Source organism: Rossellomorea oryzaecorticis, from assembly GCF_038405515.1.
Lineage (GTDB): Bacteria > Bacillota > Bacilli > Bacillales > Bacillaceae_B > Rossellomorea > Rossellomorea oryzaecorticis_A.
In genome coordinates, this window is record NZ_JBBYAF010000013.1 from 1 (window position 1) to 57,671 (window position 57,671).

Here is a 57,671-nt window from a genome sequence, read left to right on the forward strand (position 1 = left end):
CAGAGGCGGGTGGCATAAGACGAACCGGACTGGAAGGCGCTCTTTGCCTTCTTGGCCGGTTTGGCTTATGACATGTGCCTCTAAGCCCTGCAGCTAGACAAGTGAGACCCCGCAGGAACGAAGTGACTAGGAGGCTCACGGGCTACCCGCGGAAAGAGAAGTCTTGCACGGAAATCAATAGCGGTATTTAGAGCCGCCCTAAAATGTTCGTCTTTAGACAGTGGTTTTAACGATTTGTCCCAGCCTTCTTCTGAAGATTGATACCTTAAACAACAAATTATGAAAAAGAGCCTATGTAAAAAGGGATTTTTCCCTTTCTGTCGAATAATCACTCAGAGAGGAGGAGGTCAAAAAATGCAGCATGAAATTACCAAGTTAAAACTGACTCATTATGAAGAGTCTTTACAGTTATCTGAATACGCTTTTCAATATAAAGTACCAGAAGAAAAAAGGGAAGATAGACTACAGCAGTTGAAAAATCAGGATGTGTATTGTATTTTTGATGGTGATACACTGGCATCGAAGCTGCATCTTTTATCCCTGGAAATTTGGATGGAAAAAAAGAAGTTTCCCATGGGTGGGATAGCCGGGGTCGCGACGTATCCTGAATATAGAAGGAAAGGGCATGTCAGATCATTACTTACTCGTTCATTGGAAGAAATGAAGAACAAGGGTGAGTACCTTTCCATGCTTCATCCTTTTGATATTCATTTCTACAGGAAGTTCGGATGGGAAGTATTCGCTTATTTCGAAAAGCTATCCTTGAAGAAGAAAGATTTAAACCCTTTCCAAGAAGTAAATGGTTTTATTAAGAGGTTTACGAAAGATAATTACCCGGTCGATCTCCATGAACTTTATGACCAATACGCACACAAGCATAACGGGATGATGGTCCGCACAAAGGAATGGTGGAAGGAAAGAAGTATTACCGACTTATGGGTTGCCATTTATTACGATAAGAATAAGCTTCCAATGGGATATCTGAGTTATGAAGTCAAGAACGAGAAACTGAAGGTGGAAGAATTTGTTCCGTTAACACCCGAGGCAAGAAATGGTTTGTGGAATTTCATTTGTCAGCATGACTCGATGATCAAAGAAGCAGAATTGATTTTGAATCCCGGGGAACCGCTCTCCTATCTGCTCAAAGACCCAAGGGTTAAAGTTGAAAAACATCCATACTTTATGAGTAGAGTGGTGGATGTGGAAGGTTTTTTGAACAATCTTTTACCCAATATGGATTTTAGTGACAGCCTTTTTCTAACGATTAAGGATGAACACGCAAGCTGGAACAACCATACGTTTCATGTGATGGATCAAATAGTGAAGAAAGATACATCGGGGGATAGCGGTGCTGTTAAAATGAGCATCAATACATTTACAGCACTTATGTTTGGAGTGTATTCCCCTCAGGAATTTTTTACAATGGGACAAATCGAAGGTGACAGCAAGGATGTTGTGAAACTTGAAAAACTTACACCGCCGTCCAGGCCATTTTTCTATGACTTCTTTTGACAGTATTTAAATAGGACTAACCGGCTTGTGAACCGGTTAGTCCTTTATTCTTACAGCTTGAAATTTGTTTTGATTATACCGGCTTCCTTGGCTGAATTGAAGACGATTAAGATAAGTGGACCAATAATAAAACCAAGGACTCCGAATAGCTTCAGACCCAGATACATGGCAATCAGTGTAGCAAGTGGGGAGAGCCCTATATGAGTCCCCATCACTTTGGGTTCCACCGTTCTTCTGATGATCAGAAGAATGCCTGCCAAAACAGCAAGCTGGGTCCCTAAAGCGATGTTTCCTGTAATGAGATGGAATAATGCCCAAGGTCCAAGGACCACAATGGATCCTATCAGCGGAATAAAATCAATGACCCAGATGACAATGGACATCACAATCGCAACATCAGGGGAGATGAAGAGCAATCCTATAAGTGAGACTAGAAAAATGATGACACTCACTAGAAACTGAGCTTTAAAGAAGCCGAAAATCACATAAGAAAGCCGCGAAGTCATAAAATTCACTTTTTCTGCTGTTCTTTCAGTGAGATGACTGAAAATACTCATTTTTATACCGGGTAAATCCAGCATGAATAAAAACAAGGCAATCAAATAGACAAGAAAACTTACCAAGTAGCTTGGAATATAAGATAGAAATGCACTGATTTTTTCAATATTTAGCGAATTGAGTATCTTTGTTTTTACTGAGTTCAAGAAATTTTGAACTTCTTCACTGAATCCGGTAACAACTTCATTCGGAAGATCTTCAGCCGCATCCAGCAGCCTTTCCTCGTAATCCAGCCAGATATCACTAAGTTGATTAATATATTTTGGTGTGTCTTCTATTAATTTCACTCCTTCTCCGACCACTTTAGTCGTGACAAAGAATGCGCATAAACCAATTAACAATAAGAATATGATGAAAACAGATAAAACTGCTATTTTTCTGTTGGTAGAAAAACGTTTTTGAGTAAACTTAACTGCTGGCTCCAAAAATAATGCGGTGATGAGAGCAGTAATTAAGGGGACTGATATGGGCAATATAAAAATTGATAATAATGCCAGTATAATTATACTTATAAAAATGATAAAAACTTTTCTGGTGAAGAATTTGGACAATTGCGAACCCCTTTCTAATGTTTCCTCTACTATTTATTATATTAAAGTAGAGTAAGAATGAACAGTAGGGAAGAACTGAATTTCAATATTTTTGTGGAATGGGGTCCCCTGGTGTAATTAAAAAAATCCCCAAAGGCAAAGTGCCCCTTCAGGGATTTTTCAGTTATGCTTGTCGGGGCTGGGCGAGCCGCCTCCGCTTTTGGTATCATCCAGCTCCGGCGGCTAGAGGCTCGAGACATAAGCTAAGCCACCCAATAAGGCAAAAAGCGCCTTTTTGGGTGGCTCATCTTATGCTTGTCGCCTCTGGGCAAGCCGCCTCCGCTTTAGGTATTACCAAGCGAATTCTGTTGCTTCTTTTTTTACGTCAGTGATGAGTTTTTCGCATGATGTCAGCAGGTGTTTAGGGAATTCTTCGCCTTCCCCGTATTCTACACCGTGCGGATAGTAGTGTTTTCCTAATAGAGGTGTCATGAGTTGAATGATAGCATCGTGTTTGCCGATGTCCCCTTCAACCGCGTGTCCTTGGATTCGAAGATAGAAAATACCTTCTCTGATTTCAAACTTACGGTCGTATGTTACTCTCTCGTAATCCCATTGACCGGCACGTACAAGGCCGTGGGATTCCATGATTTCATCTAGGCGGTTCAGGTCTACTTTTAAATTTTCAATTTCTGTTGCTTCAAAACGCATATAAATTCCCTCCTATATTGTCTGGCGCAAGGCTCAAGTGAACAATTGTAATTAATAATATTGTTCCCAATCGCCTATCTGCATTCTTCAGGTTAGAAGCATTTATATCGGTAATATGTACAATGATACAAAATGCGGTATTTCTCATTCTTAATAATAGTGTAAAATCCTTTTTCTTGCAATGTCTTGATGAAAGGGAATATGTCAATTTTATTAACGGAGTATAAGTAATGGAAGAAAGAGAAAAATAATCATGATTAATAAGTACGTTAAATAGATCGGAGGGGACTACTATGCCAAAATTGAAGGATATAATGACAAAAGATGTAGAATCCTGCACACTCCTTGATAATGTTTTTGAAGTGGCAGTGAAAATGAAAGAATATAATGTGGGGTCCATTCCCATTGTTGATGGCGAAAAAATCGTAGGAGTCATAACAGACAGGGATATCGTTACCCGCTGCATCGCGGAAAAACACCCTGCTTCATCTAAGGTTGAGGATATCATGAGCAGGGAGCTCATTACCATCGGTGGCGATGCCGATGCAGTCCAGGCAGCACAGCTGATGGCAGATAAACAGATCAGAAGGCTGCCGGTAGTAGAAGGGGACCGCCTTGTAGGTATCGTATCTCTTGGAGATTTTGCCATCAGAGAATCTTTGGGTGCGCAGGCTTCAATAGCGCTCGAAGAGATATCGGAATCTCACTTTAGCAACAAACCATGTTAATTCTTAAGGAGCGATTTTAAAATCGCTTCTTTTAGTTTGGCTGTATTCTAAGAATATGATAACAGAGTGTTTCATTTATGATATTTTACAACCCTTCAGTTTTAGTGAAAAATAATATATGCTATGCTTTATACAATACATAATATTTTGAAACCTTTTAAATGGTATAATAATACTAGTGTTCCTAGCATATCTTGCTAGAAAAGGCAGAGAGGAGGGAAATCTCTGAAGACCATTTTTCGTATTGCTATTATTCTTGTATTTATTCTTTTAATAAGTATATATCAAAGTCTTAATGATGAAAATGAACCTCTAAAGGGGCCCGAAACCCAAACACTTAAGAAAGATCACGATAATCAGTTGAAACAACCCATTAATAATACCGGAGAACGGCCGGTGACCGGTTTGTCGACATGGATAGGGAAAAGTGCAGATAAAGTAATTGAAAAATTTGGGGAACCAGAAAGAATTGAACCAAGCTCTTACGGGTATGATTGGTGGGTATATCCTATTTCCCCTAAGCAATATATACAACTTGGAATGGAAGATAACAAAGTTGTGACACTTTATACAATCGGGAATGAAGTCGATGTGACCCCGTATAAGCTTGGTCAAAAGCTGGAGGATATCTATCGCTTCACCATAATAGAGTCAGAAATAGTGGTGAAAGATGAATCTGGTTCTTATCAATTTGAATTAAACGAGGAAGACCTTAACACACGTCTTTTGGTTTCATTAGGGGATATTTATGCTCAGCTCTATCTCGATAAATTTACTGGTGAATTGATGAGTATCCGATACTTGGATAGTTCCACGCTCATAGAAATGCATCCATATGAAATGATGTATCGCGGCGAATTGGTAGAAGAAACGGAGCCTACTGATGATGAGTGGAAGAAGATCGACACCGCAAGCGAACAACAGATATTTGATATTACAAATGTAATGCGTACTCATTTTGGAGCGGGAAAAGTAGAGTGGAATGAGGAAACAGCGAGCGTTGCAAGAGGACATAGTGAAGAAATGTACGAGGAAGAATATTTTTCACATGATTCACCAGCGTTTGGCAGTCTTTCCAATCGTTTAGAAAAACAAGAAATCACTTTCAAGACAGCTGGGGAAAACATCGCTTCCCAATATACAGATGCACCAGAAGCAGTTCACGGATGGCTTAACTCTGAAGGACACAGGAAAATTCTCTTGGAAAAAGATTTTACCGATCTTGGAGTCGGGGTGTATAAAAAATACTATACCCAGAATTTTATAGAAAAGTTTACTATTGAGCAGTAAAAAAAGGTTGGCTACTCGAGGACACCTCTCTTTCGCAGGGAATTCGTCCTCAAGACAGTCAACCTTTTCATTTCAGTTCTTTTTAAAGATAAAAAAAGATCCTGTTGAGTGGGCTACCACTTTCCCTCTGTCACTCACGACCTTCCCTTCTACCACCATTGTTTTTGAACCTTGGTGAACGATTGTCGCGCTAGCGGTCATCCCTTCACCGGTGCCAGGTGCCAGGTAATGGACATTTAAATTGGTCGTGACGGCACCATACCCTTCTGGAAGCATCATGTTAGCCAGTGTCCCCATGGCTGTATCCACTAATGTTGCCGTGACCCCGCCATGGACAATGTTTAACGAATTGTGCGTAACAGTTGTGATAGGAATGCTAACTGTAAAGTTTCCGTCTTCTAAACTTTTATCCATGGCGAAAATGCCGCCGATTAAAGATTCATTCTCTCTATTCTGCTTGCGTTTCACACCATCGAGCAGCTGTCTGATACTGATGACTTCTTCTTCATCTGCTCCCTGTAAAACTTCATCCAATAATTTGTGCAATTCTTCTTGCATGTCAAACATCCTTTTCTTTTACACAGCCCTATTTTTATTTATGTATCGTCATGACTGCTTAGTAACTGGGGTGATTCTACATGTAGATTTTACTACAAAGAGGCAGGTATCACCATTTTTTCATTTCCTCATAATATGTAATAGGTTAATGTCCTGAGCAGGAGGTGCTGGAAATGGGGAAATCATTACATCCAAAGGTAAAAGAGTTTAAAGACTTTGTGAGGAAACATCCTAAGATTGTAAAGGATGTCCGCAGCGGGAATGCAAATTGGCAGGAACTTTTTGAAGATTGGTATTTGCTTGGGGAAGAAGATACCCGTTGGGACGCATATAGGGACAGTGACAATAAAAACGATTCGAAGAAAGAAGAAACAGGTAAAAGCGGCTGGTTTGATCATGTAGGTGAGTTAGTTAAGAATATGGACGCCAATCAACTGCAAAATCATATCAATAATATTAATGAAGTCCTGGGAACTGTCCAAGGTGTCATCAGCCAATTTCAGTCCAATCCAAAAAGTTCTCCAGTGAAAAATGAAACACGATCAAAACCTCCTCATCCGTTTTCGTTCAGGAAGGACTAGGAGGTTAAAATCATGAGAGCAGATATAATTGACATTATTCATTCCAATGAAGAGTTGAAGATGTTCTTGAGAGAAAAGCCTGAATGGTATAAAAGACTTTCCAGAAATCCGAATGAGTTGGAAAAGTTTGAGATTGCATCAATCAACCACTTTCAAAAAACGATCCCACATCGAGTACAAAAATTCTCAAATGGCGTCCAAATGGCATCTATGATGATCAGCATGTTTCAAAGTATGAATGAATCAGAATAAGCAACCAGTGCAGTCAAAAGGAAAAACAATCGTCGGATTGCTCTTCCTTTTTAACTGCGCTATTTACTGAACACAGACAAGCTGTTGTATTGTGAAGAGAAGTTTTATCATGGACGATCAATGAGTAAATTGTGTGCAATCTGGGGAAGGCTATGGGAAAAGGAGTGGTCACGACTATGAAAAAGCTTATTCTCATGTCCCTTTCGCTGTTGGTGATTTTAAGCGGATGTAAAGATGATATTCCCGAACCTGAAAATTTCTCTTTAGCGAAAAAGGTACACGCCAAGGAAGAAAAATCGCTTTCAGTTAAGCATATTGTACAAGGAAATCAGGTCTTCATTGAATGTGTCGTGCCTGACGTAACGTTCTCATCTGCAAAAAAAGGAGCAAAGAAAGGGAAAATCATCGTTACTTCAAATACAAGCAGACTTCATAAGGAATATTACACTGCGGCATTCGTGGTAAAGGATCTGCCAAAGGGTAACCATATATTAACGTTAGAAGTTGTAAGTCCAAAAAATAAATCATTTGGAATCAAGAAACAATTGTATGTGACAATACCGTAGAAACCTTAATCTGAGAGGTGGGAATTTTTTTACAGAGCATATTCGCTTCCGAACACAAAACGTGTTAAAATAACGTTACGGAGGTGAGCATTATGCTTGCTACTATAGAAAGAATGGAAATATTAGATAGTGCTGATGAACTATCTCAGTGGATACTAAATTCCGATGTGGCAGAAAACTATCGGAAGTCTTTATATAAACTTCGTAATAACAATGATACGCAGACAAAAATACAGAAGTTCACGCGTATGAAAGAACATTACGAAGAAGTGCAGAGGTTTGGCCGCTACCATCCTGACTATAAAACGGTCATGAAGGAAATTCGTGAGCTTAAAAGAGACATGGATATGGATGAAAATGTAGCCGAATTCCGACGTGCTGAAAATGAACTTCAGGATTTACTGGACAGAGTGAGTCTGATCATTGGACACTCGGTTTCTGAAAACGTGAAAGTTCCTACAGGCAATCCTTTCTTCAGTGGAAGTTCATGCGGCGGAGGCTGCGGAACTGGCGGAGGCTGCGGCTGTTCAGCCTAAATTGCACAAAAAGGCGCCGGCGATGATGTCGGCGCTTTTTGTTTTGAATGTTAATTTTTTAGTCGGACACAATCGACACATAAATTTCCACAGCAGAACATTTTTTCCTGGGGCACATAGAAACGATGGCGGTATACGAATAAGGAAGGTTGTGTCCTGAAGAATATCGTATCTGAATGCAGTCTTTTACCCCTCATAGCGCGGGCTGACCATTTTCTTATCAAATGTTCAACTTCACTTTTATCGAGATCGGAATCAATATATAGAAAAGGGATGCCCGTTATCCATTTGACGTATGCATGATGAATATCCGTCTCCGCACGAAGATATTCAATAAAATCATTCCATATGACTTTCAGATCCATTTTAACCCTCCGTCCAGCCGAGCGATAGCATTTACTTATGTACTATACCCTAAAATTGACTATTATGTTCAGATATAGTGAATTTTGATGAGAATGCTTGTCGGGGCTGAGCAAGCCGCCTCCGCATTTTGAGTTGTCCAGCTCCGGCGGCTAGCCCCTCGAGGTCATAAGCTAAAGGGACCAAGAAGGCAAAGGGCGCCTTCCCGGCCCCTTTAGCTTATGCTTGTCGGGGCTGAGCAAGCCGCCTCCGCATTTCGTGTTGTCCAGCTGCGGGGCTTAGAGGCACATGTCATAAGCCAAATCGATCAAGAAGGCGAAGAACGCCTTCCTGTCCGATTCGTCTTATGCCACCCGCCTCTGAACAAAGCTGCCTCCGCATTTCGTGTTGATTATTATTCTGATTCTGTGCTAGACTGATAAAAAAGTGATTCCTAGAGGGGAAACGTTATGTTGACGCAAAGACAAGGTTTGGTTGTTTGGTTACATAGTTTGAAGCATGCAAAGTCTTTGAGACGATTTGGGAATGTACACTATGTATCAAAGAAAATGAAATATGTTGTGTTGTATTGTAATCAGGATGAAATTGATTCTGTCATGGAACGAATCAATTCTTATTCTTATGTGAAGAGAGTGGATCCTTCCTATAAACCTTTCATAAAATCAGTGTTTGAGAATTCGAGACCTGATAAGGCAAAGGAATATGATTACAAAATGGGATTTTAATTGATTGCTGCCAAACTGATGTTGTTGGCAGCTTTTTATTTTGGTTTTATAAGGTCACTGTAAGGGTAAAATATAGTGATTTAATCTTAAAATGGCAATCAAGTGTTGATAATAGAGTTCCTTTTCGGGAAAAAGTGTGGATGGCTTGACGTCCATTTGAATAATCGTTTTTTCAAGTTCCTCAGCAGTTTGTTCAAACAGCGAATACCTCTTGTTCGTCATCATGTTAGGGTTCGGAATGCCTTCCCTGCAGAAATATATTGCCTGGAATTTCCCTTCGGCAGTCGGCTTCATAACGACGCCGAGCGAAGTAACCGGCCGGTCTTTGATGATGGTATGAAAAGCCATCAGATGCTGTACTCTGTCTTTATTGTATATTGCCGTTTCCATCAATTCATAAATATCAGATAATCCTTCTCCTAATTCGATAAATCGCTGAATCATGTTTTAACTCCTTTTCTTTCGTATTTAATCAATTCCTTATTATTTCAAACATACTATGAGAAGTAAAGAAGATATGAGGGGTGATTGTATGTTATGGGTATTTATAGGGCTGGTGCTTTTCTTAATTGTTTCTTATATCGTTACCGTGAAAAGGGAAGAGAAAGAGGTTTCCCTGAAGGATGTAGATGCTTTTATTGTAACCGCCATCCTTTCTACTTTGGCTGCTCATGGAGTGATTTCTCTTCTGGATGCAAAGAAACTCGAAGGGGAGAATCTGATCAGCTTAAAGGAAAACCTTCTGAAGTATAACGGAATTGATGAACTTAAATGGAATGAATTGGTGAATGACCATATTGACAGTACCTCTCCATTTTTAGAAGGTAAGGATTTAGATTTAGGTTAATCATTTACAAAAATGTTGAAATTTTGGGTTTCTTACTATATAACCCTTTTGTGAAATCTGATATGTTAATATTAGATTAAACGAAGGGGTAACAAGATGAAACGTATACTACTTTCCTTTACTTTCGTCATGGTTATTGCAAGTGCAGGAATTCTTTTTTTTCAATGGAATGGATTTTTATCGGGCAGTGCCGAAGAGTCTGATATCTCTGAAGTAAATCAGTCTTTTACGATCGAGCATATTGGTAACGAGTTTTTCATCACTCAAGAGGTCGACTTTATTTCCGGCAGTTCGAAGGAAATGAAGATTGAATGGCCAGAACACGCTAAGAATTTTCGCTGCGTGTATGACAGCGGGGATGATTGCTTGTCCAAAGAAGATGGAGAATTCTTCATCGATAATAAAAAGGCAGAAAAACAAAAGCTGACACTAACTTACACACTTGAAAGGCAAATGGCAGAGGGCAATCTGCTGTTAAGTGGATGGTATCCTGCGTTATCGTCGGCAATTCCCCTTGAAACCACGATTAATATTATTGAAAAAACATCAAGGGATGCCGTCTGGATTTCAGGATATAAAAACTCGAAACATGAAGAAATGGATTTTATTGATTATTATTCGTTTAATGGGCATGGACCGCCATCGGATTTACTTCTCTATTCAGGTGAAATGAATCTGGATGAATTTGAAAGAGCAGACATTTACTCAAGAGAGAAAATAAAATTCAATTTCGGGGAAAATGTATTCAACGAGAAAGGTTTTGTAACAGTAGTCATCGATGACGACCTTCCTGTACATGAAACGGAAAACTTCCTGATCATCGGCAAGGAACCCGCTGAATCAACATTACTGCAAAAAATAAACTGGGGATTAGAGCACCAGAAATATAGTGCTTCTTATCAGGAAAGATGGTTAAAGGAATTGAAGGCAAGTATGGTTCTGCAAACAGCTCTTGGATCCCCTAAGACTAAAAAGGTTTATCATGAATTAGAAAGCGGGCTGACTGGAGATCAATTTGCTGCATTTAGAAAGCTTTTGATGAATGAAAGGAGCCATTTGCTTAAGGCAGTTCAAATGGATTCCTTATTGAAACACGCAACCGATTTCACCTCTTCCTATTTTAATGATGTCAGTAAAAACCCAGAGAAAGAAATACCACTTATTTTGAGGGCATCCCGAACGGTAGAATTAAATGAGAGACCTTTAACGGATGTTGCCTTCATTCAATATCATCAAGAGGAACTGATTTCTTTGACTGAGCTGATGCAGGAAGCGGGTATTGAATATAAATACCTGCAGGAAGATGTGATTTATGCGACGGAGCATGGAAATTCTTATCGCTTCTACGTCGACAAGGATTTTTTTATCCTTAACGAAGAGAATTACGGTCTCTTGACGAAGCCTGTACAGAAAGTTGGCAGTACGCTCTTTATGGATGTGGAGTGGCTCGAGAAACTGTTTAAAATGGAAGTTGATCGGACAAGCTCCACTATTGAAATACAAACAAAAGAAACATAAAAAGCCCTGCAGAAATTCTGCAGGGTCCTTCTATATCCATTTCTGGAAAGAAGGCAAAGGGAGAGGAGAAACCGGAGGAAGAACTTATGGGGAAACGTAAGTCTTCTCCGCGGTTGGCAACAACATCAATTAGGATGTTGTTACTTCCATTATCACCTAACAAGATGATTTTATACATTTTATGGCCTAATTTCCTGAAGTGGCGAATGCTGTAGATTTGTGTTAGGATAATGAAGAAAAATACATATATGGTGGATGATTATGAGAGTAATTGCAGGAACGTTAAAAGGAAGGCCTTTAAAAGCTGTTCCGGGAAGCGGTACACGGCCGACCACAGATAAAGTGAAAGAGTCTATATTTAATATGCTTGGTCCCTTTTTTGAAGGCGGGATTGGCCTGGATTTATTTGCAGGGAGCGGCGGTCTAGGAATAGAAGCTTTGAGCCGGGGGCTGAATAAAGTAGTCTTCGTCGACAAGGACTCTAAGGCGCTTCACACCATTAAGACGAATCTGAAAGATTGTGACTTAATGGATCATAGTGAAGTGTACCGCAATGATGCCAACAGAGCACTTAAAGCGATAGTCAAAAGAGAGATTGCATTTGACTATATCTTTTTAGACCCTCCGTATAAACAGAAAAAATTAGAAGAACTGGTCTCATTCATTGATGAACATAACCTTTTAAATGAAAACGGTTTCGTCTTATGTGAGTACAGTTCGGACAGTAAACCAACAAATGAGGTTGGTCGATTGCATAAAGTTAAAGAAGAAACCTATGGGATGATCGGAATTTCGATTTATACATATCAAAAATAGTAAAAAAGCAGACACTTGGGGGTAAATGATCATGACGAGTATTGCAGTTTGTCCGGGAAGTTTTGATCCCATTACATACGGGCATTTAGATATCATTACAAGAGGGGCAAAGGTTTTTGATCAAATCTATGTAGTTGTTTTAAATAATTCCTCGAAAAAACCTTTATTTTCAGTTGAAGAAAGAATTGAATTGATTCGAGAATCAACCAAAGACATTCCAAATGTTATTGTCGATTCATTTCAAGGTCTTCTTGTGGATTATGCCAAGAACGTGAATGCGAGTGCAATCATCAGGGGATTGAGAGCTGTATCAGATTTTGAGTACGAAATGCAAATCACATCCATGAATAGAGTGCTGGAAGAAGATATTGAAACGTTTTTCATTATGACGAATAATCAATATTCATTCTTAAGCTCCAGTATTGTAAAAGAGGTAGCCAAGCATGGAGGGAACATTTCTGAATTGGTCCCTCCACCGGTAAAGAGTGCACTGAAAGATAAATACATGATTACTGAATAAGGGAAATAGGGCTGTTCATGTTGCATTCGTTAACATGAGCAGCCCTTTTGGTTATCGAATTTTATTAAATGTTCTTCTACTGTAGATCAGAATGTAGACACATAAACTCACGATTGTCACGAGAGGACCGGCTGCTTTCAGCCAAAGGATGATTTCATTCCAAATATAGGCGTTCTGTTGTGCGAATACCGGGATGGCATTGGAAAGCTGTTCATCTGAAAACCTTTCATATACTGGTTTCCAAATGATGATTGTCACAATCGAAGAAGCAGCGCCGTGGAGAAACCGGGCGTAAAAAAAAGGCTGAAAACGAATATCCGTCTGGGCCAGAATACTGGCAACCTGCGCTTGAACACTAAAACCGCTGAATCCCAAGATGAAACTGGTGATGATTGCCTGATGAAGCAATGGTGCATCTGTCACGCCGCTTGTCAGTTTTGATCCCAATGTAATTTCAAACAAACCTGAAATGAAAGGGATGCTTAATTGATCAGTCAATTTAAAGAGGTAGAACACGCTTGAGAATCCTTGAGCAATAAATGTGGTGATGTGCAAATGGTATAACATTTTGTTGATGACAGAGAAGAGGATAATAAAGCCGCCGATCATTAATAATGTTTGAATGGATGAAGTAACGGCATCTCCAAGAAGTTTACCGATTGGACGGTTATCTTTTAATCTTGTTCTGTGAAGGGCGGAAAATGCTTCACTGATAAAGAATCTTTTCTTTTCGTTTGAACGGAGGTTCTCAATGGATTCTTCGTCCTTTGTGCCATAGAACCTCATCACGAGACCCACACATATGTTACCTATATAATGAGCGGAAGCAAGGACGATCCCCAAAGCCGCGTTTTGAAAGAACCCTACTGAAACGGCGCCGAAAATAAATAAAGGATTGGAAGAGTTGGTGAAGGAAACAAGCCTCTCCGCTTCAATCTTGGTCAGCTGCTTTTCCTGTCGTAATCGAGCGGTTAATTTCGCTCCTGCAGGAAACCCCGACGCCATTCCCATAGCCCAGACAAACCCCCCTGAACCAGGTACCCGAAAAAGCGGTCGCATCAATGGTTCAAGCAATACTCCTATGAACCGTACAACTCCAAATCCAATCAGCATTTCAGACACGATAAAGAACGGTAACAGCGATGGAAAAACAATCTCCCACCACATATCCAATCCCCTGATTGAAGCCTCCAATGATTCATCAGGCATAAGGATCAACGCTGCTGCAAATACAGTCACACTTGCAGATAAGACCAAAGTTTTCAATTTCGACTTCAACAACCGCACGTCCTCCTCACAGACCATACTATGTCAATTTCTTGTGAAACACAGAAAGAATGATAAAATGAGAGTAACTTCAACTTGTCCTCATATTAATCAATATACTCATACATATTAGAAATAGACCATATGATGAATTGAACCGCAAACTAAGGGTAAAGGGGGAAGACTGTTGAATAGACCAAAAATAGGATTAGCCCTTGGTTCAGGTGGAGCTAGAGGATTTGCGCATTTAGGTGTCTTAAAGGCCTTGGATGATGAAGGGATCCCTGTGGACATGATTGCCGGCAGCAGCATGGGGGCATTGGTTGGCTGCATGTATGGGGTAGGGCATAGAATGGAAGACCTCTATAAACTATCCACCACTTTCAGAAGGAAATACTATTTGGATTTCACTGTTCCCAAAATGGGATTCATCGCTGGTAAAAGAATAAAAGAATTCATACAATTATTTTCTCATAATAAGAACATCGAGGATTTAAATATACCTGTGAGTGTAGTGGCCACCGATATTACCAAAGGTGAGAAAGTGGTCTTTACATCCGGCCCTGTTTCCAGCGCGGTTAGGGCAAGTATCGCAATTCCAGGTATATTCGTACCCGAAAAAATCAACGGACGCCTGTTGGTTGACGGCGGTGTGATTGATCGGGTCCCTGTTTCTGTTGTGAAAGAAATGGGTGCCGATATCGTTATCGGTGTAGACGTTTCCCATGTCAAAAGAAATGCAGAAATAACGACTATTTATGATGTGATCATGCAAAGCATTGATATCCTTCAGCTTGAAATTGTGGCTCACAGAGAATTTGCTTCCGATTTCATGATCAGGCCACATGTGGAAATGTACAGTACACGGGCTTTCAAGAATATTGAAGAAATTATTGATATGGGGGAAGAAGAGGCTAAGAAGGTCATTCCTTCTATAAAAAAAGCGTTGGAGGAATGGAAGGAGTAAAATCTATGAAGAACAGAACGCTGATTAGAATCCTGGTCCTGATGACCGTTTTTATCGTTGCAACATCTTTTTATTATCTTCCCTATTATGTCACGAAACCAGGCAGTGCTCATGAGCTTGATCCCATCGTCGAAGTGAAAGGCGGGTTTGATGATAAAGGCGAGTTTATGCTGACTACTGTCAGGATGGGAAAGGCAAATATATATGCTTATCTGATAGCCAGTATTAAGAAGTACGAGTATATCTACCCGGTCGAAGAGATCAGGAACCCTCACGAAAGTGACGAAGAATATAACCTCAGACAACTTCAGTTGATGGTAAATTCCCAAAATCACGCAATAGAAGTTGCCTATAAAGCGGCGGATAAACCTTTTTATTATAACTACAAAGGCATTTATGTGTTGAATGTATATCCTTCCATGCCTGCTAAGGACATCTTAAAACCAGGGGACCGCATCACAGCCATTGATGGGCAGGAATTTGAATCCTCAGAGGAGTTCATCCAATATGTAGGGAAGAAGAAGAAAGGGGATAAAGTTTCAATCAAATTCATCAGAAACGATGAAGAAAAAACAGAAACGATCCCATTGATGGAATTCCCGGAAATGCCTGGTAAAACAGGTCTTGGTATATCTTTGAGTGATGATAAAGAAATCGTAACAGATCCTGAAGTCTCCCTTAATACAGATGAGATAGGCGGCCCATCCGCCGGTCTGATGTTCAGTCTTGAGATATATAATCAATTGACGGAAGATGACTTAACAAAAGGTCATCCTATAGCCGGTACCGGAACCATCACAGAAGATGGGGAAGTTGGCAGAATCGGGGGGATTGAGCAGAAAATCATTGCTGCTGACAAAGCGGGTGCAGCGTATTTTCTTGCTCCCAATGATCAAATATCTGATGAAATAAAAGAAAAACACCCGGAACTGGAGTCAAATTACTCAGCAGCCAAAAAGACAGCAGAGGATATTGGTACCGACATGAAAGTCATACCCATTAAATCATTTGATGAGGCCCTGAAGTTTTTAAATTCCCTTCCGGAAAAATAATAAATGGAGACTGCCTCGGCAGTCTCCATTTATTATTTGACTCTATCTTATGATGATCGGAGGCTGTGACCATTCTTGGCGAAGAAGCTTTTTTCTGGATTCAGATGATGAAAGTCCAAGGGAATAAATCTCAGAAGATTTAATATCTAAAAAAATATCCTCTCTATTTGCACTAGAAAGCTTGCTGATAAGTGGAAGGTTCAGTGATTTCTTGCGAGTGTTCAGGAATTCTTGTCCTATTTGATTCATTCCAAGTAGTCTGATGTATGCAGGTCCAGCAGCCGTTTTATTCATCCCTTCTTTTGTTGTATTGGTTAAAATATGAAGTGCCATCCGTTGTAGACGGGTCCACGTATATCTCTTTGTTTTAAGCCTGCTCATAAAATCTTCGAACGAGAAAGCCCCCTTTGCACATTCAATTATTCTATTCTCGATGCCTTCTTCGATTTCATAAATCTCTTTAAGCTGGGAAGGAGAGGAAGAAATGATTTTATACTGCAATAATGACCAATAACTCTCCCATCTATGATAACCGCCAAATTCCTTCCTGTATTCATCGAGGATGTTCAGAGTGGTTACAGGCATATACCGGTTGATCACGCTTTCTTCCTGGTCAGGGTCAAATAGATTTTTACGGATGCTGGTCGCACTTGCGATGGAAGGTGACGAGAAGTGTTCATCATGATAGCCTGCTGATTCCCGTGTGATGGTGAATGCCTTTAAATTCGGGGCAGCTTCATTTCGTGCTTCCATATAATGATAGCCGAGAATATTATTCGGTTTGCTTAAATCTATCATGTTATTGTTACCTTCTAAATCGTTGAAAGCTTTGGATAATGCTGCAGGATAACTCAAGCCTTCATTCACATAGTGCTTGATGGATGAATTATATGTATGTTCATTGTCATGAATTAATTTGACTGTGTCTTCAAAGGAATCGATTTCTCCGTCTTCACTGCCGAAACAAAAGCTCTCGCAGCCTATTTCATGAAGTAGGGTTATGGACCCTTTCGCGAAAGTTTCTGCATGTTGTGTCGCAAAGGAATAAGGCAGCTCTATGACCATATCAACCCCTGCTGACAAAGCCATTTTTGTGCGTGCCCATTTGGATGCGAGTGCAGGTTCTCCTCGCTGCAGAAAATGCCCGCTCATACAAGCGATAACAAGATCTGCCCCTGATTTTCTTTTGGTTTCATTCAAATGATGCAAGTGACCATTATGAAACGGATTATATTCAACCACAACCCCTGTTGCTTTCATGATAAAACTCCACTCCTTTTATTAAGGTCTCCCTTGTAATCAATGTTATCTCAAAACTAATAGTATGGATGTCGGTTAAAGTTTAATGGTATTATTGACCCGTTCCAGCTGTTTATTGGAGTGCAAGACGAAGACTCCTGCGGGAGAAGTGGCCAATGTGAGACCTGTCCAGCTCTGGCGGCTAGCCCCTCGAGGTCATAAGCTAAATGGTCCAAGAAGGCAAAAGACGCCTTCCCGGCCCATTCATCTTATGCTTGTCGGGGCTGAATGAGCCGCCTCCGCTTTTCTTCCCGCAGGAGCTATAGCGACGAGGAGGCTCACGGGTCACCCGCGGAAAGCGAAGTCTTGCACGGAAATCAACAGCGGTTCAAAAACCATTAATTCGAAATATACCGAAAACCTTTTTTTACAGGTACATAAAATTCTAAATATATAAGTATCATATCGGATATTATAAAATATTTGAAACAGATTATAATAAAGCGTTATAATTGCAACACTGGTACAGTAATAAGTGTAAAGAAAAAATATTGACAAACGGTAATATCAAGTCTATAATTACCTTTGTTGCCTTGAGGTGATGACATTGAAATGGTCAATTATACAATTACAGAAATTCAGGGATAAAGGACTTACACTAGATGAAACGGTCACTTTCGACGATCCAAAAGAAATTGATCCGCAAGTCAGGGAAGTATCCCCCATCCATGTTACAGGTAAAGCAGACATAGGCTCAAACCGTGTCACTTTTCATCTTCACATAGAAGGGAAGTTAGTCTTGCCTTGTTCAAGAACCCTCGTAGATGTGGACTTGCCAATCGATCTTAAAACGATCGAAACATTCCTTCTTTCTGACAATGAATATGATCAATATGAGGAAGAGGAAGTTCACCGCATCGAAGGTGATGTAATTGATTTAAAACCAGTAATAAGAGAGTTGCTGTTACTTGAGATTCCACTTCAGGTAATCAGTGATGAAGCGAGAGAACAGGATAAGCTTCCTTCTGGTAAACACTGGGAAGTGATGACGGAAGAACAAGCTTATGAAGTCGAAGAGGAAAAAGAGAAAAAAGTTGATCCTCGTCTCGCTGATTTAGCAAAGCTTCTTGATCAAAACAAGAACTCTTAAAAGCGAAGTACCAGTTCGTTCTGGCTTCATAATATTTTTATCTCTTTAAGGAGGTGGGAAGAATGGCAGTACCTTTTAGAAGAACATCTAAAACAGCAAAAAGACAACGTCGTACACACTTCAAACTACGTGTACCTGGTATGGTAGAATGCCCAAACTGTGGTGAAATGAAACTAGCACACCGTGTTTGTAAAGAGTGCGGAACGTATAAAGGAAAAGAAGTTGTAAACAAATAATTTACAGCTAGTTGTAAACTCATTTACAACGTATAAAAAAGCGTGAAGAGACCATGGCTCTTCACGCTTTTTTTATTGTGAGACTGTTCAATTTAATTGAATCAATTTACACTATATAGAAAGGAGGGGTATAAGATGGGTGAATATATCATACATAAAAATCAACAAGGGATCCTTCAATTCATTATCAACCGTCCACAAAAACGAAATGCAATTAACTATGAAATTATGGACGGTTTAGAAAAAGCCTTGAAGGAATGCGAAGAGAATCCATCCATAAAAGCCTTGGTTATTACCGGAAGTGGAGAAGAAGCTTTTTGTTCAGGCGGGGATCTATCGAAATTCCATCGACTGAAAACAGAAGAAGAAAGCTATGAAATGCTAAGTAAGATGGGGAGCATCTTAATCAGGCTTGCTTTTTTGCCTAAGCCTACATTCGCCTTTATAAATGGTACGGCCATTGGAGGGGGCTGCGAGATTGCAGCAGCCTGTGATCTCAGAATCGCTAAAAAAGGAGTGAGAATGGGATTTGTACAAGGGAATTTGGCCATTACAACGGGCTGGGGAGGCGGTACCCTGCTGCACAAACGGATTTCCTCTTCAAGAGCTATATCCCTACTTATGACTGCAAGTTTGAATTCCTCAGAGTCATTATTTGAAGCGGGCTTCATCGATGAATTGGTTGAGAAAAATATAGAGATAACCGACATCCCTATAATAAAAGCGATCTCAACTAAAACCTCCGGTGTCCTTCAGGCCTACAAACGGCAACTGCTGAAAGACTGGGATAGAAAGAAAATAGAAGAAAATATAGAAAGCGAAATCCGCGAATGTTCCAGGCTGTGGGCAAAAGATGAACATCACGAGGCAGTCGACCGCTTTTTAGCCAAGTAGTCCGGGATGATCATTTAATTAATTCTGATGTCAGGAATACTGTTGATTCTATCTACTCTAGTAAGTGCATATGCATGAATAAATGGATCTTACAGGAGGGATGGAAATGTCTTCAAATAGACAGGATGCTTGGAGTCAGGATGAGGATGTAATACTTGCTGAAGTGGTACTGCGCCACATACGTGAAGGCGGTACACAGCTTAAGGCCTTTGAAGAAGTGGGCAGGAAACTTTCAAGGACTTCAGCTGCATGCGGTTTCAGGTGGAACTCATTTGTCCGCAAACAATATAAATCAGGCATTGAGTTAGCGAAGAAACAAAGAAAACAATCAAAAAAACATAGCCCGCCGGTTAAGAAGCCTGCACAGGAGGAAAATCAGGCAGTGGTGCCCCCTGTCCAATATGAGTCCGTGCAGAGTGTTCATGAAAACTTCTCAATGGGCAGTATGATACAGTATTTACAAAAAGCTGAAGAGGCAGTTAAAAATGAAGAAAAAGTGAAGCAGGAAAATGCCAAGCTTCATGAGCGAATCTCTCAATTGACCAATAGGCTTGAGCAGTCTGAAACAGAATTAAAAGAATACCAAAACAAGTTTACTTTACTTGAAGAGGATCATAAATCACTGCTGACCATTTTTGAAAAGGCAAGAAAAATGGCTTTATTGCATGGTAATGAAGAAAAAGTGAAATTCCAAATGGATAAAAACGGAAATCTTCAAAGAGTCAATAAGTAAATTGAGGTGGAAGCCTCCCCGTACTCAATAAGAAAGGCTGGCTAAAGGATCATTAGCCAGCCTTTCAGGTTATTTAGCCGATTTTTTGTTCTTTGACGCCGGCTGGATACCAGACCAGAGGGTTTTCGCCCAAATCTCTTTCTACGTCATAAGTGACAGCCTCGAATCCCATCTTCTCCCAGAATCCCTGCGATTTAATGCGGGAATTTGTCTTGATAGGCAGCCCGAATCCTTTTGCAAACTCAACAAGCATCGATCCATATCCTTTGTCTTGATATTTGGGCAGAACCTCAAGCTTCCATAATTCCAAATAATTTTGAGGCGGGTCGAAGTATTGGTCGAATCTTGCCTCCCGCTGATATAAGCTCATTCTTGCAATTAATGTATCTCCGAAGTAAATACCATAAAATGGGGATTCACTATCATTTTCAATAATGTTCGCCTGAAGATCCTCAAGCATGGATAGCTCCTGAACACCATATTCTTTAAACTTCTTAAACTCTTCAAGGGTTTTATAATTCACTTTCAATTTTTCAACTTTTACTGCCATACTTTTACCTCCTACTATTGCTTCATGATACCTTTTTATGAACGAATCAATTGAATCCGTTTACAACCATAAGAAAAATAAAATGATTATTTATTATTATTATATAACAAATAAACAAAAAATTCTGCACTTAATTAAGAAAACGTTTACAATAGAGAGGAGGATTTCGACGAGTTTTGTAGAATTCTTAATATGACTTGCTGTTTTTTTGAAGAAAGGGGAGATAATGTGCAAAAAGTCTTAATTGCGAACAGGGGAGAAATTGCTTCAAGAATCATTAAAACATGTAAACAATTAAACATTCAAACGGTGGCTGTCTATTCTGATGCCGATGAGGATATGCCTTTTGTCAAGGAAGCTGATATCGCTCATCGAATCGGTGAACCGCCCGTTAACAAATCTTATTTAGTTATAGATAACATTCTTGAAGTTGCAAAAAAAGAAAACGTAGATGGTATACATCCCGGATACGGGCTTTTATCCGAAAATGGGGAATTTGCGAAGAGGGTATCTGAAGAAGGCTTTACCTTTATCGGACCTCCTCACAGTATTATTGAGAAGATGGGAGATAAAGTAGAAGCAAGAAAGGTAATGCAAGAGGCTCAGGTTCCTGTTGTCCCGGGCAGTGATGGTGGGGTTGGCAGTATTGACGCCGCTAAAGAGCTTGCAAATGAAATTGGTTACCCTGTTATGCTTAAAGCGAGCGGTGGAGGCGGCGGAATCGGAATGATTCGCTGCGAAAATGAGCAAGCGCTCGTTCAAAGCTTTGATTCTACAAAAAATCGTGCCAAAGCATATTTTGGAAAAGATGAAGTATTCCTTGAAAAATGCGTGGAGAATGCGCGCCATGTAGAGATTCAGATTTTTGGAGATGCACAGGGTAATATCGTTCACTTGTTTGAGCGTAATTGTTCTGTTCAAAGACGAAATCAAAAAGTGATTGAGGAGTCTCCTTCTCCGGTACTATCGGAAAAAACCAGACAGGCGATGTATAAGGCTGCCATCAAAGCAGGGAAGGCCGTTAACTATATCAATGCCGGAACGGTTGAATTCATAGTAGATGAGGAAGAAAACTTCTACTTCCTGGAAATGAATACAAGATTACAGGTAGAGCACCCTGTTACAGAGCTTGTGACCGGACTGGATCTTGTGAAGTGGCAGCTGCTGGTCGCAGCAGGGGAACCACTGCCGTTATTGAAACAAGATGAAATTGCTTCAAAAGGGCATGCGTTGGAATTCAGGATATATGCTGAAGATCCAAAGACCTTCTACCCTTCGCCAGGTGTGATCACTAAATTGGATTGGGGTGGTAGTGAAGGTGTCCGAATAGATTCAGGGTATGTCGAAGGAAATAAAGTCACACCTTTTTATGATCCGATGATTTCCAAATGCATCATTTATGGTGAAAATCGCTCAGAAGCAATCGAAAAGGCACAAGCATTTTTCAGAGGAGTGCAAATCGATGGCCTCAAAACAAATGTGAGCCTCTTTAAGGAGATTATTGGGGAGAAAGAGTTTATTGATGGAACATACACGACTAAATGGCTTCAGGATTATTTGACTGCAAACCGAACATAAATAGAAATATTACAATTGGAGGAAACGAAAATGAAAGAAATTACAGCAGCTATGGCAGGAACAGTATTAAATGTTTTAGTAGAACAAGGCGGAAGTGTCGCTGCCGGTGACACGGTACTCATGCTTGAATCAATGAAAATGGAAATCCCGGTAGAAGCCGAAGCGGAAGGCAAAATTTCCGAAATCAAAGTAAACGTCGGAGATTTCGTAAACGAAGGCGACGTATTAATCGTACTTGAAGGATAAAAAGGATAGTTTAACTATTGCAAACGGCATGAATTACTCAGAGTTGAATTACAGCTAAAAACAAAAGTCGTTTAATACAATGGTCTTTTTCGAGTTAACCTAAGAGTATTTTATAATAAAACTACGTGATATAACTTTTGTGGATTTTCGATTGGTTCCAGCTGTTGATTGGAGTGCAAGACGAAGACTCCTGCGGGAAAAGTGGCCAATGTGAGACCCCGCAGGAGCTTTAGCGACGAGGAGGCTCACGGGTCACCCGCGGAAAGCGAAGTCTTGCACGGAAATTAACAGCGGTGTTTAACAGACAAATGCCATACTAATATGACCGTTATTTCAGAAGAGAAGGAGAGCAATAAAATTACATAACGAACAAAGGGGGATTCATATGACTGCATCTAAAACATTCATAGATACACTCAATGAAACAAAAGAAAGAATAAGTGCCGGCGGACAGCCGAAATATCATGAAAAATTAAAAGAACAAAACAAAATGTTCGTTCGAGATCGTCTTCAGCTCTTATTTGATAATGGAGATTATCAGGAAGACGGTATGTTTGCTAACAACAAAGCCGATGATTTACCAGCTGATGGAGTCGTTACAGCCATCGGGAAAGTAGGTGGACAAACAGTCTGCGTCATGGCAAATGACTCTACCGTAAAAGCTGGCTCTTGGGGTGCACGTACGGTAGAAAAAATTATTCGTATTCAAGAAACCGCTTTACGTTTACAAGTCCCTATTTTTTATTTAGTGGATTCTGCGGGTGCACGCATTACCGATCAGCTTGAAATGTTTCCAAATCGCAGAGGCGCAGGAAAGATCTTTCATAATCAAGTGAAAATGTCCGGCATGGTGCCTCAAATTTGTGTGCTTTTCGGACCATCCGCTGCAGGAGGAGCCTATATACCGGCTTTCTGTGATATTGTCATCATGGTTGACGGGAATGCTTCCATGTATCTCGGCTCTCCTCGAATGGCAGAGAAGGTAATAGGGGAAAAAGTGACGCTTGAAGAAATGGGCGGAGCAAGAATGCACTGTACAGTAAGCGGCTGCGGTGACCTGTTGGCTGCATCAGAAGAAGAAGCGATTGAAGAGGCAAAAAGATACCTGGGTTATTTCCCTGCAAATTACAAAGAAAAGCCTTCTGTGATAGATGGGATGGCGCCAAAGACAGAAAAACTGCTGGAGGATATCATCCCGCAGCATCAAAATGCTCCATTCGATATGTATGAGGGTATAAACACATTGATTGACGAAGGAAGCTTCTTCGAAATGAAGAAATTATTTGCACCTGAGCTGATTACAGGTTTTGGCCGTATGGACGGGAAAGTGGTAGGTATCATTGCCAACCAGCCAAAAGTAAAAGGCGGCGTTTTGTTCCACGATTCTGCAGATAAAGGGGCTAAATTCATTCAGCTTTGTGATGCTTTCCATATTCCTTTGCTTTTCCTCGCTGATGTTCCAGGTTTCATGATTGGAACAAAAGTGGAGAGAGCGGGGATCATCCGGCATGGAGCCAAGCTTATTGCTGCTATGAGTTCTGCGACTGTACCTAAAATCTCTGTGATTGTAAGGAAAGCATATGGAGCTGGATTATATGCAATGGCAGGCCCTGCTTTCGATCCGGATGTCTGTATTGCCCTTCCTACTGCGCAAATAGCCGTCATGGGACCGGAAGCTGCAGTGAACGCAGTTTATTCGAATAAGATACAGGCGATTGAAGATCCGAAAGAAAGAATAAAGTATGTTCAAGAGAAACAACAAGAATATAAAGAACATATTGATATTTACAAATTGGCTTCAGAGTTAATCGTCGATGAAATTACAGCTCCTAATGAGCTGCGTTCTGTTTTGATCGAACGTTTTAAATTATATGAGACGAAAGAAGTCCAGTTCAGTGAAAGAAAGCATCCGGTTTATCCAGTTTAGAAAAATTCTAGCAGACTTGTTCCTGTTCATTTTCAGGAACAGGTCTTTTTTATTCAATCATTCTTTTTGCCCATAGTTTTCTGCTGGGGAAAAATTTGCTAAACTATGAATAGTACATATCAATTCGCTTTTATGAAGGAGAAGTCATGAAAATTGGAATTATCGGGGGAGGGGCTATCGGGCTTTTATTCGCCTCTTATTTAGGCGAAAAGTTTGATATCACCATTCTTGTGAGAAGAGAAGAACAATTACATTTGATTAACCGGCATGGTGTCACTCTCCGGGAAGGTGACAGCTCAATGACTGCTTGTGTACATAGTGAAATCGTTTCAGAAAGCAAGATGGAGTTCCATTTAATCATTATCGCGGTGAAAGAATATGATCTTGATCCGATTCTTGGGATGTTAAATGAAACTGAGACTCAAATCCCATTACTTTTTTTGCAGAATGGCATCGGGCATATAGACCGGGTCAAAAAGCTGCCTCACCAAACCCTTCTTGCAGGTTCGGTGGAACATGGAGCGTTAAAAGAAAATGATCACACGGTAATCCATCTTGGTATAGGCAAGACAAATCTTGCTTTTGTTAGAGGAGAATCGAATAGAGTAGAAGAATTATTAATACAACAGATAGAAAAATTTCCGTTTCTTCTTCAAGACGACCATTTAGAAATGCTTTTAAAAAAACTGTTTATTAATGTCTTGATTAATCCTCTTACTGCCATTGCTGGAGTGAAGAATGGAAGATTACCGGAAAATCCGCACTTCCTTCAGATTCAACATAATTTATTCGAAGAACTGCTAATCCTTTTTCCTCACATGCAGGATCTCATACACTTCCAGGAGATAATGGACATTTGTTATAGCACTTCTGCCAATCGTTCTTCCATGCTGAAGGATATAGAAGAATATAGAAAAACAGAGATTGAAACCATATTGGGAGCTTTAATAATGAAGGCTGAACAAGAACACCATTTTTTACCCATCATGAAGACACTTTACGAATTAGTTAAAGGAATTGAAAGAGAAGGTCAGGGGGGGTAAAATGGCTTCCATTTTTTCTACGGTCATAGCCATATTTGTCATAATTCCATTCTTGGGGTATTTCATCAGCTTTATCATTGCAAAGGAAGTAATGAAGAACCACCGGAAAGCTGTTCATCTCGCGATTGATGTGACAACTTTTTTACTGATGGTTTCCGTCCATTTCATTGTGCTCGCCATATGGGATACCTCTTATTTATGGTTGATTTTCTTATGCGTTTGCTGCGTCGGATTAATATTTGCTGTTCTATATTGGAGATCAAAGGGGGAAATTCACTACCCTAAGGTGATAAGGGGTGTATGGAGAATTAATTTTCTGCTGTTTTTTGCAGCTTATATTACTTTGATGATAACAGGTTTGATACTCAGAATAATTGAACTGAACTAGGTCTTCTCATGCAGGCAGTTTTTTTCCTTTTCATAAAGTGAAATGTTATACTCATCGATAGGAAATAATGAGTCAGAAAAGGAGTAGTAGTTCATATGGAATTGGAAAATCTGAATATTCCTGCAATCAACCAGTTTGCTTCCCTATATATAAATCAGAAGGACCCTGTGACTTCTTTTTTTCACTATAATATAAATCAGCCTGATGTCTATTCACAGCGATTGGGAGATTTGACGCTTCGTGATTTTCCGCGTGAAGAGCTCACCGACTGTATTGCTTCCTATATGAGGGGTTTGCCATCTGCAGATAAGGTGGAGAAATCTTTAACGAAATTAAGATCAGGTGCAGTAACCATAGTAGCGGGTCAGCAGGCCGGTCTATTGACGGGGCCTTTATACACCATACATAAGATTATTTCGATCATCAAGCTGGCACAGCAGCAGGAGAAAGCATTGAACCATCCTGTGGTGCCTGTATTTTGGATTGCCGGAGAAGATCATGATTACCAGGAAGTAAATCACATTTATCTCGAAAAAGAGAACAAAATGGAAAAGACGGGATATCCCGAAAGAGTTCTCGAAAAGAAAATGACTTCTGATATTTCATTCGATAAACGTATGATGAAGGAATGGGTCAATGAAATCATCAAGAGTCTTGGTGAAACCGGACATACGAATAAACTCGCAGGAGAGTTGAACGAGATGATCGATGAACAGGATGATCTTGTAAGGTTCTTTGCTCATTTCGTGATGCATCTCTTCAAGGAATTTGGTTTATTGGTGATAGATTCTTCATACCCTCCATTAAGGAGACTAGAAAAGAATCACTTTCATCATCTGATCGAAAGCAGTCAAAGTATCACAAATGCAGTTCTCGAGCAGCAGGAAGAAATTAAAAACTGCGGTTTTTCTACACAACTCGAAATTTCCCCTGAAGCAGCGAACTTATTTATTACAATAAATAATGAGCGCGCATTATTAGAAAGAGAAGGATTCGACTTTAAAGACAAGAATACCGGAAGAACTTTCCCTTGCAGTGAATTACTGACGATGCTTGAAAAAACACCCGAACAATTCAGTAATAATGTAGTAACAAGGCCAATGATGCAGGAATGGTTGTTTCCGACCCTTGCTTTTATTGGGGGTCCTGGTGAAATCGCCTATTGGGGTGAATTAAAAAAAGCCTTCGAATATGCAGGTTTGAAGATTCCCCCAGTGGTTCCCAGAATGAGTATCACCTTGCTTGAAAGAGAAGTGGAGAAAAAAATGACCCACCTCGGCCTGACATTGCCACATGTGTTAATAGAAGGTGTCGCTGACAAACGTGAGAAGTACTGGAATTCGATAAAAGTACCGACTTTAGAGAGGGAAATTGCCGAGCTCGAACACTTGCTTCAACAAAAGTACAAAGATATCCGTGATAAATCCGAACGTATCGACCCGGGAATGAATCAGATAGTGGATAAAAACTTATCCATTCACCTTCATCAATTTGATTACTTAAGGAAGAGGGCGGATAAAGCGCTGAGAGATAAACATGACAAGACGTTCTCTGACTTTGCAAAAGTAGAAAACTTTCTCCGTCCCATCGGCGGACCGCAGGAGAGAACCTGGAACACCCTTTATTTCCTGAACAAATACGGAGAAAGCTTCATCCACGACTTGCTCTCCCTACCACTGGAATTTGATGGGACTCATAAGGTTGTTTATTTGTAATTAAGACTTTTCACGCTTTTATAAGGCCTAATTATAAGCTTTAAAAACTGCGGTATTCAGCGAGGAAATATTATAGTAAGGACTTCTTTCGAAATAAAAGACGAAAGAAGTCCTTTTTGTGTGCTTAAAAGACAAATTTTTCTCCCCTGCACTGTCAGGAAAAGGGAGAAAAAGGCTAAAAAAACTTGAAGGAAATATTTTATAAAAAGAGAATTTATAAAACAGTGGAGAAAAGTGGGGGGATGTGGTACATTTGTGTTAGAAAGTGGGGGCAGTGCATATGTTCATGGGCGAATATCAACATAACATTGATAATAAAGGCCGTTTAATAGTGCCTGCCAAGTTCCGCGATTCTTTAGGCGAGTCATTTGTCATCACCCGTGGATTAGACCAATGTTTATTTGGCTATCCCATGGATGAATGGCGGGCGCTCGAGGAAAAGCTGAAAGCTTTACCACTTACAAAGAAAGATGCCCGGGCCTTTACGCGCTTCTTCTTTTCTGGAGCAACAGAAAGTGAATTGGATAAGACAGGGAGAATCAACATTCCTGCGACCCTTGTCAATTACGCACAGCTGGATAAAGAATGCATCGTCCTTGGAGTTTCCAATCGGATTGAGATTTGGAGTAAGGCTTTATGGGAAGACTACTTCACAGAGTCTGAAGATTCTTTTGCAGAACTTGCAGAGAATATGATAGGATTTGATATTTAAAAGATCAAAAACGTTCGATTGGAAAGGTGTCGTCAGCATGTTTAAACATACAACAGTTTTATTGAAGGAAACAGTAGATGGATTGGATATTAAAGAAGATGGTATTTACGTGGATTGTACACTAGGCGGTGCTGGGCATAGTGAGTACCTGCTGAGCCAATTGTCCGAGGAAGGCCATCTCTATTGCTTTGATCAGGATGAAACCGCAATTAACCACGCAAAAGAGAAACTCTCATCCTATCATGGGAAGGTAACGTTCGTTCAATCAAATTTTCGTCATTTAAAAGAAGAGCTACTGCAGCTTGGAGTACATAATGTTGATGGGATCCTATACGATCTTGGGGTGTCATCACCCCAGCTTGATACACCTGAAAGGGGATTCAGCTATCATCACGATGCACCGCTTGATATGAGAATGGACCTTGAAGCCGATACTTCGGCATATGAAGTGGTTAACCAATGGGCATTTGAAGACCTTGTACGGATCTTTTACCGATATGGTGAAGAGAAATTTTCAAAGCAAATCGCGAGAAAAATTGAAGCTGCCCGTGAGTTGAAACCGATTGAAACGACAGGGGAGCTTGTTGAATTAATAAAAGACGGAATTCCTGCCCCTGCCCGAAGAAAGGGAGGCCATCCTGCAAAAAGAGTGTTTCAAGCTATTCGGATAGCGGTGAATGATGAACTTGGTGCTTTTGAAGATTCTCTTGAGCAGGCGATAGACATACTTGCAAAAGGTGGAAGGGTCAGCGTCATCACGTTCCACTCATTGGAAGACCGCATGTGTAAAACGATGTTTAAAGAGAAAGCAGCCGGACCTGAATTACCTCCTGGGCTCCCGATTATTCCAAAGGAATACGAACCTGTATTGAAACTTATTACAAGAAAGCCGATATTACCAAGTGAGGAAGAACTGTCAGAAAATAATCGAGCAAGATCAGCAAAGTTAAGAATTGCAGAAAAAAATAGATAAAGGCTATTTTCAAAAAGAGCCTTGATAAAAAAGGAAACGGGAGGGAGAAACAATGAGTAACTTAGCGAGAAATTATGAAAGGCAGCACGCCGATCAAACGAATCAATCTGTCCAGGTGAATCCTCAGCCCCTTAGAAAAGAGCAGAGGTCTGTCATCACACCCGGGGAAAAGATTCTTGTCGCGGTTTTTGCTGTAGTGTTTTGCTTCTTGGCTGTACAGATCGTACAGACCCAAGCTGCTGTCTATGACGTAAACAAAGAAGTACAAGTGATGGAAACAGCAGTTGAAAAACAGGAAAAGGCAAATAACGACCTTAAGCTGCAAATCAGTGAGTTAAGCACATACGAGCGTATTTTGGAAAAAGCAAAAGAACTTGGACTTAACTTACAAGAAAAGAACGTGAAGGTTGTTGAACAATAATGAAAAAAAGACCAAGTATGAACATAGGGGCAGCCATCCTTTTCGGGATTTTCGGCTTGCTCTTTTTTATATTGATGGTTCGCTTTGTTACGATTCAAGTAACGGGTGAGGCCGAGGGGAAAGTTCTTGCTTCCCAGGCTGCAGAAAAATATATTAAAAGCCGGATTCTTGAAGCCCATAGGGGGACCATTTACGACCAAAAAGGGGAAGTCATCGCCGAAGACACTTCAGCATATACATTGGTAGCTGTCCTCAGCCCAACGGTGACCAGCGATCCGGAAAACCCAAAGCATGTTACCGATCCTGAAAAAACGGCAAAAGCTCTTTCAGGATTCATCGACATGAAGGAAAGTGAAATATATAAGAAATTAACCTCAGATGGTGCTTATCAGGTTGAATTTGGTTCAGCCGGACGTGCACTTTCTCACCAATTAATGCTCGATATCAAAGAAGAAAAACTTCCCGGGATAACCTTCAGGAAAGAAGCCAAAAGGTTTTATCCAAATGGTACGTTTGCTTCACATTTAATCGGATTTGCTCAAAAAACGACTTCAGATTCGGGCCAGACTGAAACGACTGGTAAGATGGGCATTGAAAATAGCTTCAATGATCTATTAAGCGGGAAAAACGGCAATGTAGAATATAAAAGTGATGTCTGGGGCTATTTGCTTCCCAATGCAGAAGAACATGTCACCCCTCCACAGGACGGGAAGGATATTTATTTAACGATTGACAAAAAAATACAGACGTTTCTCGAAGAAGCGATGAACCAAGTTCAAAAACAGTATAAACCGAAGAAAATGTTTGCGATTGTAGCGGATCCCAAAACTGGGAAAATCCTTGCGATGACACAACGTCCGACCTTTCATCCCGATACAAGGGCAGGGCTTGAGGATAATTGGACAAATACGATCGTGGAAGAAACAATCGAACCGGGGTCGACGATGAAGTCATTCTCCCTCGCAGCTGCAGTGAATGAAGGGAAGTTCAATCCAAATGAAGCATATCAGTCAGGAACTTATAAGGTGGACAATGTCCCAAACCCCATTCGTGACCATAATGGCGGGGATGGCTGGGGTTCGATCTCTTTTCTCGAAGGAGTTCAACGCTCGTCGAATGTAGCTTTCGCGTATCTGTTGGACCGGATTGGATTTGAAAAGTTTGAAGGATATTTACATGATTTTGGTTTCGGGGAACCGACCAACGTCGGCCTGCCGCATGAGGCATCGGGATCCATTCTCTATCATTATCCAATTGAAAAATATACAACCATCTTTGGTCAGGGAACTACTGTGACACCGCTACAAATGATCCAGGCAGAATCTGCAATTGCGAATGACGGAAAAATGATGAAGCCTTATGTTATATCAAAAGTGGTGGATTCGAATACCAAAGAGGTTGTAAAAGAAACCAAGCCTGAAGTGGTGGGAACCCCCATTACAAAGGAAACAGCTGAGAAAACAAGAAAGTATTTAGAGTCGACCGTGACATCTGAGGATGGAACAGGAAAAAGGTTTGCAATTGATGGATACAGTGTGGCAGGAAAGTCTGGAACCGCGCAAATACCTGATCCTGAAACCGGGGGATATAAATATGGAAAAGAGAATTATCTATTTTCATTTATGGGGATGGCACCTGCGGATAATCCGCAGCTGATCGTCTATGTGGGAGTGCAGGAGCCAGAATTGAAAGTGACGGAGATCGGATCGGATCCAGTATCGGATATCTTTAAACCAGTCATGCAAAACAGTTTGAAATATTTAAATATTAAACCTCAGGAAAAAGTGAGCCTGAAAAAAGAACAAATTCCTGATCTATCTGGCATGGGGGTTGAAAAAGCGAAGTCGGCGATAGAAAAATCCGGAGCTGAACCTGTAGTTGTGGGTAACGGTTCAGAGGTGACCCGGCAATTGCCCCAACCAGGAAGTGAATTGCTTGAAGGCGGGAAAGTGATTATCAGAACAGATGGAGACATCACCATTCCTGATATGAAGGGTTGGTCAATAAGAGATGTCTTTAAAATTGCGAACATTGCCGGGTTAAAAATAAATATGGTCGGTAATGGATTTGCGGTCAGTCAAAACATACAGCCTGATTCTCCTGTAAATGAGAATGAACCTCTTGTTGTAAACTTTAAAACGCCAGAAGAACAATTACAGAGGGAAAAGGAGAAAGAAGTCTCTGAAGAAGAAAGGCCATTGAATTAAACAACTAACCATGAAGGTGGACAATTCAATGTGTTCAATCCATACCCCGCAGGTAAGTCTGCAGAGGGTAAGGGATGAATGCAAGATGAAGTGTCCCCCTTCTTTTTTTGCCTGCTTTTCTAAAAGATTGTTACTTTACCCTAATCGGCCTTACACTTTTCATTCATCGATACCAAGAGATGGATGAGCCTGAAACTCGGTAAAGAGACACATACCCATCTGTGTCCAAGCATATAATGGAACGAGGCATAGAAGGGGAGGTCCATTTGTGAAAAGAGTATCGAATGTTACGGTAAGGAAAAGATTAGCGATCGCTCTGATTGTGGGAGTATTGATATTTTCTGTCATTGATTTGAGGCTTGGATATGTACAGTTTTTCATGGGGGATATGCTGACAAGCCGTGCCAAAGATTCCTGGAGCCGGAATATTCCTTTCCAGCCTGAGCGGGGAAAAATAGTTGACAGGAACGGGGTGGAGCTGGCAAGCAATCAAAGTGCGCCGACTATTTTTGTCGTTCCAAGACAAATCAATGACCCTCAAGATACCGCCGAGAAACTGGCGCCCGTTCTTAATATTTCAGTAGAAACTGCATATAAATATGTAACACAGCAAGCGAGTATGGTTTTAATAAAAGAAGCGAGAAAAATATCATATGATAAAGCGAAGGAAGTCAGAGACCTAAACCTCAAAGGGGTTTATCTTGGGGAGGACTCCAAGAGATATTATCCATATGGAAGCTATCTCTCTCATGTGCTGGGGTTTGCAGGAATCGATAACCAGGGGCTTATGGGACTTGAACTGTCATACGATAAGGAACTGACCGGCGATAAGGGATACGTCAAGTTTTTCTCCGATGCAAAAGGGAAAAGGATGGGAGATATGGCGGATGATTTTGAAGATCCCGAGAATGGGCTGGATCTAAAGCTGACAATCGATACGAAGGTTCAGACAATCGTAGAAAGGGAGCTGGATATCGCTCAGGCTACCTATAATCCTGACGGCATGATCGCTATTGCGATGAATCCTAAAAATGGTGAAATATTAGCGATGGCGAGCCGTCCTACATTTGATCCTGCAAATTTCCGAAATGTCCCACAGGAAATTTATAACCGCAACCTGCCTATCTGGAGTACGTATGAACCTGGTTCTACCTTTAAAATTATTACACTGGCTGCAGCTCTTGAAGAGAAGAAGGTAGATTTATATAAAGAAAAGTTTCATGATTCTGGTCATGTCGAAGTCGCAGGATCTACCCTCCACTGCTGGAAAAGAGGAGGGCATGGGACACAGACCTTCCTCGAAGTTGTTCAGAACTCGTGCAACCCCGGGTTTGTGGAACTTGGGGAGCGGCTTGGCAAGGAAACGTTGTTTAAATACATCAAAGATTTCGGGTTCGGTCAAAAAACAGGAATCGATCTGCAAGGTGAAGGGAAAGGGATTCTATTTAATTTAGATCGTGTCGGTCCGGTGGAACAGGCGACCACCGCTTTTGGTCAGGGTGTAGCCGTAACCCCTATCCAACAAGTAGCAGCCGTCTCTGCAGCTGTTAATGGAGGTATCCTGTATCAGCCATTTATTGCGAAAGAGCTGATCGATCCTGAAACCAATGAAGTGGTAATGAGGAAGTCACCACAGATGAAACAAAGAGTGATTTCTGAAGAAACATCAAAACAAATAAGGGAAGCGCTCGAAAGTGTGGTTGCACAAGGTACAGGTGGAAATGCTTTTGTAGATGGTTACAGAGTAGGGGGGAAAACCGGGACTGCCCAAAAAGCCAAGGATGGAAAGTATTTGGAGAATAATCATATTGTTTCATTCATGGGTGTTGCACCGGCTGATGATCCAGAGATTGTAGTGTATGTTGCGGTTGACAATCCTAAAGGCACTATCCAATTTGGTGGAGTGGTAGCTGCCCCAATCGCCGGCAGTATCATTGGGGATAGTTTGGTAGCGATGGGTGTGCCGAAAAGAAAGGATCAAATTGAGAAGAAAATGAAATGGGATGACATCCCGCTGATTGAAACGCCTGATTTAATCGGATTATCAAAAAAAGAACTGCAGCAGCAATTGGTCAATTTAAACCTTGATATCAGCGGCAGCGGAGAAAAGGTAGTGAATCAGTCGCCAGATCCTGGTGTGAAAATAAAACAGGGATCAACGATCCGGGTTTATTTATCCGAATAAACGGGAAAAGGAGTTTTCTTGAACAAAAAAGCGGAAGGGCACTGCTCAGAGGCGGTTTGGCTTATGACATGGGCCTCTAAGCCTGCAGCTGGACAGTGAAAACCCCTCAACATTTTTAGAGGAGGCTCACGGTTCACCCGCTGAAAGCGAAGTCTTGCACGGAAATCAACAGTGGTGTTTAACAAAACAGCCAAGAAATTGTGAACTAAGTTAAAAGGTTGATAGCTTTCAAGTCTATTTTTATGTAAAATATAAAAAGGTTGCTTTCTACCTGTGAGGAGTTGAAATGATGAGATTGCACACTTTGCTGGAAGTACTGCCGTTTTATAAAGTACATGGTGAAGGAAATCCAGCTATTTCAAACATCGCTAATCACCATAAGAAAGTAAGGAATGGTGACTTATTTATCTGCATTCAGGGTTTGGAGGTTGATAGTCATTCTTTGGCCCATGTTGCAGAGATGAATGGTGCAGCTGCTATTCTTGCAGAAAGGAAAGTAGATGTTCACATACCCGTAATACTTGTACCGGATACTAAAAAGGCCATGGCTGTCCTTTCAGATTATTTCTATAAACAGCCTTCACATCAATTATTGCTGGTGGGTGTGACTGGAACGAATGGTAAGACGACAACGACTCATCTGATCGATCAGGTATTTACCGGTAACGGAATAAAGACCGGTCTTATCGGAACGATGCATATTAAAGCAGGTGACGAGCTTGAGGTAAGTCATAATACGACGCCAGACAGTTTGACCTTGCAGCAGACGTTCTACCGCTTTTGTGAGAAAGGAATCACTTCGGCGATCATGGAAGTTTCCTCACATGCCCTGGATCAGGGTAGGGTTCACGGTTGTGATTATGATATTGCCGTTTTCACAAATTTATCGCAGGATCATCTGGATTACCATCGCTCAATGGATGAGTATCGGAATGCGAAAGGCTTATTGTTCTCTCAATTAGGAAATACTTATTTTAAAAAATCGCCTAAATATGCCATTATCAATAAGGATGATGGTGCAGCTGAATATCTTATCAAGTCAACTGCAGCTCATGTCTTCACATATGGGTTATCACCGGAAGCGGATTTTTATGCTAAGGACTTACAGTTAAGATCTTCGGAATCGTCCTTTAGGCTGGTCAGTCCATTCGGGGAAAAGGATGTGGTCCTTAGCTATGCAGGAAAGTTTAATGTTTACAATGCATTAGCCGCCGTTGCTGCAGCTTCTGCCGCCGGCATCCCCGTCGATCAAAGTGTTAAGTACCTGGAGAAAGCACAGGGAGTCAGAGGGAGATTTGAATCAGTGGCTGAAGGCCAGCCTTTCTCTGTGATCATCGACTATGCCCATACTCCGGACGGCTTGAAAAACGTCCTGGAAACCATTCAATCCATTACAAAAGGAAAGATTATCGTTGTAGTCGGCTGCGGTGGTGACCGCGATAAAATCAAACGTCCCATCATGGCTGAAATTGCTTGTGATTATGGAGATTTTGCCATCTTCACTTCTGATAATCCACGAACGGAAGATCCGATGGATATATTGAAAGATATGGAAGTTGGAGTAGTCGGTAAACAATACAAGCTGATTGAAGATCGTAAAGACGCGATAAAAGATGCAATTTTTCAGGCGAAAGAAGGGGACGTGGTGCTCATTGCCGGTAAAGGACATGAAACCTATCAAATAATCGGGCATGATGTTCATGATTTTGATGACCGAGAAGTTGCGAAACAAATCATAAGGGAGATGTAGTCATGCTCTTTTATGATGACGTAAAAAAGTTATTTTCTGAAACACGGGGAGTCGGGCTGCCCGGGGTAGGATTTCTATCAGTTTCCTCCTTGCCCGATGTAAGTTTGGAAAAGGGCTTATATATTCCATTGGACTCTCATGAGAAGCTATTTGAGAGCATTCATAACGGTGCGATCGCTTCTTTATGGAAAAGAAGCGAAAAGATTCCTTTATTCGTACCGAATCATTTTCCATTATTTATTGTGGAAGATGTCCATTCTGCTTATCGCGAACTTATACATTTTTACAAACAACAAAACAATCAAGAAAAGTGGGAAATTATGACGAAGTTTATATGTAATAATGAAGCTGATTTAATGAAAACAGTTGATGCAGAGAGTTTGAAAGATTTAAACGCGAAGAAGAAAGGGGGGGAATAAAGTGCTGGAACAAGTTATCTTTTTTACAATCCTAATGGCATTTCTGATCACTGTACTTCTGGCGCCAGTTTTTATCCCCTTCTTGCGAAGATTGAAGTTTGGTCAGAGTATCAGAGATGAAGGGCCTGAATCACACCAAAAGAAAACAGGTACACCAACCATGGGCGGAATTGTATTTCTGGTTTCAATCGTCATCACGACATTTGTCATGACAGGCAAATATTCAGAACCGGGACCGGAAACATATTTATTGCTTCTCGTTACAGTTGGATTTGGCTTGCTTGGATTTTTGGACGACTTCATTAAAGTTGTCATGAAACGTAACCTTGGATTAACCTCCAAGCAGAAATTACTGGGACAGATCGTCATCTCTGTTATTTTCTATTTCGTTTTTATTCAAAATGACTTTTCTACTACGGTATCTATCCCCTTGACGGACGTTTCATTCGACCTTGGGTGGTTTTATGTATTGTTTATTATTTTCTGGCTTGTCGGCTTTTCGAATGCCGTTAATCTTACAGATGGGCTGGATGGGTTGGTATCCGGTACGTCAGCGATTGCCTTCGGTGCCCTGGCTGTGCTTGCATGGAATCTCGGTCAATATGATGTGGCGATCTTTGGTGTAGCTGTGGTCGGAGCAGTCCTTGGCTTTTTGGTGTTTAACGCACATCCCGCCAAAGTGTTTATGGGGGATACAGGTTCACTTGCACTTGGCGGGGCAATCGCTGCGATTGCCATTTTATCGAAATTAGAGATAATCTTAATATTGATCGGTGGAGTATTCGTCATTGAAACATTGTCAGTTATTTTACAGGTTGCCTCTTTTAAAACGACTGGAAAACGAATCTTCAAAATGAGTCCTCTCCACCATCACTACGAGCTAGTTGGCTGGTCTGAATGGAGAGTCGTCGTAACATTTTGGACGATTGGTTTACTTTTTGCTGTATTAGGAATCTATATAGAGGTGTGGTTATAATTGAAGAATATTACGAAGTTTAAACATAAAAAAGTTCTTGTATTAGGGTTAGCGAAGAGCGGAGTAAGTGCCGCTTCATTACTACATAAACTCGAAGCTTTTGTAACAGTGAATGATCAAAAGCCTTTATCGGAAAATCCTGAGGCCCAAAGCCTGCTTCAGGAAGGAATCAAGGTGATATGCGGAAGCCATCCGATTGAGTTGCTGGATGAAGGCTTTGAGTATGTCGTGAAAAATCCGGGGATTCCTTATCATAATCCTTTAATTAAAAGAGCCATTGAAAAAGGGATACCTGTCCTTACCGAGGTGGAACTCGCTTATTTAGTATCAGAAGCAGAGATGATCGGAATTACGGGGACGAATGGTAAAACGACGACAACCACCTTGCTTTATGAAATCCTTCAGGAAGGCAGGCAGCAGCCCCTTATTGCAGGTAATATCGGTACAGTGGCATCAGAAGTGGCACAAACAGCGAAAAAAGATGAAAAAATGGTAGTGGAATTATCGTCCTTCCAATTGATGGGGATCGATGAATTTTCCCCTCATATTGCCATCATCACGAATTTATATGATGCACATCTGGATTATCACGGTGATATTAATGAGTATTGGAAAGCGAAAGCCAATATTACAATGAATCAAACAGAAGAAGATTATTTGATCATCAATCATGATCAGGAGCATCTTCGAGATGTCGTCGAATTCACCAAGGCCTCGATTATTCCATTTTCCACTACAGAGGAAGTGGAAAGCGGTGCATATATAAAAGACGGGTCAATCTATTTTAAGCAGGATTGCATCGGTGAATTAGCTTCTGTTGTATTACCTGGGGAGCATAACCTCGAAAACATCCTGTGTGCAGTCGCGGCTTCGAAATTATATGGAGTTTCAAATGACAGTATCATGAAGGTGCTGGGAACTTTTACAGGAGTGAAACACCGTACTCAATTTGTAAAAGAAATGAACGAACGGAAATTTTATAACGATTCGAAAGCGACTAATATCCTGGCGACGAAAAGTGCGCTCAATGCCTTTAACGGTCCTACTATTTTATTGGCAGGTGGATTGGACAGAGGGAACGATTTCGATGATCTGATTCCTCACCTGAAAAATGTCAAGCTCCTGATTACATTCGGAGAAACAGCTGACAAATTAAATGAAACCGGTCAGAAGGCAGGGATACAAACCATCATACGTGTCGATAATGTTGAAAAGGCAGTGCCGGTCGCTTACGAACATTCAGAAGAGGGGGATGTGATCCTGCTGTCACCTGCTTGTGCAAGCTGGGATCAGTATAGAACTTTTGAAGAACGCGGTGACATTTTTATTAAAGCTGTGCATAGTCTTTAATAAGGGCTTGTCATAGGAAGCAGCATAACTTACACAACTAGAAAGGCAATCAAGAAGCGGAACAGTATGTATTGCTTGGAGCGGCTCAAATACGACTATTCGAGGTGTTAAGATTGCCTTTAAAAAAATCGACTCCCGATTTTATCCTTATCATAGTCACCCTTACACTTTTGGCGGTGGGCTTGATTATGGTATACAGTGCAAGTGCGGTATGGGCGGATTATAAATTCGATGACTCATTTTTCTTTGCCAAAAGACAATTGCTTTTTGCAGCTGTAGGAGTCTTTGCCATGTTCTTTATTATGAATGTTGAATATTGGACGTGGAAAAGCTGGGCGAAAGTCCTTATCATCATCTGTTTTGTCCTGCTTGTTCTGGTGTTGATACCGGGAATCGGTGTTTTAAGAAACGGATCACGCAGCTGGATTGGTGTCGGGGCTTTTTCCATCCAGCCTTCAGAATTCATGAAGCTGGCAATGATTGCTTTCCTGGCTAAATACTTATCTGAGAATCAGCGATATATCACCTCCTTCAGAAAAGGGGTTTTGCCGCCTTTACTGTTGGTTTTCACAGCGTTTGGCATGATTATGCTCCAGCCTGATTTAGGGACAGGTACAGTAATGGTCGGTACTTGTGTGGTGATGATTTTCATATCTGGAGCAAGGGTCATGCACTTTGCATGGATGGGGATCGCTGGATTGGCAGGGTTTGCTGCATTGGTTCTCTCAGCGCCTTACAGGATAAAACGGATCACCTCATTCCTTGACCCCTGGGAGGACCCATTGAACAGCGGTTTTCAAATCATACAATCATTGTATGCGATTGGTCCAGGGGGATTATTCGGATTAGGGCTGGGTGAGAGCAGGCAGAAATTTTTCTATCTGCCCGAACCCCAAAATGATTTTATTTTCGCCATTTTGGCTGAAGAATTGGGCTTTATCGGAGGAACGTTTGTTCTTCTTCTCTTTTCACTCGTCTTGTGGAGGGGAATACGCATAGCGCTCGGGGCACCCGATTTATTCGGAAGTTTCCTTGCGGTCGGGATCGTCTCGATGATAGCCATTCAAGTCATGATAAATGTCGGAGTCGTCACGGGGATGATGCCGGTAACGGGGATCACACTCCCCTTCCTCAGCTACGGGGGATCCTCACTGACCCTCATGCTTTTAGCTGTAGGTGTCTTATTGAACATAAGCCGCTATTCAAGAAATTAACAAAAAAAAAGATTGGCTTTCTCTTCATTCAGCGTCAGGATAAACTGACTGAGTGACTTGGAAACCAATCTTTTTTTAATATTTCAAGATACCACCTGTTTAAGGTTTTACAAGCTTATTGTTGTTTAAACCAGTTCTAGCTGTTGATTGGAGTGCAAGACGAAGACTCCTGCGGGAAAAGCGAGACAGGTGAGACCCCGCAGGAGCAAAGCGACGAGGAGGCTCACCGTCCGCCCGCGGAAAGCGAAGTCTTGCACGGAAATCAACAGCGGCGTTTAAAAGAATCAACTCATAAGTGAAAAAAGCACTATTAAGCAAATTTTATTGAAATAACAATAGGATATTTGAAGGTTAGATGTTACAATTAATTACATAAATACAACCAGTGAAAGGATTTCGGTTTTCAATATTATAGGAGGTTATATTACTTTTATTAACCAAAACTTTTACAATTTAATGACATCCTTTCATAACATGGAAATGGTGTTTAAAATAGATGGAAAGAGTGTAATATACAAGGTGTTATTCTCTTTTTCTATTCCATGGAATGTATACATAACGATCATTTGAGATTTTCATTATGTTTGATGTAGTTAAGGGAATGTAAATGACCTTTCTAAGTGATAACCGTCCTATTCTCTTTCACATACATTGCCTTCACAATTATCCAAGAAGGTGACTCATATAGGAGTACTTTCATTTTTAAGGCGTGACGAAACATGCCACATAAATACGAAATGAAATTGAGGAAAACGTAATGAGAAAAGAAAATGTTGTTTCCATTGAAGAAAGAATCCCGAAACTGAAACAGCACAGAAAAAAGAAAGCAAACAGAAGGCTGATATTCTTACTGTCCCTGTTTCTGCTTATGATACTATCGGTTATATATTTCCAATCGCCTCTCAGTCATGTGAAAACGATCAAGGTCAAGGGAAATGAACTTGTTTCAAGTGAAACGATTCTTTCAGAAAGCAAACTTAAACCAGGAATGAATATCTGGGGCGTCAATAAAAATGAAACTGCAGAGCGATTAACTAAACTCCCTGAAATAAAGAGTGCAAAAGTGAAATTGTCCTTTCCAAATTCATTTGTGATTGAAGTGAATGAATTAGGCAAAAAAGCTTACCTCCTTAAGGATAATAAGTTTCTGATCATATTGGAAAACGGCAAGGTCCTGAACAAAGGGACCGAATCCATTCCTGTAGACGCTCCACTTCTAAGAGGATTTCAAGAGGATAAAACCCTGAAAAAGATGATTTCAGAATTAGGGGAGCTTCCAAAAGAGGTTCAGCATCTGATTTCAGAAATAAACTTAGTGCCGAAGAAAACGGATCAATACCATTTAACCTTATTTATGAATGACGGTTATGAGGTTAGTGCGACGATTCGGACGTTTTCAGAGAAAATGGAACATTATCCCTCGATCGTCAGTCAATTGGACCCGTCAAAAAAAGGTGTCATTGATCTCGAGGTAGGCTCCTATTTCAGAACATACGAATCGGAAGGGCAGGATGAAGCAGATGATGGGGATGAAAGTGAAGGGTAAGCATGTTATCCTCTCTCTCGTTGGTTTAGTGCTGGGTTTCATCCTTGCTTTTTCTTATAGTCTTGCCGATTCAGAAGAAGCTGGACAAGGAAACCGCAGTAATGGTCAATGGAAACAGGAAGAAGAGCTGAGAGATCAGATTCTCGAACAGCAGCAGAAGAATAATAACTTGCAGGAACAGCTCTATGAGAAACAGGAAGAGGTAGTCAACATGGAGAAGGAATTCTCTAAGGAAAAGCAAATTTACTTTAATCTTGCTGAGGAAGCGGAAAAATACCGCATGTACTTAGGGAAAACCAAGGTGAAGGGTCCGGGAGTGAAAGTGACGCTTTCTGATGCTGACTACAAACCAGATGAAGACAACGCAAACAATTATATTGTTCATGAACACCATATTTTCAAGGTCATAAATGAGTTGTATATTGCCGGAGCTTCTGCAGTGGCGATAAACGGACAGAGGCTGAAACATGATTCATATGTGTTGTGTCATGGTCCAGTCATACAAGTCGATGGGATTGAATATCCGGCTCCCTTTGAAATCACAGCCATTGGAGACCCGGAAGTACTCTCTTCTGCCATGAATATTACAGGTGGGGTTAAAGATCAACTGGTGAATGAAAATATCGAATTCTCCCTGGAAAAGAAGATAGATATTGTTCTGGAACCACTGATCGGTGAATCATAAAGTTTGCACTCCAATAAAGGAAAGTGATTGGGAAGCAAGGTGAAGGGGAATGGACAACAAGCTTAAATTGAGTTTTACGGTTATCACCATTATCATCGGTTTCATGATTGCCATTCAATTTCAGACAGTCAAGGAACCAGTTGTCCGTGATACGAGAGACATTTGGGAACTAAGAGATGCACTGCTCAAAGAAAAAGAGTTGAATTCCGGACTGCTTGAGGAAATGAGGGCTGTCGAAGAGACGCTTGAAACTTATGAAACAGAGAGAAAGGCAAGTCCTGAGCAAGCACTGAAACAAACCTTGGAGGAACTGAAAACAGAAGCCGGTTTGACCGAGAAGAAAGGAACTGGCCTGATCCTGACAATCGAACCTGCAATGGAAGAAATATTACTGGGTGAAAAAGTACATAGCGTATCCCCTCAGCTCCTTGAAAGGTTAGTAAATGAATTGAATCAATATGATGCATTGGACATCTCGATAGATGGGCATCGTTTAATCAATACCTCGGTTATTCGGGATATAAATGGAGAAACGAATGTAGATGGTTACTCCATCACCAAGATTCCGTTTGAGGTCAAAGTATTGACAAAGGACCTCGAAACGGCTAAAAAATTGTATAATCGGATGCAGGTGTCACAATCTGTGGAGGATTTCTTTATCGATAATCTTCGGGTATCCATATCCAAACCATTAGAAGAAGTAGTTCTGCCATCATTTGATGATACAATCCGTGTCCGCTATATGGAACCGGTTAGTGAAAGAGGAGGGAACGGATAATATGTGGCTTCCCGTTTTAGGGTTGCTAGTAGGGGTCATACTCGGCCTCCTTACTGATATTAGAATTCCGGATGAATACTCAAATTATTTATCGATAGCAGTTCTCGCAGCCTTGGATACGCTGTTTGGCGGAATCCGTGCTCACCTCCAAAATATCTACGATGATAAAGTCTTTGTTTCGGGATTCTTTTTTAATATTTTACTAGCAGCAAGTTTAGCTTTTCTAGGTGTCCATCTTGGTGTAGACTTATATCTGGCAGCTGTTTTTGCTTTTGGAGTCAGATTATTCCAAAACATAGCAGTCATCAGACGGATACTTATAAGCAATTGGACTAATAATCAAGAAAAAAGAGAAAAAAATTAGAATTTTAAAAGGGAATCGTTTTTGTTACGACGAATATCTTAATTAAGATATACTTAGTATTGAGACTATCTAGGGTTGTTGTTCTCATTAACATTCTTTAAGGAGGTGCCATAGAGTGAACAGCAATGAAATTTACGTTAGCCTAGACATCGGTACATCCACAGTGAAAGTGATCATTGGTGAAATGTCAAATGATTCCTTGAACATTATCGGTGTAGGAAATGTAGAATCAGAAGGAATCAGAAAGGGTTCCATCGTAGATATAGACGAAACTGTTCAAACAATCAAGAAGGCAGTAGAGCAAGCAGAAAGAATGGTAGGTTTATCCATAAGCCACGTCATAGTTGGAATTACAGGAAACCATGTTTCACTCCAAAATTGTCACGGAGTAGTAGCCGTTTCAAGCGAGAACCGTGAAATTGGAGATGAAGACGTATTGAGGGTGATGGATGCGGCACAAGTTGTTTCCATCCCGCCTGAAAGAGAAATCATCAATGTAATCCCAAGACAGTTTATAGTTGACGGTTTGGATGAAATTACAGACCCGAGAGGCATGATTGGTGTCCGGCTTGAAATGGAAGGCACCATCATTACAGGATCTAAGACGATATTACATAATACATTGCGTTGTGTTGAAAAAGCAGGGCTTGAAATTGTGGATATTGTTCTGCAGCCATTGGCAGCCGGATCTGTCGCTCTTTCAAAGGACGAGAAGAATCTTGGAGCGGCTTTAATTGATATTGGCGGCGGCTCAACGACCATTGCTGTGTTCGAACAAGGACATTTAAAAGCAACGACAGTATTGCCTGTCGGAGGAGAACATATTACGAAGGATTTATCAATCGGCCTTAGAACCTCGACTGAGGATGCTGAAAAGATAAAGACAAAATATGGACATGCTTTTTATGACCACGCCTCCGAAGATGAAGTGTTCAGTGTACCTATTATCGGAAGTGATCAACATCAGCAATTTAATCAATTAGAAATTTCTGATATCATAGAAGCAAGGCTTGAGGAAATCCTGGATCTTATCAGTCATGAGCTGAAGAGAATGGGTATTAGAGACCTGCCAGGCGGTTATGTATTAACTGGTGGTGTAGTAAATCTTCCAGGTGTGTTAGAATTAGCACAAATTGTTTTTCAAAATAGAGTACGCGTAGCTATTCCGGATTATATTGGAGTAAGGGAACCTCAGTATACAACTGCCGTAGGATTGATAAAGTATGCTCAGAAGAATGCCAGATTACAAGGAAGAAGCGTAAGCGCTGAACCTGTCCCGGCCGATACAGCTGAGAAAAGGCAGTCAAAACAAACCAATAAGAAACCAAAGCCAGCAAAGGTAACAGAAGAAACACATGAAGATGATAAGGCGATGTCAAAAGTGAAAAAGTTCTTTGGATACTTCTTTGAATAAATAAGGAATCCATTGATTCGACGAGTTAGGAGGATTTGTCATGTTGGAGTTTGATACAAATTTAGATTCATTAGCGACAATAAAAGTTATCGGTGTCGGTGGTGGAGGAAACAACGCTGTCAATCGTATGATCGAGCACGGGGTACAGGGTGTTGAATTCATCGCCGTAAATACAGATGCACAAGCTCTTAATCTATCAAAAGCAGAGATTAAGATGCAAATCGGAGGCAAACTGACAAGAGGACTTGGAGCAGGTGCCAATCCTGAAGTTGGTAAGAAAGCTGCTGAAGAAAGTAAAGAGCAGATCGAAGAAGCTTTAAGAGGAGCGGACATGGTATTCGTTACCGCTGGTATGGGCGGCGGTACCGGTACTGGTGCAGCACCTGTCATTGCACAGATTGCCCGTGAGATCGGAGCATTAACCGTTGGGGTAGTTACCCGTCCATTTACTTTTGAAGGGCGTAAACGTTCAAATCAGGCGAGCGGCGGTATTGCTGCAATGAAAGAAGGAGTAGATACTCTAATCGTCATCCCGAATGATCGACTGCTTGAAATCGTTGACAAGAGTACTCCTATGCTTGAAGCCTTCAGGGAAGCGGATAATGTATTAAGACAAGGTGTACAGGGTATCTCTGACCTTATCGCAACTCCTGGTTTAATCAACCTTGACTTTGCGGATGTGAAGACGATCATGTCCAACAAAGGTTCCGCTTTGATGGGAATCGGTGCAGCTTCAGGTGAGAATCGTGCTGCAGAAGCTGCTAAGAAAGCTGTATCAAGTCCATTACTCGAAACATCCATCGATGGAGCACAAGGTGTATTGATGAACATCACCGGCGGTACAAGCCTAAGCCTATATGAAGTTCAGGAAGCAGCAGATATTGTAGCTTCAGCATCAGATCAGGACGTAAATATGATCTTCGGTTCTGTCATTAATGAAGACTTAAAAGATGATATAATCGTTACTGTCATCGCTACTGGATTTAATGAAGAAGTTATTCAAACGCCAAAACAGACTCGTCCTACATTCGGCGGTGTGAAGCCTAATCCAGCACCTCAACAACAGCAGGTCAAGCGTGAACAGCCAAAACGAGAAGAACCTCAGCAACAGGAACCTGTACGTTCTTCATCCAACAATCAGGGTGCAGAAGATACATTGGATATTCCAACATTCCTGCGTAACCGTAATCGCAGACGATAATTGCTGCACGTTGACAAGGTATATGCAGTTAAATAACTTTCACAAAAAAGACCCTATCAAAAGGGGTCTTTTTTGTGTTTTCTAACAAACAGTTTACACTTGCTAATCCCTTTCATATTCAGGTGACATATTTCGTTTCTTTCTCTTAAAAGTTTTCCTTGCTGGCATACATAAAATGACAAACTTTTAGAGGGTATGTACGATATACTTCGTATAAGTCATTAAGTTTCAAAATAAAAAAAGGGATTAAACTAGGTGAAGTTTAAGGAGGGTAGCGAGTGACCTTATATTTAGATGTCATCTGGTTTTTGAATATATGTGTGGACTTTATATTGCTATGGCTGACTGGGCTGATTTTAAAAAGACAATATGCTCTTTGGAGGATAGCGATTGGAAGTTTGATAGGTTCTGCCATTATAATTCTTTCCTTTTCACCCTATGCCTATGTGGTTGGAAATCCGTTGGTTAAACTGCTTTTTTCCCTGCTCATGGTTTATTCTGCCTTTGGTTATAAGAGGCTTCGTTACTATCTTACGAATCTTCTTATGTTTTACTTTGTCACCTTTTTGACTGGTGGAATCCTTATAGGTGCCCACTACTTCCTTACCTTTGATCCTGGTGCGGAAACGACTGTGCTTTTGGCAAGCATCAAGGGATTTGGCGATCCAATCAGCTGGGTCTTCGTCATGCTGGCACTTCCAATTGCCTGGTATTTCTCTAAAGGCAGGATGGATAGTGTGGAACACGTTAAAATCCAATACGATCAGCTGGTGGATGTGATCATTAAAATTGGAGAGTTCGAATTCACTGTAAAAGGACTTGTGGACAGTGGAAACCAGCTGCAAGATCCCATAACAAAGAGTCCTGTAATGATTGTATCCATTTCTTCCTTGAAGGATACAGTGCCTGAAGAAGTACAAATACTGTGTGAAGAAGCGGAAGACATTTTCTCCGGTCAAAAAAATCTCGAAGTTCAATGGTCGGACCGTTTAAGAATCGTACCCGCTCAGTCGGTTGGGAGGAAAAGTCAACTATTAGCGGGGGTCAAACCAGATTCTATCACATTAAAAGATCATGAATCCTCTTGGTCTGCAAACGGGTTGATCGTTTTCAGACAGGAACCGCTCTCAGCTGATGAAAGTTTTGGAGCAATCGTTCATCCCAGAATGGCTTCCGGTAAGCCGGTACAGAATGTTTCATAGTTCAATTACTATTACTATACTCACATTCTAACGAAATAGAAGGGGGAGCAACGATGAAAAAATTAAAAATGAAATTTTTATATTTCTGGTACAAATTATTAATCAAACTTGGAATTAAAACGGATGAAATATACTACATAGGAGGCAGTGAGGCCCTTCCTCCTCCCTTGACGAAAGAAGAAGAAGAAGTCCTTCTCAACAAGTTGCCGGGTGGCGATAAAGCAGCACGGTCATTGCTCATAGAGCGAAACCTGAGACTAGTCGTTTATATAGCAAGGAAATTTGAAAATACGGGTATTAATATTGAAGACTTAATCAGTATCGGTACGATAGGTTTAATTAAAGCGGTTAATACCTTTAATCCAGAAAAGAAGATCAAACTCGCTACTTATGCTTCAAGATGCATTGAGAATGAAATATTGATGTATCTCAGAAGAAACAACAAAATCCGTTCGGAAGTTTCATTTGATGAACCATTGAACATTGATTGGGATGGGAATGAATTACTTCTGTCAGATGTTCTGGGGACGGATGAAGACATTATTACGAAAGACTTGGAAGCGACAGTGGATAAGAAATTATTATTCAACGCCCTGCACCAGCTGTCAGATCGTGAAAAACAAATCATGGAGCTGAGGTTCGGCCTGATGGGAGAAGAAGAGAAGACACAAAAAGATGTCGCAGATATGCTGGGGATTTCTCAATCTTATATCTCAAGGCTTGAGAAAAGGATTATCAAGAGACTAAAGAAAGAATTTAATAAAATGGTATGAATCCACACTGCTGATCTTTACTAAAGATCAGCTTTTTTTATTAGACTACACAAAAAAAAATTCCGTTAATATTTCTAGTATTTGTAAGGGATTCGACGAGGAACAACCACAAATCGACAGTATGAAATGCATATTTTTCCTCCTCAAGGAAATACTGAACTTTGTACAACATCTCCTGCAAGGAGGGGAAAGAATGACACGTAATAAAGTTGAGATTTGTGGTGTAGATACTTCCAAGTTACCAGTATTAAAGAATGAAGAAATGAGAGTACTGTTCAAACAAATGCAAGCAGGCGATATATCGGCAAGAGAGAAGCTTGTGAATGGAAATTTACGTCTCGTCTTAAGTGTAATTCAACGTTTTAACAATCGTGGTGAGTATGTTGATGATTTGTTTCAAGTCGGTTGTATTGGATTAATGAAATCAATCGACAACTTTGACTTAGGTCAAAATGTACGATTCTCCACCTATGCAGTTCCCATGATCATAGGGGAAATACGTCGTTATCTGCGTGACAATAATCCCATCCGAGTCTCTAGGTCTCTGCGTGATATAGCCTACAAGGCCTTGCAGGTTAGAGAAAAGCTGATGGGTGAAACCTCCAAAGAGCCGACTGCTGAAGAAATTGCGAAGGTTCTGGATGTCCCGCATGAAGAAATTGTCTTTGCGTTGGACGCAATCCAAGATCCGGTATCATTGTTTGAACCGATTTACAATGATGGAGGAGATCCAATCTTTGTCATGGATCAGCTCAGCGATGAACGAAACCGTGATTTCCACTGGATTGAAGAGATCGCCTTACAAGAAGGTATGCGAAGATTAAATGAACGGGAAAAGCTGATTATCAGTAAACGCTTTTTTCAAGGTAAAACACAAATGGAAGTAGCTGACGAAATAGGGATTTCACAAGCTCAAGTATCTCGATTAGAAAAAGCAGCCATAAAACAAATGAATAAGAATATTCAATAAGTGAATGAGGGGAAGATGATAGAATTCTTCCCGGACAGATCAGAAAGGCAGATCCTTAAATCCCGGGTCTGCCTTTCTTTTTGCTGCATACAATATAGAAAGAAGCATAATGTTGCCAAATAAGTATTCTGGATGACATTCAAAAGTATTCAGGAGGGGATTTTGTGGTACGAATATCTGAATTTCAGATAAAAGACGTTGTCAATATATCGGATGGGAGAAAGTTAGGGAATATTGGAGACATTGAAATCAATTTAGATACTGGGAGAATTGAAGCAATCGTCATAGGCGGGGGAGGGAAGTTGTTGGGCTTTTTTGGGAAGGATGAGGATATTGTCATTCCGTGGAAAAGCATCGTCAAAATAGGTGAGGATGTCATTCTTGTTCGACATAAAGAAAGCCATTATATACAAGGACAACTTGAAGAACCCAAAGAATCTTCTTGATAAATGACGAAAAATCAGATTCTGTGGTACACTTATAAAAAAAGAAGGAGATTCAATCGTGTTTAACGAGCCTTTTATCAAAGAATCGGAATCGTATTATGCAATAAAGAAGTGGACTGAAGAATTTCCCGGCTTGAAAGCTGGGATTACTACAAGACTCGGAGGAGAGAGTGAAGGCTGCTATGATTCATTGAATATGGGTCTGCATGTAGGCGATGAAAGCGAAAATGTCGTGAAAAACAGGGCAATAATCGCTCATTCACTAGACTTTCCTTTAGAAAACTGGGCAGCTGCTGAACAAACTCACGGAAACAGTATCCATGAGGTCATTCCTTCTGATCAGGGAAAAGGCAGCATCTCATACTCCACGAGTATAAAAGATACGGATGGTTTTATGACAAATCATAATAACCTTCTGTTAACCATGTGTTATGCAGATTGTGTTCCTTTATATTTTCTCGATAAACAGAATGGTAAAATCGGTGTGGCACATGCTGGATGGAAGGGCACAGTCGAGGAAATCGGGCCTGCCATGATATCGAAATACCTAGACCAAGGTTCCGTGCTGTCAGATATCGAAGTCGTTATCGGACCATCCATTTGTGAAAAATGTTATGTTGTGGACGACAGAGTATTGAATCGAGTAAAAAAAGTACTAGAAGATGGAAACGACTTGCCCTATAATTTAAAGGAAGAGGGGCAATATCATTTAGATCTGAAGAAAGTGAACAGATTCCTTTTGCTGCAGAGGGGATTAGTTGAAAGACAAATCCATACTTCTGGTTATTGTTCTTCCTGCAACAGTGATTTTTACTCTTTCCGTAGAGAGAATGGACACACAGGGAGAATGATGAGTTTTATAGGCTGGAAGGAGAAATGAAATGAAAGTTGAAGAGAACCTTAAACGGATACAAGACCAAATTTATGAGGCTTGCAGCAGAAGCGGAAGAGAGCCCGAAGACATTAATATTGTAGCTGTAACGAAGTATGTTTCGACTAAAAGGGCAGAGGAAGCCCTGCAGGCCGGTTTAATTCATTTAGGAGAAAACCGCGACTCAGGTCTCCTGTCCAAATGGGAAGAATTAATGGATGAACCGGAGTGGCATTTTATCGGTACATTGCAATCCAAGAAGGTTAAGAATATCATTGACAAAGTATCTTACATACACTCCTTGGACAGATTATCCCTGGCCAAGGAAATTCATAAAAGAGCGGACAAGCCTGTCTCTTGTTTCGTTCAGGTGAATGTGTCGGGTGAGGATTCCAAACACGGCATGCCTCCCCAAGAAGTTGAAGGTTTCATCAGAAGTCTTAATGACTATCCTAATGTTAAGGTTGTCGGTTTAATGACTATGGCACCTCATACGGATGATGAAGGTTTCTTAAGAAAATGCTTTCGAACATTAAAAGGACTTCAAGAGAAGATCCATTCCTTGGAAATATCATATGCACCATGTACAGAACTATCAATGGGGATGAGTAATGATTACACGATAGCAATTGAAGAAGGTGCTACTTTTATCCGTATTGGATCAGCTTTAGTTGGAAATGACTGAGAGGGGATGTACGTAAATGGGCATTAAATCTAAATTGAAAACATTCTTCTTATTAGATGAAGAAGAGTATGATTATGAAGAAGATGAGAAGTACGAAGAGGAATTCGAGGAGAAGAAGAACATGAAAACACAATCAGTGTCTCAAGGGAAGCAGAATGTAGTCAGTCTTCAAAGTGTCCAGAAATCTTCCAAGGTAATCCTTGTTGAACCCAGAGTTTATGCAGAAGCGCAGGAAATAGCGGACCACCTGAAGAATAGAAGATCTGTGCTTGTAAATCTGCAGCGAATTCAGCATGACCAGGCTAAGCGCATTGTTGATTTCCTTAGCGGTACAGTTTATGCGATTGGCGGCGACATTCAGAGGGTCGGGATGAATATTTTTCTCTGTACACCTGATAATGTTGAAGTGAGCGGAAATATTTCAGAATTTCTGAAAGAAGAAGATATATCTGATTCAAGGTGGTAATGTAAATTATGGTATTTGTTTATGATGTTTTATCTACACTCATTCAGCTTTATTCGTGGGCATTAATCATCTATATTTTAATGTCCTGGTTTCCAAATGCAAAGGAATCCTCCATTGGTCAATTCTTGGCCAAGATATGTGAACCATATCTGGAGCCGTTCAGACGGTTTGTTCCGCCGCTTGGAATGATTGATATCTCCCCTATCGTTGCCTTCATTGTTTTGAATTTGGCACAAATGGGCCTTCGTCAACTATTCATGTGGTTCATCTAAATGAAAGTATTGTAACGTTACCTAAAGAGCTGAAACATGAATAACCGTTTCAGTTCTTTTATTTTGTACATGTATGGAGGTGAGTCTGTTGAGCATTTATCAGCATTTCAGACAGGATGAAAAGGAATTTGTAGATAGTGTCCTTGAGTGGAGGGAGCAAGTGGAGAATCAATATGCACCGAAGCGGACGGACTTCTTGGACCCAAGACAGCAGCATATTGTCCAATCGATCCTTGGTCAGAACGAAGAAATAATCTTCTCCTTTTTCCCAGAAAATACAGAGAGGAAAAGGGCGTTACTGTACCCCTCCTATTTCCAGCCTGCAGAAGAAGATTATGGTATCCGGTTATTCGAGATTGAGTACTCAAGTAAGTTTGTTACAATAGAACATAGACAAGTATTAGGAAGCATCATGTCATTGGGGCTGAAACGTGAAAAGTTCGGGGATATTCTGGCTCACGAAGAAAAGATTCAACTGATCCTGGCCGAAGAAATATCAGAATTTGTCAGGATGGAATTAAAACAAATCGGTAAAGCAAAAGTGAATTTGCAAGACGTCCCTTTTTCAGAATTGATTAAATTCAGGGAAGAATGGCAGGAGAAAGTAACGACCGTTAGTTCCCTGAGACTCGATGCCGTACTTGCAGCGATTTATAATATTTCACGTCAGAAGGCTCAAACGTACATAAAGAGTAATTTGGTGAAACTTAATTGGAAGATCACAGAAAACGCCTCTATTGAAGTAGAAGCAGGAGATGTTATCTCTGCCAGGGGTTACGGCAGAAGTAAGCTTATTTCAATAGAAGGAAGAACCAAACGTGAAAAATGGCGGATTTCTTTGGGGATTTTGAAATAATTTAAGAAAAATAAAGGATTTCCCCCACATACTGTCGAATTTTTAGTTATAATAAAATTGTAATTCACCAAGTACTGGAGGTGGCTCCCATGCCTTTAACGCCATTAGACATACATAACAAGGAGTTTAGTCGTGGCTTTCGCGGTTATGATGAAGACGAGGTTAATGAATTTCTGGATCAGATCATTAAAGATTACGAAATTCTTATCAGAGAAAAGAAAGAAACTGAAGAACGTTTGAATTCTTTGAATGAACGATTAGGTCATTTTACAAACATTGAGGAAACGTTGAACAAATCAATCGTCATCGCCCAAGAAGCAGGGGAAGAAGTAAAAAGGAATGCAACAAAAGAAGCTAAACTGATTATTAAAGAAGCAGAAAAAAATGCAGACAGGATCGTTAATGAATCACTTTCAAAAGCAAGAAAGATTGCGATTGAAATCGAAGAACTCAAGAAACAGTCGAAAGTATTCCGTACGCGCTTCAAGATGTTGATTGAAGCTCAGCTTGATTTGCTGGATACAAACGATTGGGATCAGCTGATGGAATTTGATTTAGATGCCACTGAATTAAAAACTCTTAAAGAAGAAGAAACACTTTCTTGACGAAAGCTGCATTCATTTCATATAATTGTAAAACAATCTGATTTGCCATATTAAAGGCTGAGATAGGGACAGTACGTTTCTACTTTAATTCCTATATAGCGAGCCGGGGATGGTGCGAGCCCGGTGAGGAAATAGAAGCGGAAGATCACCCTTGAGCTCCAGGCATGAAATTCCCGAGTGACTCCGGAAGACTAGTGTTTGGCGTTTTATTCACGTTACGAATGAAACGAGTGAAAATGTTCTTTTGGATATTTTTATGAGGGTGGTACCGCGGGAAAGCTTTCTCGTCCCTTCTTTGGGATGAGAAAGCTTTTTTTGTTGTTCTGGAATGATTCTAAACAGGTTTTTGAATGTTGAGTGATTCCAGCAGTTGATTGGAGTGGAAGGCTCACCAACCGCCTGCGGAAAGCGAAGTCTTGCACGGAGATCAACCGCGGTGTTTAAGAAAGCAAGAAAGTAGAAAAGATGGCAATTAAGATACATGCTGAAGGAGGATATATTAAATGGAGTATAAAGATACTTTATTGATGCCGAAAACCGAATTCCCAATGAGAGGGAATTTACCGAAAAGAGAACCTGAAACGCAAAAGAACTGGGAAGAGATGGACATTTACAAAAAGGTCCAAGATCGTACACAGGGTCGTCCTTTATTTGTTCTTCATGATGGACCTCCATATGCAAATGGAAATCTGCACATGGGGCACGCTTTGAATAAGGTTCTTAAAGATTTCATCGTGCGATATAAATCAATGAACGGTTTTAATGCGCCTTATGTTCCAGGCTGGGATACTCACGGACTGCCGATTGAACAGGCACTTACGAATAAAGGTGTTAAGCGCAAAGAAATGACCGTTGCAGAATTCCGAAAATTATGCGAGGAATACGCATATGAGCAAGTGGATATCCAGCGTACACAATTCAAGCAATTGGGAGTTCGGGGTGATTGGGAAAATCCTTATATCACTCTAAAACCTGAATACGAAGCACAACAAATCAAAGTATTCGGTGATATGGCCAAGAAAGGCTATATCTATAAGGGTAAAAAGCCTGTATACTGGTCCCCGTCAAGTGAATCTGCTCTTGCAGAAGCAGAGATTGAGTATCAAGACAAACGTTCTCCATCCATCTATGTAGGATTCAGCGTGACAGATGGTAAAGAAGTACTTGCTGAAGGTACCCAGTTCATTATTTGGACGACGACCCCTTGGACAATTCCCGCGAACCTGGGAATCGCTGTCCATCAGGATCTGACTTACGTTGTTGTTTCAGTCAACGGCAACTCTTATGTAGTGGCTGACGACCTGCTTGAAGATGTTGCTGAAAACCTTTCATGGGAAGGGTATGAAGTAACGAAAAAGGTCAAAGGTGCCGAGCTGGAACGCCTTAAAGCTAAACATCCGATTTATGACCGCGAATCTCTTGTCATCCTCGGAGATCATGTAACAACCGATTCTGGTACAGGGTGTGTACACACTGCACCTGGTCACGGGGAAGATGACTTCCTTGTAGGTAAGAAATACGGCCTGGATGTATTATGCCCTGTTGATGATAAAGGTGTAATGACCTCTGAAGCCCCGGGGTTTGAAGGATTATTCTATGACAAAGCAAACAAACCGATCACTGAGAAGCTCGAGGAAGCCGGCGCATTATTGAAGCTTAATTTCATCACGCATTCGTACCCTCATGATTGGCGTACAAAGAAACCTGTAATCTTCAGAGCGACGGCTCAATGGTTCGCATCAATCGATAAATTCCGCGATGAACTGCTTCAAGCTGTCAAAGACACGAAATGGGTGCCGAGCTGGGGAGAAACACGTTTGTTCAATATGGTAAGAGACCGCGGTGATTGGTGTATCTCCAGACAACGCGCTTGGGGTGTTCCAATTCCGGTATTTTACGCTGAAAACGGGGAAGAAATCATCACAGATGAAACAATTGAGCATGTTTCTGCTTTATTCAGCAAGCATGGTTCAAATATCTGGTTTGAAAAAGAAGCGAAAGATCTTCTCCCTGAAGGATTTACTCATGAGGGAAGCCCGAATGGCCAGTTCACGAAAGAACAGGACATCATGGATGTATGGTTTGACTCAGGTTCTTCTCATCAGGCGGTGCTTGAAGCACGTGACGACTTACAGCGTCCGGCAGATCTTTACCTTGAAGGCTCCGACCAGTATCGCGGCTGGTTCAATTCATCCTTGACAACTGGTGTTGCAGTTACAGGGAAAGCACCTTATAAAGGGGTGCTCAGCCATGGATTTGCACTGGACGGTGATGGAAGAAAGATGAGTAAATCACTTGGGAACGTGGTTGTTCCGGAAAAAGTCATGAAGCAGCTGGGGGCCGATATCCTTCGCCTTTGGGTAGCTTCGGTTGATTATCAATCAGATGTACGTGTATCTGATCCGATCTTGAAGCAAGTAGCTGAAGTATATAGAAAAATCCGAAACACTTATAGATTCCTCCTGGGTAATTTAGCTGATTTCGATCCAAAAGCTGATGCGGTTCCTTATGAAAAACTACGTGAAGTCGATCAGTTCATGATGGTCAAGCTGAATGACTTAGTGAAAAATGTAAAGAACTCTTATGACAACTATGAATTTGCAAGCATCTATCATGCAGTGAATAATTTCTGTACACTCGACTTGAGCTCGTTTTATCTCGATTTTGCCAAAGACGTCCTTTACATTGAAGCAAAAGATAACTATGAGCGCAGAGCGATGCAAACTGTCTTGTATGAAGCATTGGTTGTACTTGCGAAATTAATGTCACCAATCCTTTCTCATACAGCGGACGAAGTTTGGGCTCACATTCCTGATGCGGAAGAAGAAAGCGTGCAATTAACCGATATGCCTGAATCCAAGGATCTTCCGAATGCTGAAGGATTAAAGAAAAAATGGAGTGCATTCCTTGAGCTGAGAGATGATGTCTTAAAAGCTCTTGAAGAGGCCCGTAATCAAAAGCTGATCGGTAAATCATTGACTGCTAAAGTGACACTTTACGTTAATGAAGAAACACAATCTTTGTTGAATTCTATTTCAGAAGATCTGAAGCAGTTATTCATTGTCTCTGCCATTAAAGTAGGCGGGGGAATCGATGAAGCGCCTCAACACGCGTTGACTGTAGGCAAGAACAGCATTGTCGTTGAAAAAGCAGAAGGCGAAACATGTGACCGCTGCTGGGTAGTCACACCAACAGTGGGAGAAGACAAAGATCATCCGACCCTATGCACGAGATGTGCATCCGTAGTCAAAGAAAATTATTCACACTTAGCATAAACACAAGAAAGACTGGTCTGCTTTTTCAAGGACCAGTCTTTTTGTATTTGAAGAACAAAAAGAAATCTTTAACATTTTTCATCAAATGGCTCTGTTACCTCATTGGTGGGACCAATTCCATAATTACTATATCTTGCAAGACAAATTTTATGACACTTACCTCCATACTAAGAGTGGAGGGATCAAGATGACATATGACCGATACACATCCATCATTCAAGAATTAACCGCATCCTTGAAAGAGCTAGAGGCAAGTCAATCTCAACATCCTTTAATTCAACAATATATAAACCAGGAAATTTCCGATATTAAACATGCGCTTCAACTGGTTGAAAAAAACCGTTTCGGCCTTTGTGAAATGAGCGGGGAAGAGATACCGTTTGACCTGATCAAAATGAATCCGACACTTACTTCATTAACAGAAGCGAATGATTGGAGACATTACGGGAAAATCCATATGGACAGGTATTCATAAAACAATCTTTCATAAAACGCTTTTAGTTTAAGTGTCTTTATTCAACTGTTTATGCTAAAATGCAAAGGTAATCATTTCTTACGATATGGAGGTTGCCTTTGTGTTTTATTATTTATTGGCTTTGGTTGTAATTGGGTTGGATCAACTGACCAAATGGTTGGTTGTGAAGAAGATGGCAGAAGGGGAAAGCATAGAAATCATTGAAAATCTTTTCTATTTGACATCTCATCGAAATCAAGGTGCAGCATGGGGAATACTCCAGGGACAAATGTGGTTTTTTTACATTATTACGATAGTAGTGATTGTAGGTATTGTGTATTATATGCAAGTCCATGCTAAAGGTCAGTCTTTGTTCAGTTTAAGCTTGGCTTTTATGCTTGGTGGAGCGATTGGAAACTTTATTGACCGCGTCTTTCGAAAAGAAGTTGTCGATTTTTTAAATACATATATCTTTTCCTATGATTTCCCGATTTTTAATATTGCTGATGCAGCATTGACGATTGGAGTAGCGCTATTAATCATTTATATGTATCTGGACGAACGAAAAGCAAAGAAGGAGAAACAGAATGGAAGTAATTCAGCACATCATACAACAGAATGAACAGGGCGAACGAATTGATAAGATTGTCAGCGGATTGAATAAAGAATGGTCCCGTTCGCAGGTCCAGCAATGGATTAAAGAAGGACATATTAAAGTGAATGATGAGGAGGTAAAACCAAACTTTAAGTGCCCGGTTGAGTCGACGATCACAGTTACTATTCCTGAGCCGGAAGAACTGGATGTCGAACCAGAGAATCTTCATCTTGATATCACCTATGAGGATTCGGATGTAGTAGTAGTGAATAAGCCAAAAGGGATGGTTGTACATCCAGCCCCGGGACATTATTCAGGAACTATGGTGAATGGGCTTATGTATCATTGTAAAGACCTGTCAGGCATTAATGGTGTACTAAGACCTGGCATCGTTCACAGAATCGATAAAGA

At 40.7% G+C, this 57,671-nt stretch carries 61 protein-coding genes and 1 other annotated feature (1 of these 62 running past the window's edge); of the genes, 54 read left to right on the forward strand and 7 right to left on the reverse strand.

Features of this window, described 5'->3' with window-relative positions:
- Positions 1-354 precede the first annotated feature (354 nt).
- Positions 355-1,512, forward strand: a complete 1,158-nt coding sequence (locus tag AAEO50_RS08340; protein ID WP_341982421.1) for a GNAT family N-acetyltransferase — start codon at positions 355-357, stop codon at positions 1,510-1,512.
- 50 nt (positions 1,513-1,562) lie between these two features.
- Here the strand turns inward: AAEO50_RS08340 and ytvI are convergent, their stop codons facing one another.
- Together ytvI and AAEO50_RS08350 are read right to left on the reverse strand one after the other, a co-directional pair.
- Entirely contained in the window at positions 1,563-2,621 is a 1,059-nt protein-coding gene (gene ytvI, locus AAEO50_RS08345; RefSeq protein ID WP_341982423.1) for a sporulation integral membrane protein YtvI, read from the reverse strand.
- A 330-nt stretch (positions 2,622-2,951) separates the two neighbouring features.
- Positions 2,952-3,311: a YugN family protein gene (locus tag AAEO50_RS08350; protein ID WP_341982425.1), complete on the reverse strand. Its 360-nt coding sequence runs from the start codon at positions 3,309-3,311 to the stop codon at positions 2,952-2,954.
- 293 nt (positions 3,312-3,604) lie between these two features.
- Here AAEO50_RS08350 and AAEO50_RS08355 point away from each other — a divergent pair, with 293 nt between their 5' ends.
- A complete protein-coding gene (locus AAEO50_RS08355; protein ID WP_341982426.1) occupies positions 3,605-4,039 on the forward strand; it encodes a CBS domain-containing protein in 435 nt (144 codons plus the stop codon).
- 396 nt (positions 4,040-4,435) lie between these two features.
- The gene (locus tag AAEO50_RS08360; RefSeq protein WP_341982428.1) at positions 4,436-5,329 is read left to right on the forward strand and encodes a CAP domain-containing protein; all 894 of its coding nucleotides are present in this window, start codon (positions 4,436-4,438) and stop codon (positions 5,327-5,329) included.
- A 72-nt stretch (positions 5,330-5,401) separates the two neighbouring features.
- Here the strand turns inward: AAEO50_RS08360 and AAEO50_RS08365 are convergent, their stop codons facing one another.
- Positions 5,402-5,887, reverse strand: a complete 486-nt coding sequence (locus AAEO50_RS08365; RefSeq protein WP_341982431.1) for a PaaI family thioesterase — start codon at positions 5,885-5,887, stop codon at positions 5,402-5,404.
- A gap of 173 nt (positions 5,888-6,060) precedes the next feature.
- On the opposite strand from AAEO50_RS08365, the gene AAEO50_RS08370 reads away from it, so the two are divergent.
- From AAEO50_RS08370 to AAEO50_RS08390, 5 genes are all read left to right on the forward strand, one after another.
- Positions 6,061-6,468 carry a YlbD family protein gene (locus AAEO50_RS08370; RefSeq protein WP_341982432.1) on the forward strand — a complete coding sequence of 136 codons (408 nt, stop codon included), beginning with the start codon at positions 6,061-6,063 and terminating at the stop codon, positions 6,466-6,468.
- Positions 6,469-6,480: 12 nt separating this feature from the next.
- Complete coding sequence (locus tag AAEO50_RS08375; RefSeq protein WP_341982433.1) at positions 6,481-6,720, forward strand: YlbE-like family protein; 240 nt, start codon at positions 6,481-6,483, stop codon at positions 6,718-6,720.
- A gap of 176 nt (positions 6,721-6,896) precedes the next feature.
- Complete coding sequence (locus AAEO50_RS08380; protein ID WP_341982435.1) at positions 6,897-7,286, forward strand: hypothetical protein; 390 nt, start codon at positions 6,897-6,899, stop codon at positions 7,284-7,286.
- Between the two features lie 92 nt (positions 7,287-7,378).
- A complete protein-coding gene (locus tag AAEO50_RS08385) occupies positions 7,379-7,822 on the forward strand; it encodes a YlbF family regulator (protein ID WP_341982438.1) in 444 nt (147 codons plus the stop codon).
- Between the two features lie 812 nt (positions 7,823-8,634).
- Positions 8,635-8,910 carry a YlbG family protein gene (locus AAEO50_RS08390; protein ID WP_341982440.1) on the forward strand — a complete coding sequence of 92 codons (276 nt, stop codon included), beginning with the start codon at positions 8,635-8,637 and terminating at the stop codon, positions 8,908-8,910.
- Between the two features lie 54 nt (positions 8,911-8,964).
- Here the strand turns inward: AAEO50_RS08390 and AAEO50_RS08395 are convergent, their stop codons facing one another.
- Positions 8,965-9,354: a DUF7147 family protein gene (locus AAEO50_RS08395; RefSeq protein WP_341982441.1), complete on the reverse strand. Its 390-nt coding sequence runs from the start codon at positions 9,352-9,354 to the stop codon at positions 8,965-8,967.
- An 88-nt stretch (positions 9,355-9,442) separates the two neighbouring features.
- Here AAEO50_RS08395 and AAEO50_RS08400 point away from each other — a divergent pair, with 88 nt between their 5' ends.
- From AAEO50_RS08400 to coaD, 4 genes are all read left to right on the forward strand, one after another.
- Positions 9,443-9,757, forward strand: coding sequence for a hypothetical protein (locus tag AAEO50_RS08400; protein WP_341982443.1), 315 nt, complete (start codon positions 9,443-9,445; stop codon positions 9,755-9,757).
- A gap of 96 nt (positions 9,758-9,853) precedes the next feature.
- Positions 9,854-11,275, forward strand: coding sequence for a hypothetical protein (locus AAEO50_RS08405; RefSeq protein ID WP_341982445.1), 1,422 nt, complete (start codon positions 9,854-9,856; stop codon positions 11,273-11,275).
- Between the two features lie 261 nt (positions 11,276-11,536).
- The gene (gene rsmD / locus AAEO50_RS08410; RefSeq protein ID WP_341982447.1) at positions 11,537-12,091 is read left to right on the forward strand and encodes a 16S rRNA (guanine(966)-N(2))-methyltransferase RsmD; all 555 of its coding nucleotides are present in this window, start codon (positions 11,537-11,539) and stop codon (positions 12,089-12,091) included.
- Positions 12,092-12,122: 31 nt separating this feature from the next.
- The gene (gene coaD / locus AAEO50_RS08415; protein WP_341982449.1) at positions 12,123-12,611 is read left to right on the forward strand and encodes a pantetheine-phosphate adenylyltransferase; all 489 of its coding nucleotides are present in this window, start codon (positions 12,123-12,125) and stop codon (positions 12,609-12,611) included.
- Between the two features lie 51 nt (positions 12,612-12,662).
- Here the strand turns inward: coaD and ylbJ are convergent, their stop codons facing one another.
- Entirely contained in the window at positions 12,663-13,892 is a 1,230-nt protein-coding gene (ylbJ, locus tag AAEO50_RS08420; protein WP_341982451.1) for a sporulation integral membrane protein YlbJ, read from the reverse strand.
- 172 nt (positions 13,893-14,064) lie between these two features.
- Here ylbJ and AAEO50_RS08425 point away from each other — a divergent pair, with 172 nt between their 5' ends.
- Positions 14,065-14,844, forward strand: coding sequence for a patatin-like phospholipase family protein (locus AAEO50_RS08425; protein WP_341982453.1), 780 nt, complete (start codon positions 14,065-14,067; stop codon positions 14,842-14,844).
- Positions 14,845-14,849: 5 nt separating this feature from the next.
- A complete protein-coding gene (locus AAEO50_RS08430) occupies positions 14,850-15,896 on the forward strand; it encodes a SepM family pheromone-processing serine protease (protein WP_341982455.1) in 1,047 nt (348 codons plus the stop codon).
- A gap of 42 nt (positions 15,897-15,938) precedes the next feature.
- Here AAEO50_RS08430 and AAEO50_RS08435 read toward each other — a convergent pair whose 3' ends face one another.
- On the reverse strand, positions 15,939-17,156 hold the full coding sequence (locus AAEO50_RS08435) for a nucleotidyltransferase (protein WP_341982457.1): 1,218 nt from the start codon (positions 17,154-17,156) through the stop codon (positions 15,939-15,941).
- A 586-nt stretch (positions 17,157-17,742) separates the two neighbouring features.
- Between AAEO50_RS08435 and AAEO50_RS08440 the strand changes: the two genes are divergently transcribed.
- The 4 genes from AAEO50_RS08440 to AAEO50_RS08455 all read left to right on the forward strand — a co-directional run bounded on the left by AAEO50_RS08440 (position 17,743) and on the right by AAEO50_RS08455 (position 20,148).
- The gene (locus AAEO50_RS08440; protein WP_341982459.1) at positions 17,743-18,285 is read left to right on the forward strand and encodes a YceD family protein; all 543 of its coding nucleotides are present in this window, start codon (positions 17,743-17,745) and stop codon (positions 18,283-18,285) included.
- A 62-nt stretch (positions 18,286-18,347) separates the two neighbouring features.
- Positions 18,348-18,521: a 50S ribosomal protein L32 gene (rpmF, locus tag AAEO50_RS08445; RefSeq protein ID WP_032088947.1), complete on the forward strand. Its 174-nt coding sequence runs from the start codon at positions 18,348-18,350 to the stop codon at positions 18,519-18,521.
- Between the two features lie 135 nt (positions 18,522-18,656).
- Positions 18,657-19,415 carry an enoyl-CoA hydratase/isomerase family protein gene (locus tag AAEO50_RS08450; RefSeq protein WP_341982463.1) on the forward strand — a complete coding sequence of 253 codons (759 nt, stop codon included), beginning with the start codon at positions 18,657-18,659 and terminating at the stop codon, positions 19,413-19,415.
- A 106-nt stretch (positions 19,416-19,521) separates the two neighbouring features.
- Positions 19,522-20,148, forward strand: a complete 627-nt coding sequence (locus AAEO50_RS08455) for an RsfA family transcriptional regulator (protein WP_341982465.1) — start codon at positions 19,522-19,524, stop codon at positions 20,146-20,148.
- A 73-nt stretch (positions 20,149-20,221) separates the two neighbouring features.
- Here the strand turns inward: AAEO50_RS08455 and AAEO50_RS08460 are convergent, their stop codons facing one another.
- Entirely contained in the window at positions 20,222-20,698 is a 477-nt protein-coding gene (locus AAEO50_RS08460; protein ID WP_341982467.1) for an N-acetyltransferase, read from the reverse strand.
- Positions 20,699-20,926: 228 nt separating this feature from the next.
- On the opposite strand from AAEO50_RS08460, the gene AAEO50_RS08465 reads away from it, so the two are divergent.
- From AAEO50_RS08465 to AAEO50_RS08640, 36 genes are all read left to right on the forward strand, one after another.
- Positions 20,927-22,276, forward strand: a complete 1,350-nt coding sequence (locus AAEO50_RS08465; protein WP_341982469.1) for an acetyl-CoA carboxylase biotin carboxylase subunit — start codon at positions 20,927-20,929, stop codon at positions 22,274-22,276.
- 30 nt (positions 22,277-22,306) lie between these two features.
- Positions 22,307-22,522, forward strand: a complete 216-nt coding sequence (locus AAEO50_RS08470) for a biotin/lipoyl-binding carrier protein (protein ID WP_341982471.1) — start codon at positions 22,307-22,309, stop codon at positions 22,520-22,522.
- Between the two features lie 385 nt (positions 22,523-22,907).
- On the forward strand, positions 22,908-24,449 hold the full coding sequence (locus AAEO50_RS08475) for an acyl-CoA carboxylase subunit beta (protein WP_341982473.1): 1,542 nt from the start codon (positions 22,908-22,910) through the stop codon (positions 24,447-24,449).
- Positions 24,450-24,595: 146 nt separating this feature from the next.
- The gene (locus tag AAEO50_RS08480) at positions 24,596-25,492 is read left to right on the forward strand and encodes a 2-dehydropantoate 2-reductase (protein WP_341982475.1); all 897 of its coding nucleotides are present in this window, start codon (positions 24,596-24,598) and stop codon (positions 25,490-25,492) included.
- Position 25,493: 1 nt separating this feature from the next.
- Positions 25,494-25,880, forward strand: a complete 387-nt coding sequence (locus tag AAEO50_RS08485) for a DUF3397 domain-containing protein (protein WP_341982477.1) — start codon at positions 25,494-25,496, stop codon at positions 25,878-25,880.
- Between the two features lie 95 nt (positions 25,881-25,975).
- Positions 25,976-27,595, forward strand: coding sequence for a bacillithiol biosynthesis cysteine-adding enzyme BshC (gene bshC, locus AAEO50_RS08490; RefSeq protein WP_341982479.1), 1,620 nt, complete (start codon positions 25,976-25,978; stop codon positions 27,593-27,595).
- A gap of 280 nt (positions 27,596-27,875) precedes the next feature.
- The gene (gene mraZ / locus AAEO50_RS08495; protein WP_341982606.1) at positions 27,876-28,307 is read left to right on the forward strand and encodes a division/cell wall cluster transcriptional repressor MraZ; all 432 of its coding nucleotides are present in this window, start codon (positions 27,876-27,878) and stop codon (positions 28,305-28,307) included.
- Positions 28,308-28,344: 37 nt separating this feature from the next.
- Complete coding sequence (rsmH, locus tag AAEO50_RS08500; protein WP_341982481.1) at positions 28,345-29,280, forward strand: 16S rRNA (cytosine(1402)-N(4))-methyltransferase RsmH; 936 nt, start codon at positions 28,345-28,347, stop codon at positions 29,278-29,280.
- Positions 29,281-29,332: 52 nt separating this feature from the next.
- On the forward strand, positions 29,333-29,701 hold the full coding sequence (gene ftsL, locus AAEO50_RS08505) for a cell division protein FtsL (RefSeq protein WP_341982483.1): 369 nt from the start codon (positions 29,333-29,335) through the stop codon (positions 29,699-29,701).
- A complete protein-coding gene (locus AAEO50_RS08510; RefSeq protein ID WP_341982485.1) occupies positions 29,701-31,908 on the forward strand; it encodes a penicillin-binding protein in 2,208 nt (735 codons plus the stop codon). The genes ftsL and AAEO50_RS08510 overlap by 1 nt, the downstream gene beginning before the upstream one ends.
- A 268-nt stretch (positions 31,909-32,176) precedes the next feature.
- Positions 32,177-34,093, forward strand: a complete 1,917-nt coding sequence (locus tag AAEO50_RS08515) for a stage V sporulation protein D (RefSeq protein ID WP_341982486.1) — start codon at positions 32,177-32,179, stop codon at positions 34,091-34,093.
- Between the two features lie 289 nt (positions 34,094-34,382).
- The gene (locus tag AAEO50_RS08520; RefSeq protein WP_341982488.1) at positions 34,383-35,843 is read left to right on the forward strand and encodes a UDP-N-acetylmuramoyl-L-alanyl-D-glutamate--2,6-diaminopimelate ligase; all 1,461 of its coding nucleotides are present in this window, start codon (positions 34,383-34,385) and stop codon (positions 35,841-35,843) included.
- Between the two features lie 2 nt (positions 35,844-35,845).
- Entirely contained in the window at positions 35,846-36,262 is a 417-nt protein-coding gene (locus AAEO50_RS08525; protein ID WP_341982490.1) for a hypothetical protein, read from the forward strand.
- A 1-nt stretch (position 36,263) separates the two neighbouring features.
- Complete coding sequence (gene mraY / locus AAEO50_RS08530; protein WP_341982492.1) at positions 36,264-37,238, forward strand: phospho-N-acetylmuramoyl-pentapeptide-transferase; 975 nt, start codon at positions 36,264-36,266, stop codon at positions 37,236-37,238.
- A complete protein-coding gene (gene murD, locus AAEO50_RS08535) occupies positions 37,239-38,588 on the forward strand; it encodes a UDP-N-acetylmuramoyl-L-alanine--D-glutamate ligase (RefSeq protein WP_341982494.1) in 1,350 nt (449 codons plus the stop codon). It abuts the gene before it with no gap.
- Between the two features lie 113 nt (positions 38,589-38,701).
- On the forward strand, positions 38,702-39,802 hold the full coding sequence (gene spoVE, locus AAEO50_RS08540; protein WP_341982496.1) for a stage V sporulation protein E: 1,101 nt from the start codon (positions 38,702-38,704) through the stop codon (positions 39,800-39,802).
- Positions 39,803-40,559: 757 nt separating this feature from the next.
- Positions 40,560-41,348 carry a cell division protein FtsQ/DivIB gene (locus AAEO50_RS08545; RefSeq protein WP_341982498.1) on the forward strand — a complete coding sequence of 263 codons (789 nt, stop codon included), beginning with the start codon at positions 40,560-40,562 and terminating at the stop codon, positions 41,346-41,348.
- Complete coding sequence (locus tag AAEO50_RS08550; protein WP_341982500.1) at positions 41,314-42,033, forward strand: DUF881 domain-containing protein; 720 nt, start codon at positions 41,314-41,316, stop codon at positions 42,031-42,033. The genes AAEO50_RS08545 and AAEO50_RS08550 overlap by 35 nt, the downstream gene beginning before the upstream one ends.
- 49 nt (positions 42,034-42,082) lie before the next feature.
- Positions 42,083-42,811 (forward strand): DUF881 domain-containing protein, encoded by a 729-nt coding sequence (locus AAEO50_RS08555; RefSeq protein WP_341982502.1) that lies wholly within the window; start codon positions 42,083-42,085, stop codon positions 42,809-42,811.
- A 1-nt stretch (position 42,812) separates the two neighbouring features.
- The gene (locus AAEO50_RS08560; RefSeq protein WP_341982504.1) at positions 42,813-43,175 is read left to right on the forward strand and encodes a small basic family protein; all 363 of its coding nucleotides are present in this window, start codon (positions 42,813-42,815) and stop codon (positions 43,173-43,175) included.
- Between the two features lie 115 nt (positions 43,176-43,290).
- A complete protein-coding gene (gene ftsA, locus AAEO50_RS08565) occupies positions 43,291-44,589 on the forward strand; it encodes a cell division protein FtsA (protein WP_341982506.1) in 1,299 nt (432 codons plus the stop codon).
- 40 nt (positions 44,590-44,629) lie between these two features.
- A complete protein-coding gene (gene ftsZ / locus AAEO50_RS08570) occupies positions 44,630-45,790 on the forward strand; it encodes a cell division protein FtsZ (RefSeq protein WP_341982508.1) in 1,161 nt (386 codons plus the stop codon).
- A 278-nt stretch (positions 45,791-46,068) separates the two neighbouring features.
- On the forward strand, positions 46,069-46,992 hold the full coding sequence (spoIIGA, locus tag AAEO50_RS08575; RefSeq protein ID WP_341982510.1) for a sigma-E processing peptidase SpoIIGA: 924 nt from the start codon (positions 46,069-46,071) through the stop codon (positions 46,990-46,992).
- A gap of 53 nt (positions 46,993-47,045) precedes the next feature.
- Positions 47,046-47,765 carry an RNA polymerase sporulation sigma factor SigE gene (gene sigE, locus AAEO50_RS08580; protein ID WP_175988845.1) on the forward strand — a complete coding sequence of 240 codons (720 nt, stop codon included), beginning with the start codon at positions 47,046-47,048 and terminating at the stop codon, positions 47,763-47,765.
- Between the two features lie 193 nt (positions 47,766-47,958).
- Positions 47,959-48,735 (forward strand): RNA polymerase sporulation sigma factor SigG, encoded by a 777-nt coding sequence (gene sigG / locus AAEO50_RS08585; protein WP_341982513.1) that lies wholly within the window; start codon positions 47,959-47,961, stop codon positions 48,733-48,735.
- A gap of 164 nt (positions 48,736-48,899) precedes the next feature.
- Entirely contained in the window at positions 48,900-49,181 is a 282-nt protein-coding gene (locus AAEO50_RS08590; RefSeq protein ID WP_175988847.1) for a YlmC/YmxH family sporulation protein, read from the forward strand.
- A gap of 58 nt (positions 49,182-49,239) precedes the next feature.
- The gene (gene pgeF / locus AAEO50_RS08595) at positions 49,240-50,061 is read left to right on the forward strand and encodes a peptidoglycan editing factor PgeF (RefSeq protein ID WP_341982515.1); all 822 of its coding nucleotides are present in this window, start codon (positions 49,240-49,242) and stop codon (positions 50,059-50,061) included.
- A gap of 1 nt (position 50,062) precedes the next feature.
- The gene (locus AAEO50_RS08600) at positions 50,063-50,737 is read left to right on the forward strand and encodes a YggS family pyridoxal phosphate-dependent enzyme (protein WP_341982516.1); all 675 of its coding nucleotides are present in this window, start codon (positions 50,063-50,065) and stop codon (positions 50,735-50,737) included.
- A 16-nt stretch (positions 50,738-50,753) separates the two neighbouring features.
- Positions 50,754-51,203 carry a cell division protein SepF gene (locus tag AAEO50_RS08605; RefSeq protein WP_341982517.1) on the forward strand — a complete coding sequence of 150 codons (450 nt, stop codon included), beginning with the start codon at positions 50,754-50,756 and terminating at the stop codon, positions 51,201-51,203.
- Positions 51,204-51,211: 8 nt separating this feature from the next.
- Positions 51,212-51,475 carry a YggT family protein gene (locus tag AAEO50_RS08610; protein WP_341982519.1) on the forward strand — a complete coding sequence of 88 codons (264 nt, stop codon included), beginning with the start codon at positions 51,212-51,214 and terminating at the stop codon, positions 51,473-51,475.
- An 88-nt stretch (positions 51,476-51,563) separates the two neighbouring features.
- The gene (locus tag AAEO50_RS08615; protein WP_341982526.1) at positions 51,564-52,331 is read left to right on the forward strand and encodes an RNA-binding protein; all 768 of its coding nucleotides are present in this window, start codon (positions 51,564-51,566) and stop codon (positions 52,329-52,331) included.
- 89 nt (positions 52,332-52,420) lie between these two features.
- Positions 52,421-52,936 carry a DivIVA domain-containing protein gene (locus AAEO50_RS08620; RefSeq protein ID WP_341982528.1) on the forward strand — a complete coding sequence of 172 codons (516 nt, stop codon included), beginning with the start codon at positions 52,421-52,423 and terminating at the stop codon, positions 52,934-52,936.
- 50 nt (positions 52,937-52,986) lie between these two features.
- Positions 52,987-53,231, forward strand: a binding site (T-box leader).
- Positions 53,232-53,439: 208 nt separating this feature from the next.
- Complete coding sequence (gene ileS, locus AAEO50_RS08625; RefSeq protein WP_341982529.1) at positions 53,440-56,211, forward strand: isoleucine--tRNA ligase; 2,772 nt, start codon at positions 53,440-53,442, stop codon at positions 56,209-56,211.
- A gap of 187 nt (positions 56,212-56,398) precedes the next feature.
- Positions 56,399-56,686, forward strand: coding sequence for a hypothetical protein (locus tag AAEO50_RS08630; RefSeq protein WP_341982531.1), 288 nt, complete (start codon positions 56,399-56,401; stop codon positions 56,684-56,686).
- A 100-nt stretch (positions 56,687-56,786) separates the two neighbouring features.
- The gene (lspA, locus tag AAEO50_RS08635; protein ID WP_341982533.1) at positions 56,787-57,287 is read left to right on the forward strand and encodes a signal peptidase II; all 501 of its coding nucleotides are present in this window, start codon (positions 56,787-56,789) and stop codon (positions 57,285-57,287) included.
- On the forward strand, positions 57,253-57,671 hold the 5' end (the start) of the coding sequence (locus AAEO50_RS08640; protein ID WP_341982535.1) for an RluA family pseudouridine synthase. 493 nt of this gene lie beyond the right edge of the window; 419 of the gene's 912 nt are visible here — the first part of the coding sequence; the start codon lies at positions 57,253-57,255; its stop codon lies off the right edge, out of view. Before lspA ends, AAEO50_RS08640 begins: the two co-directional genes overlap by 35 nt.

Coding starts and splice junctions, on each gene's coding strand:
- AAEO50_RS08340 (WP_341982421.1), top strand. CDS start 355: ATGCAGCATGAAATTACCAAGTTAAAACTGACTCATTATGAAGAGTCT.
- AAEO50_RS08350 (WP_341982425.1), bottom strand. CDS start 3,311: ATGCGTTTTGAAGCAACAGAAATTGAAAATTTAAAAGTAGACCTGAAC.
- AAEO50_RS08355 (WP_341982426.1), top strand. CDS start 3,605: ATGCCAAAATTGAAGGATATAATGACAAAAGATGTAGAATCCTGCACA.
- AAEO50_RS08365 (WP_341982431.1), bottom strand. CDS start 5,887: ATGCAAGAAGAATTGCACAAATTATTGGATGAAGTTTTACAGGGAGCA.
- AAEO50_RS08370 (WP_341982432.1), top strand. CDS start 6,061: ATGGGGAAATCATTACATCCAAAGGTAAAAGAGTTTAAAGACTTTGTG.
- AAEO50_RS08375 (WP_341982433.1), top strand. CDS start 6,481: ATGAGAGCAGATATAATTGACATTATTCATTCCAATGAAGAGTTGAAG.
- AAEO50_RS08380 (WP_341982435.1), top strand. CDS start 6,897: ATGAAAAAGCTTATTCTCATGTCCCTTTCGCTGTTGGTGATTTTAAGC.
- AAEO50_RS08385 (WP_341982438.1), top strand. CDS start 7,379: ATGCTTGCTACTATAGAAAGAATGGAAATATTAGATAGTGCTGATGAA.
- AAEO50_RS08390 (WP_341982440.1), top strand. CDS start 8,635: ATGTTGACGCAAAGACAAGGTTTGGTTGTTTGGTTACATAGTTTGAAG.
- AAEO50_RS08395 (WP_341982441.1), bottom strand. CDS start 9,354: ATGATTCAGCGATTTATCGAATTAGGAGAAGGATTATCTGATATTTAT.
- AAEO50_RS08400 (WP_341982443.1), top strand. CDS start 9,443: ATGTTATGGGTATTTATAGGGCTGGTGCTTTTCTTAATTGTTTCTTAT.
- AAEO50_RS08405 (WP_341982445.1), top strand. CDS start 9,854: ATGAAACGTATACTACTTTCCTTTACTTTCGTCATGGTTATTGCAAGT.
- rsmD (WP_341982447.1), top strand. CDS start 11,537: ATGAGAGTAATTGCAGGAACGTTAAAAGGAAGGCCTTTAAAAGCTGTT.
- coaD (WP_341982449.1), top strand. CDS start 12,123: ATGACGAGTATTGCAGTTTGTCCGGGAAGTTTTGATCCCATTACATAC.
- AAEO50_RS08430 (WP_341982455.1), top strand. CDS start 14,850: ATGAAGAACAGAACGCTGATTAGAATCCTGGTCCTGATGACCGTTTTT.
- AAEO50_RS08435 (WP_341982457.1), bottom strand. CDS start 17,156: ATGAAAGCAACAGGGGTTGTGGTTGAATATAATCCGTTTCATAATGGT.
- rpmF (WP_032088947.1), top strand. CDS start 18,348: ATGGCAGTACCTTTTAGAAGAACATCTAAAACAGCAAAAAGACAACGT.
- AAEO50_RS08450 (WP_341982463.1), top strand. CDS start 18,657: ATGGGTGAATATATCATACATAAAAATCAACAAGGGATCCTTCAATTC.
- AAEO50_RS08455 (WP_341982465.1), top strand. CDS start 19,522: ATGTCTTCAAATAGACAGGATGCTTGGAGTCAGGATGAGGATGTAATA.
- AAEO50_RS08460 (WP_341982467.1), bottom strand. CDS start 20,698: ATGGCAGTAAAAGTTGAAAAATTGAAAGTGAATTATAAAACCCTTGAA.
- AAEO50_RS08470 (WP_341982471.1), top strand. CDS start 22,307: ATGAAAGAAATTACAGCAGCTATGGCAGGAACAGTATTAAATGTTTTA.
- AAEO50_RS08475 (WP_341982473.1), top strand. CDS start 22,908: ATGACTGCATCTAAAACATTCATAGATACACTCAATGAAACAAAAGAA.
- AAEO50_RS08480 (WP_341982475.1), top strand. CDS start 24,596: ATGAAAATTGGAATTATCGGGGGAGGGGCTATCGGGCTTTTATTCGCC.
- AAEO50_RS08485 (WP_341982477.1), top strand. CDS start 25,494: ATGGCTTCCATTTTTTCTACGGTCATAGCCATATTTGTCATAATTCCA.
- bshC (WP_341982479.1), top strand. CDS start 25,976: ATGGAATTGGAAAATCTGAATATTCCTGCAATCAACCAGTTTGCTTCC.
- mraZ (WP_341982606.1), top strand. CDS start 27,876: ATGTTCATGGGCGAATATCAACATAACATTGATAATAAAGGCCGTTTA.
- rsmH (WP_341982481.1), top strand. CDS start 28,345: ATGTTTAAACATACAACAGTTTTATTGAAGGAAACAGTAGATGGATTG.
- ftsL (WP_341982483.1), top strand. CDS start 29,333: ATGAGTAACTTAGCGAGAAATTATGAAAGGCAGCACGCCGATCAAACG.
- AAEO50_RS08510 (WP_341982485.1), top strand. CDS start 29,701: ATGAAAAAAAGACCAAGTATGAACATAGGGGCAGCCATCCTTTTCGGG.
- AAEO50_RS08520 (WP_341982488.1), top strand. CDS start 34,383: ATGAGATTGCACACTTTGCTGGAAGTACTGCCGTTTTATAAAGTACAT.
- AAEO50_RS08525 (WP_341982490.1), top strand. CDS start 35,846: ATGCTCTTTTATGATGACGTAAAAAAGTTATTTTCTGAAACACGGGGA.
- AAEO50_RS08545 (WP_341982498.1), top strand. CDS start 40,560: ATGAGAAAAGAAAATGTTGTTTCCATTGAAGAAAGAATCCCGAAACTG.
- AAEO50_RS08550 (WP_341982500.1), top strand. CDS start 41,314: ATGAAGCAGATGATGGGGATGAAAGTGAAGGGTAAGCATGTTATCCTC.
- AAEO50_RS08555 (WP_341982502.1), top strand. CDS start 42,083: ATGGACAACAAGCTTAAATTGAGTTTTACGGTTATCACCATTATCATC.
- AAEO50_RS08560 (WP_341982504.1), top strand. CDS start 42,813: ATGTGGCTTCCCGTTTTAGGGTTGCTAGTAGGGGTCATACTCGGCCTC.
- ftsZ (WP_341982508.1), top strand. CDS start 44,630: ATGTTGGAGTTTGATACAAATTTAGATTCATTAGCGACAATAAAAGTT.
- sigE (WP_175988845.1), top strand. CDS start 47,046: ATGAAAAAATTAAAAATGAAATTTTTATATTTCTGGTACAAATTATTA.
- sigG (WP_341982513.1), top strand. CDS start 47,959: ATGACACGTAATAAAGTTGAGATTTGTGGTGTAGATACTTCCAAGTTA.
- AAEO50_RS08600 (WP_341982516.1), top strand. CDS start 50,063: ATGAAAGTTGAAGAGAACCTTAAACGGATACAAGACCAAATTTATGAG.
- AAEO50_RS08605 (WP_341982517.1), top strand. CDS start 50,754: ATGGGCATTAAATCTAAATTGAAAACATTCTTCTTATTAGATGAAGAA.
- AAEO50_RS08610 (WP_341982519.1), top strand. CDS start 51,212: ATGGTATTTGTTTATGATGTTTTATCTACACTCATTCAGCTTTATTCG.
- AAEO50_RS08620 (WP_341982528.1), top strand. CDS start 52,421: ATGCCTTTAACGCCATTAGACATACATAACAAGGAGTTTAGTCGTGGC.
- ileS (WP_341982529.1), top strand. CDS start 53,440: ATGGAGTATAAAGATACTTTATTGATGCCGAAAACCGAATTCCCAATG.
- AAEO50_RS08630 (WP_341982531.1), top strand. CDS start 56,399: ATGACATATGACCGATACACATCCATCATTCAAGAATTAACCGCATCC.